Annotated in this window: 55 protein-coding genes and 1 pseudogene; 17 read left to right on the forward strand and 39 right to left on the reverse strand. The window is 33.0% G+C overall.

What is annotated here, in order from left to right; all coding sequences use genetic code 11:
- On the forward strand, positions 1 to 1332 hold a 1332-nt coding region (locus AMD00_RS01780; protein ID WP_053415387.1), incomplete at its 5' end, for an aminotransferase-like domain-containing protein.
- A gap of 4 nt (positions 1333 to 1336) precedes the next feature.
- Positions 1337 to 2236, forward strand: a complete 900-nt coding sequence (locus AMD00_RS01785; protein WP_053415388.1) for a D-alanine--D-alanine ligase — start codon at positions 1337 to 1339, stop codon at positions 2234 to 2236.
- 146 nt (positions 2237 to 2382) lie between these two features.
- On the opposite strand, the gene AMD00_RS01790 is transcribed toward AMD00_RS01785, so the two are convergent.
- The 8 genes from AMD00_RS01790 to AMD00_RS01825 form a co-directional block, all read right to left on the reverse strand.
- Entirely contained in the window at positions 2383 to 2613 is a 231-nt protein-coding gene (locus tag AMD00_RS01790) for a hypothetical protein (protein WP_053416748.1), read from the reverse strand.
- A 187-nt stretch (positions 2614 to 2800) separates the two neighbouring features.
- The gene (locus AMD00_RS01795) at positions 2801 to 3445 is read right to left on the reverse strand and encodes an alpha/beta hydrolase (RefSeq protein WP_053415389.1); all 645 of its coding nucleotides are present in this window, start codon (positions 3443 to 3445) and stop codon (positions 2801 to 2803) included.
- Between the two features lie 416 nt (positions 3446 to 3861).
- Positions 3862 to 4335 carry a hypothetical protein gene (locus AMD00_RS01800; RefSeq protein WP_169786296.1) on the reverse strand — a complete coding sequence of 158 codons (474 nt, stop codon included), beginning with the start codon at positions 4333 to 4335 and terminating at the stop codon, positions 3862 to 3864.
- A 316-nt stretch (positions 4336 to 4651) separates the two neighbouring features.
- Positions 4652 to 5638, reverse strand: coding sequence for a ketoacyl-ACP synthase III (locus AMD00_RS01805; RefSeq protein ID WP_053415391.1), 987 nt, complete (start codon positions 5636 to 5638; stop codon positions 4652 to 4654).
- A 280-nt stretch (positions 5639 to 5918) separates the two neighbouring features.
- Positions 5919 to 6302, reverse strand: coding sequence for a hypothetical protein (locus AMD00_RS01810; protein WP_053415392.1), 384 nt, complete (start codon positions 6300 to 6302; stop codon positions 5919 to 5921).
- 461 nt (positions 6303 to 6763) lie between these two features.
- Complete coding sequence (locus AMD00_RS01815; protein ID WP_053415393.1) at positions 6764 to 6976, reverse strand: hypothetical protein; 213 nt, start codon at positions 6974 to 6976, stop codon at positions 6764 to 6766.
- Between the two features lie 193 nt (positions 6977 to 7169).
- Positions 7170 to 7604 (reverse strand): hypothetical protein, encoded by a 435-nt coding sequence (locus tag AMD00_RS01820; protein WP_053415394.1) that lies wholly within the window; start codon positions 7602 to 7604, stop codon positions 7170 to 7172.
- Positions 7605 to 8145: 541 nt separating this feature from the next.
- The gene (locus AMD00_RS01825) at positions 8146 to 8745 is read right to left on the reverse strand and encodes a TetR/AcrR family transcriptional regulator (RefSeq protein WP_053415395.1); all 600 of its coding nucleotides are present in this window, start codon (positions 8743 to 8745) and stop codon (positions 8146 to 8148) included.
- 123 nt (positions 8746 to 8868) lie between these two features.
- On the opposite strand from AMD00_RS01825, the gene AMD00_RS01830 reads away from it, so the two are divergent.
- Complete coding sequence (locus AMD00_RS01830; RefSeq protein WP_053415396.1) at positions 8869 to 9858, forward strand: NADPH:quinone oxidoreductase family protein; 990 nt, start codon at positions 8869 to 8871, stop codon at positions 9856 to 9858.
- Between the two features lie 118 nt (positions 9859 to 9976).
- Here the strand turns inward: AMD00_RS01830 and AMD00_RS01835 are convergent, their stop codons facing one another.
- The 3 genes from AMD00_RS01835 to AMD00_RS01845 all read right to left on the reverse strand — a co-directional run bounded on the left by AMD00_RS01835 (position 9977) and on the right by AMD00_RS01845 (position 11937).
- On the reverse strand, positions 9977 to 10171 hold the full coding sequence (locus tag AMD00_RS01835; RefSeq protein WP_053415397.1) for a hypothetical protein: 195 nt from the start codon (positions 10169 to 10171) through the stop codon (positions 9977 to 9979).
- A 386-nt stretch (positions 10172 to 10557) separates the two neighbouring features.
- Complete coding sequence (locus tag AMD00_RS01840; protein ID WP_053415398.1) at positions 10558 to 10935, reverse strand: hotdog domain-containing protein; 378 nt, start codon at positions 10933 to 10935, stop codon at positions 10558 to 10560.
- A gap of 18 nt (positions 10936 to 10953) precedes the next feature.
- Positions 10954 to 11937 (reverse strand): MBL fold metallo-hydrolase, encoded by a 984-nt coding sequence (locus tag AMD00_RS01845; protein ID WP_053415399.1) that lies wholly within the window; start codon positions 11935 to 11937, stop codon positions 10954 to 10956.
- A 373-nt stretch (positions 11938 to 12310) separates the two neighbouring features.
- Between AMD00_RS01845 and AMD00_RS23400 the strand changes: the two genes are divergently transcribed.
- Positions 12311 to 12472 carry a hypothetical protein gene (locus tag AMD00_RS23400; RefSeq protein WP_169786279.1) on the forward strand — a complete coding sequence of 54 codons (162 nt, stop codon included), beginning with the start codon at positions 12311 to 12313 and terminating at the stop codon, positions 12470 to 12472.
- Between the two features lie 194 nt (positions 12473 to 12666).
- On the opposite strand, the gene AMD00_RS01850 is transcribed toward AMD00_RS23400, so the two are convergent.
- The 3 genes and pseudogenes from AMD00_RS01850 to AMD00_RS23800 form a co-directional block, all read right to left on the reverse strand.
- Positions 12667 to 15837: an ATP-binding cassette domain-containing protein gene (locus AMD00_RS01850; protein WP_053415400.1), complete on the reverse strand. Its 3171-nt coding sequence runs from the start codon at positions 15835 to 15837 to the stop codon at positions 12667 to 12669.
- Positions 15838 to 16302: 465 nt separating this feature from the next.
- Positions 16303 to 16719: an SRPBCC family protein gene (locus AMD00_RS23795; protein WP_053416749.1), complete on the reverse strand. Its 417-nt coding sequence runs from the start codon at positions 16717 to 16719 to the stop codon at positions 16303 to 16305.
- A gap of 138 nt (positions 16720 to 16857) precedes the next feature.
- Positions 16858 to 16971: pseudogene (locus tag AMD00_RS23800) on the reverse strand (ArsR family transcriptional regulator); the annotation flags it as partial.
- 329 nt (positions 16972 to 17300) lie between these two features.
- Here AMD00_RS23800 and AMD00_RS01865 point away from each other — a divergent pair.
- Positions 17301 to 17855, forward strand: a complete 555-nt coding sequence (locus AMD00_RS01865; protein ID WP_053415401.1) for a hypothetical protein — start codon at positions 17301 to 17303, stop codon at positions 17853 to 17855.
- 113 nt (positions 17856 to 17968) lie between these two features.
- Here the strand turns inward: AMD00_RS01865 and AMD00_RS01870 are convergent, their stop codons facing one another.
- Positions 17969 to 18292, reverse strand: coding sequence for a hypothetical protein (locus AMD00_RS01870; RefSeq protein ID WP_053415402.1), 324 nt, complete (start codon positions 18290 to 18292; stop codon positions 17969 to 17971).
- Between the two features lie 87 nt (positions 18293 to 18379).
- A complete protein-coding gene (lepB, locus tag AMD00_RS01875; RefSeq protein ID WP_053415403.1) occupies positions 18380 to 18940 on the reverse strand; it encodes a signal peptidase I in 561 nt (186 codons plus the stop codon).
- Between the two features lie 331 nt (positions 18941 to 19271).
- Between lepB and AMD00_RS01880 the strand changes: the two genes are divergently transcribed.
- Positions 19272 to 20192 carry a C39 family peptidase gene (locus tag AMD00_RS01880; protein ID WP_053415404.1) on the forward strand — a complete coding sequence of 307 codons (921 nt, stop codon included), beginning with the start codon at positions 19272 to 19274 and terminating at the stop codon, positions 20190 to 20192.
- A gap of 222 nt (positions 20193 to 20414) precedes the next feature.
- Here AMD00_RS01880 and AMD00_RS01885 read toward each other — a convergent pair whose 3' ends face one another.
- Positions 20415 to 20930: a DinB family protein gene (locus tag AMD00_RS01885; protein ID WP_053415405.1), complete on the reverse strand. Its 516-nt coding sequence runs from the start codon at positions 20928 to 20930 to the stop codon at positions 20415 to 20417.
- 426 nt (positions 20931 to 21356) lie between these two features.
- On the opposite strand from AMD00_RS01885, the gene AMD00_RS01890 reads away from it, so the two are divergent.
- On the forward strand, positions 21357 to 22073 hold the full coding sequence (locus AMD00_RS01890; protein WP_053415406.1) for a ZIP family metal transporter: 717 nt from the start codon (positions 21357 to 21359) through the stop codon (positions 22071 to 22073).
- Positions 22074 to 22162: 89 nt separating this feature from the next.
- Here the strand turns inward: AMD00_RS01890 and AMD00_RS01895 are convergent, their stop codons facing one another.
- Positions 22163 to 23134: a hypothetical protein gene (locus tag AMD00_RS01895; RefSeq protein ID WP_053415407.1), complete on the reverse strand. Its 972-nt coding sequence runs from the start codon at positions 23132 to 23134 to the stop codon at positions 22163 to 22165.
- A complete protein-coding gene (locus tag AMD00_RS01900; protein WP_053415408.1) occupies positions 23118 to 23636 on the reverse strand; it encodes an RNA polymerase sigma factor in 519 nt (172 codons plus the stop codon). The genes AMD00_RS01895 and AMD00_RS01900 overlap by 17 nt, the downstream gene beginning before the upstream one ends.
- Positions 23637 to 23797: 161 nt before the next feature.
- Here AMD00_RS01900 and AMD00_RS01905 point away from each other — a divergent pair, with 161 nt between their 5' ends.
- The 4 genes from AMD00_RS01905 to AMD00_RS01925 all read left to right on the forward strand — a co-directional run bounded on the left by AMD00_RS01905 (position 23798) and on the right by AMD00_RS01925 (position 27564).
- Entirely contained in the window at positions 23798 to 24187 is a 390-nt protein-coding gene (locus AMD00_RS01905; RefSeq protein WP_053415409.1) for a DUF1259 domain-containing protein, read from the forward strand.
- 306 nt (positions 24188 to 24493) lie between these two features.
- The gene (locus AMD00_RS01910) at positions 24494 to 25042 is read left to right on the forward strand and encodes a GNAT family N-acetyltransferase (RefSeq protein ID WP_053415410.1); all 549 of its coding nucleotides are present in this window, start codon (positions 24494 to 24496) and stop codon (positions 25040 to 25042) included.
- 330 nt (positions 25043 to 25372) lie between these two features.
- The gene (locus AMD00_RS01915) at positions 25373 to 25942 is read left to right on the forward strand and encodes a hypothetical protein (protein WP_245639416.1); all 570 of its coding nucleotides are present in this window, start codon (positions 25373 to 25375) and stop codon (positions 25940 to 25942) included.
- Between the two features lie 1058 nt (positions 25943 to 27000).
- A complete protein-coding gene (locus AMD00_RS01925) occupies positions 27001 to 27564 on the forward strand; it encodes a hypothetical protein (RefSeq protein WP_053415412.1) in 564 nt (187 codons plus the stop codon).
- A 97-nt stretch (positions 27565 to 27661) separates the two neighbouring features.
- Here the strand turns inward: AMD00_RS01925 and AMD00_RS01930 are convergent, their stop codons facing one another.
- The 9 genes from AMD00_RS01930 to AMD00_RS01970 all read right to left on the reverse strand — a co-directional run bounded on the left by AMD00_RS01930 (position 27662) and on the right by AMD00_RS01970 (position 35971).
- The gene (locus AMD00_RS01930; protein ID WP_053415413.1) at positions 27662 to 28846 is read right to left on the reverse strand and encodes a multidrug effflux MFS transporter; all 1185 of its coding nucleotides are present in this window, start codon (positions 28844 to 28846) and stop codon (positions 27662 to 27664) included.
- Positions 28847 to 29258: 412 nt separating this feature from the next.
- Entirely contained in the window at positions 29259 to 29564 is a 306-nt protein-coding gene (locus tag AMD00_RS01935; RefSeq protein ID WP_053415414.1) for a hypothetical protein, read from the reverse strand.
- Between the two features lie 134 nt (positions 29565 to 29698).
- Entirely contained in the window at positions 29699 to 30700 is a 1002-nt protein-coding gene (locus AMD00_RS01940) for a hypothetical protein (RefSeq protein ID WP_053415415.1), read from the reverse strand.
- Complete coding sequence (locus AMD00_RS01945; RefSeq protein WP_053415416.1) at positions 30684 to 31205, reverse strand: RNA polymerase sigma factor; 522 nt, start codon at positions 31203 to 31205, stop codon at positions 30684 to 30686. Before AMD00_RS01945 ends, AMD00_RS01940 begins: the two co-directional genes overlap by 17 nt.
- A 421-nt stretch (positions 31206 to 31626) precedes the next feature.
- On the reverse strand, positions 31627 to 31845 hold the full coding sequence (locus tag AMD00_RS24235; RefSeq protein ID WP_407701108.1) for a histone acetyltransferase HPA2: 219 nt from the start codon (positions 31843 to 31845) through the stop codon (positions 31627 to 31629).
- 176 nt (positions 31846 to 32021) lie between these two features.
- Positions 32022 to 32570: a hypothetical protein gene (locus AMD00_RS01955; RefSeq protein WP_245639417.1), complete on the reverse strand. Its 549-nt coding sequence runs from the start codon at positions 32568 to 32570 to the stop codon at positions 32022 to 32024.
- A 485-nt stretch (positions 32571 to 33055) separates the two neighbouring features.
- Entirely contained in the window at positions 33056 to 34450 is a 1395-nt protein-coding gene (gene lpdA, locus AMD00_RS01960) for a dihydrolipoyl dehydrogenase (protein WP_053415418.1), read from the reverse strand.
- The gene (locus tag AMD00_RS01965) at positions 34437 to 35309 is read right to left on the reverse strand and encodes an alpha/beta hydrolase (protein WP_053415419.1); all 873 of its coding nucleotides are present in this window, start codon (positions 35307 to 35309) and stop codon (positions 34437 to 34439) included. The genes lpdA and AMD00_RS01965 overlap by 14 nt, the downstream gene beginning before the upstream one ends.
- Positions 35310 to 35368: 59 nt before the next feature.
- Positions 35369 to 35971, reverse strand: a complete 603-nt coding sequence (locus AMD00_RS01970; protein ID WP_053415420.1) for a TetR/AcrR family transcriptional regulator — start codon at positions 35969 to 35971, stop codon at positions 35369 to 35371.
- A gap of 395 nt (positions 35972 to 36366) precedes the next feature.
- Here AMD00_RS01970 and AMD00_RS01975 point away from each other — a divergent pair, with 395 nt between their 5' ends.
- Together AMD00_RS01975 and AMD00_RS01980 are read left to right on the forward strand one after the other, a co-directional pair.
- Positions 36367 to 36909 (forward strand): 2'-5' RNA ligase family protein, encoded by a 543-nt coding sequence (locus AMD00_RS01975; RefSeq protein ID WP_053415421.1) that lies wholly within the window; start codon positions 36367 to 36369, stop codon positions 36907 to 36909.
- A gap of 144 nt (positions 36910 to 37053) precedes the next feature.
- A complete protein-coding gene (locus AMD00_RS01980) occupies positions 37054 to 38616 on the forward strand; it encodes an alkaline phosphatase family protein (protein ID WP_053415422.1) in 1563 nt (520 codons plus the stop codon).
- A gap of 275 nt (positions 38617 to 38891) precedes the next feature.
- On the opposite strand, the gene AMD00_RS01985 is transcribed toward AMD00_RS01980, so the two are convergent.
- Positions 38892 to 39146, reverse strand: a complete 255-nt coding sequence (locus tag AMD00_RS01985; protein ID WP_053415423.1) for a GlsB/YeaQ/YmgE family stress response membrane protein — start codon at positions 39144 to 39146, stop codon at positions 38892 to 38894.
- Between the two features lie 93 nt (positions 39147 to 39239).
- Positions 39240 to 39698, reverse strand: a complete 459-nt coding sequence (locus AMD00_RS01990; protein ID WP_053415424.1) for a GNAT family N-acetyltransferase — start codon at positions 39696 to 39698, stop codon at positions 39240 to 39242.
- Positions 39699 to 39926: 228 nt separating this feature from the next.
- On the opposite strand from AMD00_RS01990, the gene AMD00_RS01995 reads away from it, so the two are divergent.
- Positions 39927 to 40553 (forward strand): DUF1643 domain-containing protein, encoded by a 627-nt coding sequence (locus tag AMD00_RS01995; RefSeq protein WP_053415425.1) that lies wholly within the window; start codon positions 39927 to 39929, stop codon positions 40551 to 40553.
- Between the two features lie 165 nt (positions 40554 to 40718).
- Here AMD00_RS01995 and AMD00_RS02000 read toward each other — a convergent pair whose 3' ends face one another.
- The 3 genes from AMD00_RS02000 to AMD00_RS02010 form a co-directional block, all read right to left on the reverse strand.
- A complete protein-coding gene (locus tag AMD00_RS02000) occupies positions 40719 to 41015 on the reverse strand; it encodes a putative quinol monooxygenase (RefSeq protein WP_053415426.1) in 297 nt (98 codons plus the stop codon).
- Between the two features lie 88 nt (positions 41016 to 41103).
- On the reverse strand, positions 41104 to 41532 hold the full coding sequence (locus AMD00_RS02005) for a MarR family winged helix-turn-helix transcriptional regulator (RefSeq protein WP_053415427.1): 429 nt from the start codon (positions 41530 to 41532) through the stop codon (positions 41104 to 41106).
- A gap of 176 nt (positions 41533 to 41708) precedes the next feature.
- Positions 41709 to 42347: a nitroreductase family protein gene (locus AMD00_RS02010; RefSeq protein ID WP_053415428.1), complete on the reverse strand. Its 639-nt coding sequence runs from the start codon at positions 42345 to 42347 to the stop codon at positions 41709 to 41711.
- Between the two features lie 451 nt (positions 42348 to 42798).
- Here AMD00_RS02010 and AMD00_RS02015 point away from each other — a divergent pair, with 451 nt between their 5' ends.
- Entirely contained in the window at positions 42799 to 43983 is a 1185-nt protein-coding gene (locus tag AMD00_RS02015) for an oxalate decarboxylase family bicupin (RefSeq protein ID WP_053415429.1), read from the forward strand.
- A 243-nt stretch (positions 43984 to 44226) separates the two neighbouring features.
- Here AMD00_RS02015 and AMD00_RS02020 read toward each other — a convergent pair whose 3' ends face one another.
- Entirely contained in the window at positions 44227 to 45879 is a 1653-nt protein-coding gene (locus tag AMD00_RS02020; RefSeq protein WP_053415430.1) for an ABC transporter substrate-binding protein, read from the reverse strand.
- Between the two features lie 97 nt (positions 45880 to 45976).
- Here AMD00_RS02020 and AMD00_RS02025 point away from each other — a divergent pair, with 97 nt between their 5' ends.
- Complete coding sequence (locus AMD00_RS02025) at positions 45977 to 47215, forward strand: MDR family MFS transporter (RefSeq protein ID WP_053415431.1); 1239 nt, start codon at positions 45977 to 45979, stop codon at positions 47213 to 47215.
- A gap of 197 nt (positions 47216 to 47412) precedes the next feature.
- Here the strand turns inward: AMD00_RS02025 and AMD00_RS02030 are convergent, their stop codons facing one another.
- The 5 genes from AMD00_RS02030 to dhaK form a co-directional block, all read right to left on the reverse strand.
- Positions 47413 to 48882: an ATP-binding cassette domain-containing protein gene (locus AMD00_RS02030; protein ID WP_053415432.1), complete on the reverse strand. Its 1470-nt coding sequence runs from the start codon at positions 48880 to 48882 to the stop codon at positions 47413 to 47415.
- 429 nt (positions 48883 to 49311) lie between these two features.
- A complete protein-coding gene (locus AMD00_RS02035) occupies positions 49312 to 50001 on the reverse strand; it encodes a hypothetical protein (RefSeq protein WP_053415433.1) in 690 nt (229 codons plus the stop codon).
- 220 nt (positions 50002 to 50221) lie between these two features.
- The gene (gene dhaM / locus AMD00_RS02040) at positions 50222 to 50599 is read right to left on the reverse strand and encodes a dihydroxyacetone kinase phosphoryl donor subunit DhaM (RefSeq protein WP_211258598.1); all 378 of its coding nucleotides are present in this window, start codon (positions 50597 to 50599) and stop codon (positions 50222 to 50224) included.
- Positions 50589 to 51197 (reverse strand): dihydroxyacetone kinase subunit DhaL, encoded by a 609-nt coding sequence (gene dhaL, locus AMD00_RS02045; RefSeq protein WP_053415434.1) that lies wholly within the window; start codon positions 51195 to 51197, stop codon positions 50589 to 50591. Before dhaL ends, dhaM begins: the two co-directional genes overlap by 11 nt.
- Positions 51198 to 51210: 13 nt before the next feature.
- Entirely contained in the window at positions 51211 to 52197 is a 987-nt protein-coding gene (dhaK, locus tag AMD00_RS02050; protein WP_053415435.1) for a dihydroxyacetone kinase subunit DhaK, read from the reverse strand.
- A 288-nt stretch (positions 52198 to 52485) separates the two neighbouring features.
- Here dhaK and AMD00_RS02055 point away from each other — a divergent pair, with 288 nt between their 5' ends.
- Entirely contained in the window at positions 52486 to 52854 is a 369-nt protein-coding gene (locus tag AMD00_RS02055; RefSeq protein ID WP_053415436.1) for a hypothetical protein, read from the forward strand.
- The last annotated feature ends 97 nt before the right edge of the window (positions 52855 to 52951 follow it).

A 52951-nucleotide genomic window follows, 5' to 3' on the forward strand; every position in this document is an offset into this window, starting at 1 on the left:
CGTGAACTCAGCTCTTTATTATCCATCAGCCGAAACACCGTTCTAACGGCTTATGCGGATTTGGAGCAAGAAGGCCTTATCTATGCGGTAAAAGGAAAAGGAAACTTTGTAAATCAAGTAGAGACCTTCAAATCCCTATCTATCGAGTTGAATTGGACTGAAAAAATCAATGAGCAAACCTTTTTGGCAGAAAAATTGGACCTCATGAAGCATGGAGTGCGCTGGAATAAGGAAATGATCTCATTTACTAGTATCGCACCCGATGAAAAGCTATTTGATGTAGAAAATTTTAAAAAGGCCTTTTTAAATCGGATGTCCATTGAAGGAGACATTGTTCTTAACTATGGCTATGCAAAGGGCTATAAACCACTTATCGACTACCTGCTTCACTACATGGAGAATAAGGGGGTAGACATTAGAAACAAAGATATTTTAATTACCAATGGCTTCACGGAAGGTCTGGATCTTCTCTTATCCACTTTAAATAAAAAGACTGGCCGTCTTATTTGTGAAAATCCAACCCATCACTCTGCCCTTAAGCTCTTTCGATTACATGGCTTTGAAATCGATGGAATTGATATGGAGGATGACGGTGTCAATGTTAGGAAGCTAGAAAAATGCTTATTAAAGAAGGAATATGATTTTGCCTATTTCATTCCGTCTTATCATAATCCAACTGGAATCGTAACATCCTCTGAAAAAAGGAAGAAAATCATGGATCTATTTTCGACCTATCAGCTTCCTATCGTTGAAGATGGATTTAATGAAGAATTACGTTACTCGGGATCACATCAGGCTCCATTGGCTGCCTTTGCTGGATTCGGCAATAATGTCATTTATATCAGCAGCTTTTCTAAGATTCTTTTTCCTGGCTTGCGGGTTGGATGGATTTTAGCAGACAAAGAGTTGATTTATTACTTGGAAAGTATGAAAAGAGCTCGAACGGTTCATACGTCAACTTTAGACCAAGCGGTGTTATATCAATATTTAAATGATGGCTATTTTGAGAAGTATATAAAAAAAGCGAAAGCAGTCTATAAGAAAAAATATGAACTAGCTATCCATTATTGTAAGCAATATATTCCTTGTAAACGGATAACAGGTGACGGTGGACTTCACCTTTTTATAGAACTAGATAACAACATTGATTCACAAAAGCTTTTAGAAACATGTTACCAAAAGGGAGTTGTTTTTTCGCCAGGCAATGTTTTTTACACGGACAGTAGTGGAAAGCATACGTTACGATTAGGATTTTCTAGGCTAAACGAAAGAGAGATTATTCAGGGAATTAAAATCATAGGGGACACTTTAAAAAATAATTTTGGAGGTTAAAAAAATGAGAGTTGGCGTCATTATGGGAGGGGTTTCTTCCGAGAAGCAAGTTTCGCTTATGACAGGTGAAGAAATGATGGTTCATTTAGATAAAAATAAATATAAAATTATACCAATCCAAATAGAGAAAAAAGAAGATTTAGTGGAAAATGCGAGGAATCTTGACGTTGCGCTACTGGCGCTACATGGCAAGTTCGGTGAGGACGGCACCATTCAAGGTACCCTTGAAACCATGGGAGTTCCCTATACAGGGAGCAGTGTCCTATCCAGCAGCTTATGCATGGATAAGAATATCTTGAAAAAAATCATCAGGTATGAAGGGGTGCAAACACCGGATTGGATTCACCTTATGAACATGGAAGAACTTAATATGGATGAACTAGACAAGATGGGATACCCAGTAGTTGTGAAACCTAATTCAGGTGGTTCGAGTGTAGGAGTAAAAATTGTTTATGACAAAGAAACAGTACAATCTGCGATTACTGAAGTATTCAAATGGGATTCCGAAGTTATAATCGAAAAGCTTATTACGGGCGAGGAAATCACTTGTTCAATATTGGATGGAAAGCTTTTACCGGTGATTTCCATTCGTCATCAGAGTGAGTTTTTTGATTATACCTCGAAATATAATGATGTGGCTACCATTGAAGAGGTGGTCCAGCTCCCGCCCGAAACACATAATCGTGTCGCTTTTGCAGCGATTTCTTGCTATAAATCATTGAAATGTAGCGTCTATGCCCGAATAGACATGATGATTAAAAACGGGGTCCCTTATGTGTTGGAAGTTAATACATTACCTGGGATGACGAAAAACAGTCTGTTGCCAAAAAGTGCTCAATCAGCAGGTATCCCTTATCATCAGCTACTTGACTTGATCATTGAAAATTCACTTAAAGTAAAGTAAGGAAAAATGATGATGAATAATAACATAGACATTTAATTAAACCTAAAAAATCAGAGCCCTTCTACATTTTAATAGTAGAAAGGCTCTTAAAAGTGGATTGAAAACCGATTAACTTCATTCATAATGTTTCATCAACTTCTTATTACTTACAAAATATTAATCAAAATTAATACGAAGAACATAACTGTCATAAATATCATAGTTACCAAAGATGCTATTTTTGTGTAGCGAATCACTCCGCTCGATAGTTCGGGTTCTTCTTTATACATCCACCTTTTCCCCCATAAAATGCTTTCCTCAGGTTCAAAATAACTCCATATTAATAAACCGTATAAAGGAAGCATTAGAATAAATGTAATAATAATTTCAGCCACCATTAACAATCCCCATCCCCCCCTAGCCATTTTCTTCTTCACTATACAAGGTACGTAGTGTAGTTTAAATGGGTTCAAAATTTTGGATAAAACGCTATTTTATTTATTCGAAGGAGGCGTAATTCGCACCTCTTTTGAATTCATTTTCGCAATTACAACAACACCTAAATGGGTTATCATTTCGATGATTTCAGATCATCTTTATTGCTTTCTGAAGTTTTTCCATTACATTTGATAAATCTAATATTGAATTAGTTGTATCAAATTCCCCGATGTCCAAGGAGTGATCTGCATTTTGGACAATCTCTATCTCTAAATTTGCATAACTTAATTTTTCAATTTGTTCTAAATTGAAACGTGGATCTTTGTCTCCGATGATTAATAACCCTTGATGTTCGCTACTTACAATTGAATTAAAAATCAATTCTAAATTTAATAGTGGAGTAAGTACAATCATCTTTGACTTTAAAAATTCTTCTCTTTTCATTAGGTCAAGAGCCATTGGAATTGTTCCAAGCGACTTTCCTAAAAAAATCGTTTCATTGTATTGACCATTTTTTAAAACATCTAACATAACAGGGGTTATATCATCCATCATTGCTTTAGATACTTCCTCAAGAGTCTTTTTCAATATATGTTCACTATAGGAGTAATGGATATGTATAATGTCTATTTTATTTTGAAACATCATCATTGTTGCATAATAAAATAGTGGCTTGTCGTAATTGTATCCTGAGCCTGAGAACATAAAGCAAACTGTTTTGGACCCAGTTTCAACATGTGTATAACTTATTGTGTTGTCGATCGTTTGTACATTCTTTTTATTTACTTTCATCAATTTCCCCTCCAATGTATTTGTTGTATGTTCCGTCTCAAGTGCCATAATATCCTTTGGTTCGAACAGGTTCGAGGAAGTTCTAAGATGTTCTACTATAGACTGAACGAAATCTGCTATTTAGAGTAGCTGAAGGATATTTGATTAACATTCGTTATGGATATCTACTTTAAAAAAGTATGAATTTCATATATTTCTTTTAGATACAAATATGCGAGTTCACTTTCCATTATATACTTAAATTGGAAATAAAACATTTTAATTGGCAAAAATAAAAGGTTCAAATCCTAAGCGATTTGAACCTAAAATTAACAGTTTAATTGGGTTTGTACACTTTAACTGAACCCTCTACAAAGAAGAAGCAGTTCGCTTGTATTTCTAATTTGTAAAGCATGAACGTAAATGCTATTTTCCCATCATTTATTATTCTTCAATGTCACTTCTATAGGTAAATTAAGTTCTGCTTTATTTTTCGAGAAAAAGACGTTAACTCCATTTTCTAATTGTATATAATCTTGAACTTTTACTTTATTATTTATTTCGATAGTATCGTCTGTAAGTGATATACCCCAAATGATACTCTCACCATCCTCTAGCTCGTGATATATCCATTCTATTGGATCACCTTCATGATCCTTCCTCTTCCACACCTCAGAGTTCATTTTACCGTTATAACTAAGTATTCCATCTTCAAAGTAAAAGATTTCAATCGATTTACGATTCGGATCCGAATAGAAAAAGGTTTTCCCATTTTTGATTGTAAGAGATTCGATTAGCTCATCGCTTTCTATATATGTATCAAGTGCATCTGATATCTTTTGAGCATAGTAATTATTATCAAAATTAATAGTAGGTTTGATTGAAAAAGTTAGTAATATTAAGATCATCATTATAAAAAAAAGTAGAATAATCGTCTTCTTAATCATGATTATTAATCACCTCTCTTCACCTTCTCAGATTGCATAACTTTAAGTAATTAATAAAATGAATGCTATTTTATATTTATCGATATTAGTAGTAACTTATGCATTATCATTAATAAATTTTCTCTACTAAAACGTATGAGTTCAAAAAAAGATGAGTGACAGTAGTCACTCATCTATCTAGTCCCATATAAAATATTTTTAATCCTATATATATAAATAATGTATAATTTCTTAACAAATATTGGTCTATCACACGTTTTTATAAGATGTATAAACTTCTCTATTCAACTGTCCAATTGATAAATAATCCTGCGTGTGCTAAACCCCCACCGAATCCGTATAATAAGATCTTATCTCCGTTCTTAACTTTGCCTTCACGAACCCCTTGATCTAATGACAGTGGTATTGTTGCTGCTGAAGTATTACCAAAATTCACTAAGCTATATAATGTTTGCTCAAGAGGAAAATCGCTCTTCTCACATATTGACTCAATCATTCTTAAATTTGCGCTGTGTGGGACAAACCAATCTACATCTTTTAATTCCATTGAAGCATTCTGCAATACCGTTTTCATTCCTTTTGGTACTGTTGTGACAGCCCACTTATAAACTGCTCTACCATTTTGAACAAATTTTCCATTGTCTACTATTTCTTCACCATTCATCATGTTTGATAAATTCGAACAATATAAGCTCTTGCCACCTTCACCTTCAGAACCAATATGTGAAGAAATGAAACTCGGTTGTTGCTCATCATATTCTAAGAGCACTGCTCCAGCTCCGTCTCCGAATAGAATACATGTAGCTCTATCTGTATAATCTGTAATTCTAGATAAAGTTTCAGACCCAACCACTAATACTTTTTTATTTAATCCTGATGTGATCATCCCATTAGCTACATATAACCCGTACGTAAAACCAGAACAAGCTGTATTTAAATCAAAAGCACCAGTATTCTTTATGCCTAACTTTGCTTGAAGTGTAGAAGCAACACTTGGCGTTTTGAAATCAGGAGTCATAGTACAAACGATAATCAAATCCACATCATCGACAGATTTATCGTATCGCTCCATTAGATTTCGTACAGCCTGATAAGCTAAATCACTTGTAAACTCATCTTCTCTTGCCATTCTTCGTTCTTTTATTCCTGTACGTTGCACTATCCATTCATCATCTGTCTCAACAAGTTTTTCTAAATCTGTATTAGTTAATGTTCGTTCAGGTACATACGAACCGATAGCTGTTATTCTCGCTTTTGATTGAAACATAAAAAAACCTCCAAGTTATTTATCTTAATCATATTAACACTTATTTATAGCACCTGGTACTAAATATTATCAAATAAATATACTTTTTATGTTTTAATGTAATAGTTACCCTGTTTTTATTAACTAATACTAAGTGATATTAGAAGAATAACTAGTCAATAGTATGTTTGAAGATACTCCTGAGTTTTTCAAAACTGCAAAAAAGAATTCGTTTGGTATTAACGAATTCCTTTTAATTAGGCTATTTTAGAGGTATAGGGGTTACTTTTAAACAATCATTTCAATGATCATCTATCGGTAATGTATTTTTAATGACATCACTATACTTCGTACTTATTTCTTTTAAATCTTCTTTTCCAATTTCTAGTACATATCTAATTTTAATCTTGTCGTACTCTGCTTTGGTTTTTGTTTTCTTTAATCTCGTCTTACCAATATCCCCTTTTTGAAAGGTGAAAACTGTAGCATTCTCTCTATACATCATATCTGCGGTTTCTACAATTACTTGATTACTCTCCATTGCCTTACCTTTATAAAAATCAACATTTTCAACATCAAATGATTCATCTGAAATGATTTCTTCTTTTGTTGTTTCATCATTTACACAACCAGTAATGACAAATGAGGATAAAACCAAAATAAATGCAGATATTCTCTTCACCATTAATGTCTCCTTCCCTGCAATATGATTATTTAGAAGTCATATATACAAATTTGATGTAAGTATTTCTAAATGAAATGTATTCTATAATTAAAACCATTGAAATTGAAAAACGATTGTTGCTGTTATATACATATTGCCCAAATTATACTTGCACTAAAAAGGGAATATATAGAAAATTTACATTGAAAAAGTTTGATCCTTTGTTTGATTCTTTAGCTGGTATAACTTTGACTTTTAAAATTTACTCGTGTTGCTTTAACATTTAAAATTTTGCTTTATAAACAAAATCTAATTGATATTTGACTTCAATAATCCATATCTTTATTTTACTTTCGTTCTTAATAATCCCTTTTTGCATTCGGCATCCTACGCATCTAAGCATAAAAAAAGAAACACAGTAGGAGTGATCTCCGTTCTGTGTTTCTTCCATTTCAAAATTTAAATATCTTAAGTTGAAATTGTTATAAGTTTTCATCAATATAGTTGCAACATTCTTGTTTGGTATGAAAGCACTCATGTACCTCATTATTTTGAATTTCGTAAAATTTATTCGTACGCTCCACCATGTAATTTTGAATCATAATATGTTCTCCAACCTGTAATTGCTCAATTTTTGTTAATAATGGATCTTCAGATAAGCCGTTTAAAGTAAAAATACTAATTTGTTCAACCATTTATACACCCCTAACAATGAAGAATTTACATTACTCAACTTTTCTTTGGATAGTATCAATCCAGTGTACATTTTTGATATTGCTTATTTAAAACACTCTCTTCATTATATATCCTTTCATGTAAAAAATTCAAAATATTGGGATAACTAAATGGATTTAGATTTCTACTTGAATAACTACGACCATGTTAAATCTATGGTCCTTTTATTAATTTATAAAATAATTCTTCATCTCCCGTGTCTAATGCAAAATCAATGAGCCACTCAAAATTTTTCTTTTCAATTTCAGCAATGAGCTTCTCCGTTTCTGGTGTTATTTGAGGTTCATTTAACTTTTGTAATTTCGTAACGAAACGACTTGTATATGTTTTAATAACCGCGATAAGGTTACTTTTTTCAGCGAGGTCTCGGAGGGTAAGTACTGTATTATTAGTGAACCTATAAATGGATTTATCATTTACAATGCAATTTTTATTTATATCAAATTCTATGCAATTTCCATTGGTTGACTCTAAAAAGTACAATTCACCTTCGATTTCAATCACAATATCACCTGCTAAAAAGTCCATAATTAGTGTTTTTCTGGAATTTATACGTATTTTACTTGGTTCATAACACAATACTTCCATAAGATCCTCTGCCTCCCAATCAGACTTTATATTTATTAATTCACGATGAAGTTCTATCTAATGATTTGAATTTTCAGACTTTGTATAATGTATTCCAAAAGAGTGACAACATCTAGTTGGTTTTCTTATACGACTTCGGTAAATTTAACAATTTCTAATCGAATCGAAAGCATAATCATATGTATTTTGTTTTAGACAATTACATGTTGTTCTAATACCAATAGAACTTCATTTATTCCATGCAACAATTTAATTTAAAAACCCCAAAATTATCCTTATAAATTTAGCGATCTAATGTTCAAGCAAAGTCAACTAGCTAATTGCCTTAGAAATTTGATGAACTAGATACCCTTTAGCATGCACATTGTTATCTGTATTTAGTAATTCACCAAAGCTTCCTCCCCTTTACAAGCTAATTTTAGGGAAAATTAAAAGGCCGAACTCTGTACAACAACGAGTTCAGACCTTATAAACGGGAAAATATTTACTTGAACAACTTCTTTGAATAATTTCCATCAACTGTTTCTTATGCATTTTCAACCTATTCCTTCGAATATTGTAGTAAATTTAAGATGCTATTTATACAGGACTCTTTATAGAATTGATGAAGCTCTTTCTCATTGGATGTTAACCATTGAATTAATGATCCATCAATAAGAGCTCTCATCATTTTTGCATTGGTCAACGTGTCAATCTCCTTGCTAAATACACCTTCTTTTTTGCCCAACTCAATTATCTCATTCCCAATTCCCCAGCAATTCTCATAAAAATTCATGTTTATTCTTTTATAATCTGCATTCCCATTTGCTTGAGCTAAAAAATCTAAATAGACACTGTAAAACTTTCTATTTTTTTGCGGTGAAACAAAAACTGCTTCTAAGTATGCTTTAAGTTTAGTTATAGCTGTTTGCTGTTGAGCTATCGCTTCTAATTCATATTTATAAATTTGATTTGTAATTGAATCTAGTAATTCCAAAAGTATATTTTGTTTGCTATTAAAATAATAGTGAACGACTCCTTTAGATACGCCAGCATTATCCGCAATATTTTGTAACGTGACGTTGTCATAACCCAATTCCGAAACTACATTATAGGCTGCTTTCATTATTTGTGTTTTACGTTCTTCTTCTTTCTTTTTCATCGTTACCTCCGTAATACTTAATATGACAATTATACATTAATTTAAACATCTAAAAAAATTATTTTGACCGGTCAGAATAATTTTGTTATTCTATAGTCGAAGTATAATAAAGGGGTGGTTCTAATGATAGATAGATTTAAAGCATTGGTAGTAAATAAAGATGATGATTTTACGGTTAAAGTTAATGAGCTAACTCTAAAAGATCTACCCGATGGTGATGTGTTAATTAAAGTATCTTATTCATCGATCAATTATAAAGATAGTTTGGCTACTATTCCAAACGGTAATATCGTTAACACTTATCCCTTTGTTCCTGGAATTGATTTAGCAGGTATCGTAGTTTCATCTAATGATCCACGCTTTCAAGAAGGTGACGAGGTTATTGCGACTAGCTATGAGATTGGTGTCTCCCATTTTGGTGGCTATAGTGAATATGCTCGCATTCCAGCTAATTGGATTGTCCCACTTCCAAAAGGTCTTACGTTAAAAGAAGCAATGGTTATTGGAACAGCTGGTTTTACTGCGGCATTGTCTGTACTGAGATTAGAAGAAAATAGTGTATCTCCAGAAAAGGGTAAGATACTAGTAACAGGTGCAACTGGTGGTGTTGGTAGCTTTGCTATCTCTATTCTTTCTACACTCGGTTATCAAGTTGAAGCAAGTACAGGTAAAGAATCTGAACAAGAGTTTTTGAGAAGCCTTGGAGCCACTTCAATTGTTTCACGTGAAGAAGTATTTGATGGGAAAATAAGAGCATTAGGCAAACAGAAATGGGCCGCTGCAGTAGATCCAGTTGGTGGTGAACCACTGGCATCTTTATTAAGCCAAATTCAATATGGCGGATCAGTTGCAGTAAGTGGATTAACGGCAGGGACAAAACTTCCGACAACTGTCTTCCCATTTATTTTAAGAGGAATCAATTTACTTGGAATTGATTCTGTATATTGTCCTATGGAAACCCGTTTGAAAGTATGGGACCGATTAGCGTCAGATTTCAAACCAGAAAAACTAGAAAAATTCATACAACAAGAAGTGACACTACAACAACTTCCTGAAGTTCTCCCTAATCTTCTTAAGGGGCAAGCAAAAGGTAGAACACTTGTGAAATTATAATAAAAAAGTGACGAGATATATTGATTCTCGTCACTTTTTTATGATTATTCTATTTAAACCTATAAAATTTTATGAATATTCCAAAATAAAACTTCAAAGTTTAAAGCCTGACAACATATTATAGTTTATCAAAATAACTACCATTTAATAATGCCACTATATCACCAATTGCACCTAAACATGCGAATATAAAATAGTAGCTGGCTGTTGTAATTTCCTTGTTAAAAAGTTCTTTAAATGCTTGAATAAAAATCTGCTCAAACTTAAACCAACTAAGTATCCAAGCAATTATTAAAAAACTAACAATAATCATTCTATTTAATCCTCCAACTTATTCTCTAGCCTTCTAAACTATAACAAAGAACAGTCAAGTACAATTATTCTTTAACATACACATGAAATTCGATGAACTAATCCTAAATTTATCCGTAGCAACTTGAGTGTATCATAATTCTACTCTAGCTTTTTAATTTTTCAGCAGTTCTTGGAGTAAATGTAACAATAAAACAGTATATTATAACAGAAGCAAAATTCATACGAAAACTCCTTTTAAGGTATTATCATATAATTATTACACCTGAAAACTAATAACATATAGTATATTATTGCAGGACTAAATACAGCTTTTCTTCGAATTAAGAAAAAAACACATTGGATAAATTATTATTGATCTTAAAGTCTTTATTTGTTGAAGATAGTTTATAGAATAACACCTGAGAAATCCCCTTTTAATACTTCTTTTTCATTTTGGTTTTTACATAAAAAGGATGCGATAATAGCTGTTCTATTATTTGCTTGGACTTCGTATTTTTCAATTTTCACTTCACAAATAATTGTATCACCCGTAAACACAGGTCTTAAAAATTCGAAATTCATATTTCGAGCCAATACATTATGATCTCCACCTACTTTTGTTGGTAGAGTTGCCGTTAATAACCCTTGAATTACAAGTCTCCCCTGTTCATCAGGTGTTCTATGATGAACTCCTTCATCTCCTGAAATTTCCGTAAATAATTCAACATCCCTTATTGTGAAAGTTCGTTCAAACGAAATGATATCTCCTACTTTTAATGGCATTTAAATCTCCCCTTTTAATTAATTGAGAAAGTCTTGATGTTTCCAGTCTATCGGTTTAATGTTCTTGTCCATCCAATTCTTTTGTGGTGCTTGGTATGGAGTGGTAGCGATTAAATAATTATTATGCCAACTGGCAGCACCTGAACGAATCATTTCATCGAGCAGGATTTGGATAAATTCTTCTGGCTGACGCTGGAAAGAATAGCGGGCAAAATCTTGGAACCAACCACACTTGAGTAGGTAGTTTCTGATTTCTTCTTTTGCCAAACCGTTTTTTATGATTAATGTGAATGAAAAAATCCTTTTGCAGGCATGCCATGAAATTTTTTCTGGTGTCTTTAGCCACTTTTTAAACCGTTCTCTTGCAGCATCGATAGAAGTCATAGGATTCTCTATCTCAGATCCATGTCCTGAATATGCATGATGAATACTGATTGTCGACAACTGATTCAAACTTTCAAGTGATAATTGGATTGATGAGACACCCTCTCGAAAAATATTTAACCAACCAATATCATTTTTATGAAAAAGATCCCCACATATTAATATCTCTTCTTCAGGTTCATATAAAGAAATATGTCCTAACGTATGTCCCGGTGTGTGTAAGACTCTCAAAATTCTACTTCCTGTATGTATTTCATCATTTTCCGAGAGCTTAGTATCAACTCGATATGGTTCAACAGGTTGATCTAACCATTCAGCACTACAAGATTCAGGGTCACAAGAATTAATTAAATCGGCGTCCCATTTATGAGCAGCTATCTTAACACCATAATTTTTTTGGAAATGATAATTTCCTCCTACATGATCACTATGATAGTGCGTATTCACAATTAGGTGTAAATCTTCTGGTGAAACGCCTACTTCTTTAATTAATTCCTCGGTCTCCTTCACATCACTCCCAAAACCAGTATCAATTAGGATAGGAAACTGATCTTTAATAAGAATCATATTGGCACTTGGAAATTTTCGTTCAAAGAAAATAATACTAGATTGCCCCATTAGTTATTCCTCCTTTAACATATGAACTAAACGTTGCTGATTTCGCGTTCGATAAATTGAACTTGCTGTATTTCCCGTAAGTTGACTGCACCCACAAGAATAAAAGGTGTTAAAAATAATAATAAAAATCTACATTTTTGAATTATCATTTTCAAACAATAGTTATTTACTACTTCGATATACTTTTTAAAATACCTCCTAAATACAGATACAACTATCACCTAATTTTCTTGGATTAATGCACTCTTTGTTAGTTAAACGAGATAATTTATTAAAGATTGGGCAATGAACTAAAACATACACCTAACATAATATAGAAATGGGTATGAAATATTAAAAAAAGGATGATGTATAAAATGACATTGTTGATATTATGAGTATTTCAATAATGGGAACTGGAACCCGTTCAGGTAGCAGAGGAATACCTGAAGACTGGGAAGATGATTTCTTGGACATTGATCGCTGGGAGAATGATGGCGGTAGTAGTATTCGGACAAGAAATGACTGCGGTCATGATAGGAAAAGTAATATCTGATTAGCATACTACAACTAATAATTTTTGATTGAGGAAGGCAATTAAGAAGCTCCTTTTATTTAATATTCCACAGCTATAGTGTAATAATCTTTTTTCTTTTAAACCAACAAGCTTCTCTTCAAAAAACAAAAGAAAACTCATTTACAATTTATCATTGCAAATGAGTTTTCTTTACTTAAAGCTAGCTCTTAAATTTATTTGTTTTGCTCAAGGAATTGGTATACCGCCATCATCTCTTGTTTATTCAACTCACGAATACGACTGAAAATTGGAATATATGCAACTGCCTCAAGATTTAAGCTTTTATCAACAACATCACTTACATTGCCAGTTAACCACGTTTGTACGTCAATGCCTTCGATGGTTTCCATACGACCTTCATCATTGATGCCACTTTCATAACAACTAACACATGGTACCGATAATTTATATACGCCATCATGGAGTCCATCTTCTGAAATTACTTTCTTCCCTTTACAGAAAGGACATTGATGGCTTTTTTTAATCTTATTAATTTGAGTGACAATTTTCTTGTAACCAAACGCTTCATAGACATAGGTAAGCTTTTTGTATTTTCCATTGGTGAAATACTTATCAATGATCGTTTCTCTCGTTTCGGTAATATTGTCAAAATCACAGATAGTAATTCGATTATTTTTGCTGATGGATTCGATATTGTCGCTAATACTGCCCCAGAATGGAAGGACATTTTGTAAAACCATTTCATAATGGGCAAAGCTTCCCTGCTCCAGTTCAAACATTTTTAGAGCAACTTGTGTATCTCTAGGTAATAGTGAAACATCTTCTGTCAAAGTCATGTCACTACCGACGATAGCCTTTAGTTTTTCAAGTATCGGTAACTTACCAACTGTTTTCATCACTTGATCAATAGGCTGCTGAATAATCTCACGAATATCCGTGTCGTTAAATTTTAACTGTTTATGGTGGTTTAGCACGGTTCCTTTACAGATTGGACAGGTAATCATTTCTTTGCTTGCTTTCATTTGCTCTTTAATGATCGATTTCGATACAACTATATAACGTCCGATAATGAGATTAAAGCCTTCCCAAGTCCTTCTTGCCTTGCCTGCTTTATCATAGAATGACTTTTCCCAATATCCATATAAAAAGGTGTGTTTTTCTTCTTCTGTCATGTCATTATAACTTTTACTTAGATCATGACCAAGCTCATTCTTAATCTCATCAAAGAGGAATTGCAATTTTGGATATTGATAGAATTTTAAAACCTTCATCACATCTGGATGGAATAGACCATCCCAGAATGGCACGGTTTTATCTTGAATAACAATATCAATATCAAATCTTTCTATCATTTGTCGGCCCGAGCAGGAAGGACAATGGTTTTCTTGATTATAGAAATCGAAGCTATTCGTATTTTTATTGGTCGGATGGACAGCCACAATATGGTTGATCAAGCCGCCCATTTCATATAGAAAACTATATTGGCTATACAAATGCCGTTCGAAATCAATGGCGATGACAGGTGCAATTGTTTCAGATTCGTATTCACCATAAATCAAACGTGCCATTGATGATAAGCTTTTTAAGATACCACCTTTATAGACGTTTTCAGCATTTTTAAAATAGGCAATATGATTTTCTGTTAAGTAGGTTACGCCATTTTGTTGATTGAGTGTTGAAGAAATTTGTATTGGAGCAATTCCTTCTTCACTGTTTTTTCGACGATTATATTCTTCATGACTGACAACATCTAAATGTCGCACAGGTGCAAGCTGTCTTTCACCAAAATCAACGATAAAATCAGAGTTTTCAAGCATATATGCATTATGTTCAATCATTATTATTGAGACAGATTCATCTTGCAAAATGCTTCTAAGACTATCGATGAATTGATTTAAAATATTTTGTGATAAACCTTTTGAAGGCTCGTCAAAAATAAAAAGTGTATGTGGGTTTCTAGAGTTGGCAAACAGCTCAGAAACTAAATGAACACATTGAAATTCACCAGTCGATAAAGACTGTGTTTTTCTCTCCAAAGTCAAATAACCAAGACCAAGTTTGATCAATAAACTCAAGCGCTTATGAGCAATATCACCTTCTGGGAGATCATCAATAATGTCTTCAATTGAGCGCTGAAAAATATCATCAATATCTTCACTATATTTTACGAGCTTCCGTTTAATATCAAGAAACGTCGCAACTGTTGAACGACTTGTAATCGATTGGTTTCGTTCCTGACCAACCATGACAATTTTATCTTTTGGATATCGCTTCAAAAAGTCATTGGCTATACATTCATTCACTAGAGTCGATTTCCCACATCCTGATTCACCCGTAAAAGTTACAAGTCTGTTTTTGGGAATCTGAATTTCTTCCATTTGAATATTACGACAGTACAGCTCTTTGAATTGATAGTATTCTGTTGGCGATGCCTCATTTCGTTCCCAAATGATTGGTTTTGGACGTGGTGATTCTTCGACAATTTTCCCGCCGTATTTCCCACTACCTGGACCAAAGAACAATTGCTCATCCGTTGTGTCAAGCACCGTGTCAGAATGATCAATGAGCCAAATTTGATTCTTATAGCCCAATTGTTTAATCTGTTCTAAAATTTTCAATAATGTTTGATGATCAAGTCCTACGGAGATTTCATCAATAATAATAACGGTATTTTCACTGGCTGCCATGAATTCTGCTAAGTACAGTCGTGTTAACTCTCCACCTGACAGTGTACCCATAATACGATTTAATGTTAAGTAACCAATGTTCATATTGATTATATTATTGAGAATATGTTGTTTACCTTCACTAATATTTAAAACTTCTGCAAGTGAAATAATAGATTCAATGCTTAAGTCGTTAATATCGGCAATATTATGTGGTTTATCAAATAAATCAATCGTATATTGCTCAACTTCTTGGTTATAACGCTTCCCTTTACACTTAGGACATTCGACATTTTTAGTAGTTCCGCGGCCTTTACAACTTGGACACCAGCCTAACTCATTATTAAATGAAAAAACTTCTGGAGACAGATTGAATTTTTCAGCAAGAGTTACACGAATGTCTTTAAATACGCCTGTATGAGTGCCAATTGTAGAACGTGGATTAGAAGAGATTGATGATTTACCAAGGAAAAGGACTAAAGGCATTTCTTCCATTTTGATGGCACTAAAATTTGTATCCATAATTGTAGGAAATAGATACTGATATTCAGCTTTTGGCAATAGAGAGACGAGACGCTTCTTGGATTCTTCGCCAATTGTTTGACAAAAAGTCGTTTTACCAGATCCAGACAAGCCAGCAATTCCTAACGATTTATCTACTGGTAGTACTGCATCTAATTTGTTAATATTATTCGCAATTAATTGATTGATTTTCATATTGATGCCCTCTCGATTCTATAATTTGATATTGCCATAATTGTAAAATTTCAATTGAATTTGTTGCGCTTTTTTGAATCGACATCCTCATATTTATTGTAGAAGGAGATTTCTAAAACCGTTTTGAAGAAACAATTTAGTGGTTCAAATCCAGCAACTTGTGCTCCTTTTTTAAACGTAACCCATACCGTGAAAAATGAGGCATAATGTGTATCTGAAAACGCCTGATTGTAGAAAATAGTTTAAAGAATATTGGAAGCACTTATATTGCGCATTTAAATTATATTTTGTTTTTCCATAAGGCGAGAAATAAAAAGGGCTTCTTTCTTGCTTCAAAAAGGCCTATTATCATAAAGAAAAAGCACAATTCTAGCTACAGAATTGTGCCCGATTGTTAAAGAATAGTTAATTAGTATAAATGAATAATAATTATCATTTCTATTTGATTGATATATTTAAGTACTATTACAGTTCTGCTAATACTTTTCCGAGCTGATCACCCATATTTGTCCAAGCATACTTAGCTCCCTCGATAGCTCCTTGGCGTGCTTTTGTTTCTTCACTAAATCCAGATTGATCTAGATGAAGATGGATAATTCCATCTGAACCTTTTTTCAAAGTCCATGTAATAGTAGTACTTTCCCCGGCACTTAACCAAGTGTAAGATAATGTATGAGGCTCGTCCACTTTAAGCACCTCGCAATCTACAATTCCATCCCACCACTCATTTGGCTCAGCTCGGAATTGGAATTTATGTCCTACGATTGGTTTGAAATCATTTTTCCATATCCATTTCGCTAGTGTATCCGAATCTGTTAGAGCATTCCACACCTGCTCGATTGAATTTGTAAATTGAAAATCTAATGATACATCTGGTTTCATTTTTTGTTCCTCCAATATAAGATTTAATTTGATAATTCTTTGTTTCCAGAATCCTTCGTAAAAAGATACCCAATCTTTTATTTCTTTCAAAGGAGTGGCATTCAACCGATATCTCGTCTCTCTACCAACCCTTCGAGCAATTACAAGATCCGCATCTTTAAGGATAGCCAAATGCTTAGAAACTGCTGTACGGCCCATTTGAAAATGAACCGTTATCTCGTGTAGGGGTAATTCTTCAACATCTGATAACATTCGAAGTAATTTTCGTCTTGTTGGATCAGCAACAGCGTCATAAACATCCCTTACTTGACTTTTATCGTTCAAAATCACCCCCACCTTTTCAATATTATTTCCTGTAATGTCGTCAATTAAACTTCATATTAACCTAATAGGACACCTTTTAGTGTCCAATTGATTATAGGACACCAAAAGGTGACATGTCAAGTTCACCTACTTTCATTATCTGGCCATTTAATAGAACAATAACTGATTTTCATGGAGACTTATTGCACTATAATCCCGCATTTCCTTAACGGTACTGGGAATAATACAGTCATAAAGAAATTACGAGGTGGTGAAATATGAAAAAGATTATTCTTTTGTTTTTAATTTCATCTTTTTCCCTGTTCTTTTTAACAGTATTTGCAATAGCAAATGATAAACCTAGTCCATATGAAAAAATGTATCCTGAGATTGGATACAAAACCGTAGTAGCAGCTTCTAATGATTTTGAGCAACATTATAAAGAAAAACTGGAGTTACCACTTAGAGTACCACCTATAAGTTTTACTCATAATTTTGGACGCTTTAATGATTTAGAAGGTGACAACAATGATTCATTTGAATTGCTTTATATTAATGATTACGCTTCTGAAAATCATTATAAAATCGATATTCGACCTATCAAAGCGCAGATTCCTAAAAGAAAGAAATATGTATTGAATACTTATGAACTTAAAAATGGAAATGAAGCAACATTTATGAGGATTTCTGGTTTTAATGTACTTGTTTTCGAGAGGGGGAAGTGGCAGTATATGCTAAGCATAGATAAAAGGGTTTCTGATATTGTGACACCTGAAATCTTAGTGGAAATAGCTAACTCTATTGACTATCCAAATAAAAAAGATGGATCGTAATTCTTGTAACTAGAGTAAAATAAAAAACTAAGTTAGATTTAGTCAGTCTAACTTAGTTTTATGTTAATTTGTCTTGTTGGCAATCAAAACTGCATTCAATATTAACAATCATATTAGTCTCTATTTTGACTTGTGAAATAACTAATAACATTAATAAAAGTAACGCCAACAATCGCTATAAATACATAGAAAGTAAACTTATCTCCACCTAAATTCAGTTCGTCCACAATGATTCCATTCATAAATAATAATTGAGTAGACAATATCACGTTGACGATAGATATACTTACAACAGTAAATGTATTAATATAGCGTTTTCTAACTTTTGGTAAGATGATTGCTATAAAAAGAAGTATTGATAAAAAAAGCATTGTTATAAAAAGTGGCCTAAATAGCGTAAATACCCCATCAATTTCAAACATTTCATATGTATACATTAATAACTCTCCTTTTATTTTCCCCCTGGAACTACTTAGATAAAACGATGGCGTATCCTGTATTATTCATACAGAATACACCAATCTTTACTTATATTTTTCAATAAACCCAATGTCATCAATTGGCCAAATCGTTATATCGGCATTTCCTACTATTTTATTCATTGGAACTAAACCAATGATTCGGCTATCTGTGCTATTTCTACGGTTATCCCCCATAACAAAGACATAGCCTTCTGGTATTACAGACATTTGCGTATATTCTTCTAGTGTAAAGTCTTCAGTTAGTGGACCTCCATCCAACAGACTGCTTTTATATTTGTTTAAATAAGGCTCATCATGAGGTTGTCCATTAATATATAATTGGTCGCTCCTATACTCAATATGATCCCCTGGTAAGCCTATTACTCGCTTTATATAGTCCTTGTCCTCAGTTGCATGAAACACAATAATATCAAAACGATCAGGATGACCAATTTTACTGACTATCATTCGTTCCCCACTTTCGAGAGTAGGCATCATTGATTCGCCTTCTACAATAATAGGAGTGAATAGAAAGAAGCGAAATATAAACGCTAGTCCAACTGCTATGAATAAGGCTTTTGTCCATTCCCAAAGAGAATTCTTTTCTGCTTTCACATTTGTCATTTATTTCTCTCCTTCTAGTATCACATATAAGTATGTCTTTTATGGAGGGTTTCATTAGTTTCACTCTTTGCCATTTGTTTAATATATGAATACAAAAACACTTCATTCATTCAATCCTTATTAATAACGGCTTTATTTAGTAAAATGTTCCAAAAATTTTCTGATAATATTTCATTCCATAACTTCTTCCTTTTACAAAACAAGTGATATACATGATAAGATAATAATGGTATATTATCCGTTTTCGATGTGATTAAACTACTTATTAAAAGGTAGAACAGATTTTGTGGAGAGTTACCTTAACAAATAACAACTTAGAGAGGTTTTTAAAATGAAAAAAACGAACATTCTAATGGCAAGTACGATGAGTCTTTCATTGTTATTAAGTGGCTTGTCGGCAACTAGCTCATCAATAACACCAGAAACAACGTCTATTACGGCTGGTACTGAAATGCATAGACATATTACTAAGGTTAGTGCACCTGTGAAAAAGATTCAGACATTGTACATATCAAACGTTCGTGCGAATGCAGGAACTAAATATAAAGTGATTGCTTCAGCGAAAAAAGGCAAAGTTTTCACTTCATATGCTACAAAAAAAGTGGGTTCTACAACCTGGCATAAGGTAAAGGTAAATAACAAAACAGGTTGGATTTCAAGTACTGTAGTCAAAAGCTATTCGAGTAAAACATTGAAAGTACCTTTTGTAAGTCAATTATCACCAGTGAATGCTCCATTTGGCTGTGAAGGTGCAAGTTTATTGATGGCTTTAAAATACAAAGGGTATTCAAAAGTCGGCTTACGTACATTTTTAGATGATATGCCAAAAGACAAAGGTGGAAATCCGTATAAAGGTTTTGCTGGTGGCAATCCTTATGCTAACCAAAATGGAGTATTCCAATCCATCTTCCCGAAACCATTAACGACTTATGGTAAAGAATATAGCAGTAAAGTAGCAAATGTATCTGGCTACTCTACTACTCAAATCAAAAAAGAAATAGACAAAGGCAATCCAGTCGTTGCCTACGTAACTTTAGATTTTAAAAAGCCAGTTTGGGCCAAGTGGAAAATGGGCAGTGCAGGTACAAAGAATATCGTTGATAATATGCATGTTGTTACAGTCATCGGATACAACAGCAACGGATCATACTATGTAGCAGATCCAAATAGTAAGAAGGAAAAATATTGGGTCAGTAAGACGAACTTTGAACGCGCATACAATGCTCTTCAATGGGGCGTTGTTGTACGATAAAAATAGTTAAAACAAGCACACTACTAAATTATTGGTAGTGTGCTTGTTAATTTTAGTTTTCATTTAGGGGTCTATATTTTAAATAACAAGGATGTTATTGCAACATATCATGATTAATACCTAAAATTAATACCGAAGTACTAAAAAATTCTCCTACTGCATCAAAAAAATCATACTGTGCAAAAATCCCCTAAGTTTTAATCATTTCATGCCCTTGTATTCCTAATTGTCGAATAGTCCTCTTCCCCTCAGGTTTGCGGAAACAGGTTCCTTTCCTATTTCACGTGCCCATATAGATAACTGACCAATGTGGTGAATTTCGTGGACAATAACATGACGTATAATCTCTCCGTGTGTACATTCAATGACTCGGTGCCTAATTGGCGCGTCTCTAGAACTAATCGGTTCTTCATTGAAATCAATTTCTGAAAGTTTCCGTGATTCCTTTTCATTTGTCCAAGATGTCACAAATGGTTTCACTTTCTTATGGTATTGAGCTGAAAGATTCTTCAATTTTTGTAAACTAGCATAATCCTCAAACAATGGCTCCTCAGGTACTGGTTCACCTCGTAAACCTAAGATCCACATATATTCCACATCTACAATGTGAAACAGGGTATGTAGGATGCTTTCGAATCCACCGACCCGCTTCTTTAATAGTTCTTCATCCGATATGTCTTCGCACCATGTAAACCACTCATCACGAACTTGCCAGTTATATTGAAATAGTTTCAACATCACAACAACCTCCATCCTTTAAAATTGCATTATTATTACATGCAGCAATCGTTTATACTATGCAACATCAAAGTGAGTCAAAACAAATTCATTAAGATAAAACAACTAGCAACATGGTTCTCATTTCTAGTAATGATCAGTGAAATCCATTAGTGTATACAAAATTTCAAAAGGATAGCTAAAGCGATTAAAAAATGTTTTTATACCCTTTTATATTGCTAATCGATTATATATATATTTCACTAGATTCCCTATTCTTTCATCTCTAAGACCGTCTCCAAAGCCCAGGACTACCAATGTAGAACTTAAATAATGTATTAAAGAAATTCTAAATCTAGTCATTATTATCTCCCCTTCATAAATTCCTGACTGAATTCATATTAACTTATAGACAGACAATCAGTTAGTCTGAGTGAGGATGATATAGTGAGTTTAATTTATGTTATTGGGTATGTTTACACTGTAGCTGGCTTTAGCGTAGGTGGCGTAATTGCGTGGATATTAAAAGGTGTTCAGAAGAAAATTGATATCATTTATGGTATTTGCGCAGGTTTAACTCTCGGTTTGTTAAGCTTTGAGATTGCTCCTGAGGCACTCATTCTTGGAAATTGGATAACTTTAATCCTTGGTTTCTTTGCAGGCGTGATATTGTTTCAAATTGCTCATAAAGTTTTGCATGTTTTATTTGGCGCAACTAAAAATCATGTGAAAAAAGGTGCGTTACAAACTGGGATATTGTTAATGCTTAGCATTACATTTCACAATTTACCTATAGGAATTGTACTAGGAGCAAACCAAAACTCTGCAGTCAAGGAATCGCTGTTACATACCATTTTACTGCATAATCTACCTGAAGGGATTATTGTATTTACCCCATTATTTATAGCTGGTCTTGGAGTCTGGACTTTGTTCTTTTTAACTTTGATCATATCACTACCAGTAGGCATCGGTGCTTACATAGGTAATTCAATTGGTATTGGCAATCCAATGTTTTGGTCGTTTGCTATTAGTTTAGCCGCGGGCACAATATATATGGTCACAATCAAAGAAGTATTACTTGAGTCTATTAAAGATTCTTCTGGTATTTTACTAATAGCTGTTATTAGTTTTTTTGCTATTGGTGGATTTCTTTTTCTTATTTAACTTTTAAAAGAATAAAAATTCTTGTGTGAGTTGAAGTTAATAGAACTTAGAAAAAAAGCTGGTCAATATACCAGACCAGCTTGCTAAGATTATTTAACTAGCACCATAATAATTAAAAATACAGGTATAAGAAGTAGTTGCAAAATATTTCTTATCAACACTCCATTCTCTTTATATAAACGCCAGCCAAATAATAAATCCATACTAGAAAATAATGCCATGAAAGCACCAAAATAAAAATAGCTGATCGCTACTCTATCCAATTGATGGATATTTATTAAACTTAGAGTAACTACAGGGATCACTATTGAAACAATTATTCTAAAAGGAGTCTGTTTCACTCTTACTTTAGGAAAGGTAATATTAAAAACTCGATTTAAAAGCATTTTGATTAAATATTGAAAAACTAAAACTAGTCCTAATCCTAGAAAAATATTTCGCCATTCATTATTTTGTTCTTCGATTTCCATTAAATCTTCAAGTATTAAAAGATCATTTAGTTGAAACATTTCACGTGTGTCCCAATTTTGCACAAATAACTCTTGAGATGTATTTTCAAATATTTTTAGTTTTATTTCTTGACCTTTAACAACTATTATTAAATCTGCAATAGCCGATAATTGTTCATTCTCTATTTGTGCTTTTTCATTATTTTGTATATGAGTGATAATCGAATGTATATATGAGGGATCTGTTACTTTTTGTACATTAAAATAAGCTTTTGATCTTTTGCCATAAAACTTTGTATTTTTTGTTTGGTTATTTTCAAGACCTAGCGTATAAATTGCTTCAATCTGTTGACTCGATACTCCTTCTAACGCCATAGATGCACTCTGATATGGTTTTTCACTATTATTTGGACTTAAAGTAAGTACTGTGATCAAAAGCACAAAACAAGTCGCGATGAGGATAAGAGGATATTGGAGTCGTGTCCAAAAATTCGACTTTGTATCCACCTCTTCAATTTTTTGTAGTAATTCATCATAAGTTTCTTGCTGTTTACGTAAATTACGAGGAGGATTCTTTAACTTATCGAATTCTGAATCAAAGTTCTGTGACATATGTATATCCCCTTTCCTCATATATCTTCTGCAATGCCTTTAAAGCTCTAGCAGTATTGTTTGTTACTTGCTTTTCAGAGCATCCAAGAAAATCAGCCGATTCTTTGATACTCAGCCCATCAATCTTTCGTAAAACAAGAGTTTCTCTATATGGCAGTTTCAATTCTTTAAGTGCCTCATATAAATTAGCAACTGCTTCTCCCCGTTCTAGAATATCGCTGGGCGTATCTTTTTCAACACGATCATCCGTATTTACAAATGGTATAAACTTTACAATTTGCTTGCGTCTAAAATGATCATAAACAAGGTTCCTAGCAATACGCTTTATCCATGTTTTCACATCCGCTTCTTCACGAAATGTATCAAACTGTTTATACGCCCTATAAAATGTTTCTTGGGTCAAATCCTCTGCCAATTCTCTGTGTTGTATGAGATAAAATATGTATTGATAAATCGCATCATTATGTGTTTGATATACTTGTTGAAATGACATTTCGTCCATAAAATCCCTCCCTCTTAACTATAGACGAGTGAGCTAGAATTACTACTCAGTTTTATGTAGTTTTTAATTAGCTACGCTCACTTCTCATTTCATATGCCTCCGTTCTATAATTTCAACTAAGCCGATAAACTAAAGAAAAAATATTGAGGTGTTTTAATAAAATGAATTTGCAATCTCTTTGCCAACAAAGTGCGCAAATATTAAATGGCACAGCAAATATGCAAAATGGTGTGTGCTCAATATCAGTTAAAAGGAATCTGAATGTCACAATTCAAGGGCGTCCATCTCATGGAGCAGTACATGCTGGGGTAACTTTTGAATCACTTGATTATTCAGGTAATGCGCTCAATCTTGGGGAAGTTGTCGTACTTGATAGTGAGTTAACCCCATTTGTAAATATATTAGTTAAAAATGGGTTGATTGTGAGCGCAATTCATAATCACTGGATATTTACCAAGCCCAATATTTTATATGTTCATTTCCAATCAGTAGAGCCCCCTTTGTCTTTTGCTAGAAAAACTGCAGAAGCTTTCACTGTTTTAAGCCACTAACACATAGTTTTTTATACGTCATTTAATATACATTCAAAATAACGTCCATAATTGTTGCTTAGAAAGTTTATAAAACCACCTCTTTGGTTAAGCAAAGGGGTGGTTTTATACCGAAAAGAAGAGAAGTCAAGAAGGTGAAGATTATTAACCATGATTAATAAAGGTTATTGCCTTTTCTGTCGAAGTAAAGAACTAGGATAGTGACATTAGTTTATTTGGGAGCTCGTTTTTACCATCGTTTAATTGGAGAATTACTATTTTAGCAATGGTAATAGTACTATCTCATATAATGTAAGGGGATTTCTTATGATATTTGATAATCAAAATAAAACAATAACCACTAAAAGGCTAGTACTAAGACTCTTTCAAAAATCTGATGCAGTAGCTGTTACTAAACTTTGTAATAACTATAATATTTATAAAAATACATTGTACCTACCCTATCCATACTCTCTAGAGGATGCTATATCATGGATTGAACATCATCTTGATAATTTTAATGCAAATAAATCATTTGAATTTGCTATAACAGATAAGCGTACTGGAGAATTATTTGGAGCTATCGCGCTATCTAACAATCAACAGTTTAATAATGGTGAAATCGCATATTGGATTGGTGAAGAATCTTGGGGAAATGGATATGCTACAGAGGCAGCTCAAGCTATATTACAATTCGCATTTGAAGAAAAACAATACCATAAGGTTTTCGCTCGTTACTTCAATTCAAATCTAGCCTCAGGAAGAGTTATACAAAAATTAGGCATGAAACAAGAAGGTATATTAATTGACCATGTGAAGAAAGAAAATCGATATGAAGATCTAGTATATTATGGAATTATTAACTCAAGAGGATAATAAACGTATATTACAAAAGGCTATTCTATGAATTTTAAGGAAGGAAAAAACAACTCTAATTTTTTTCTTTAAAAGTCAAGTTATAAGCTTAAACTATAAAGATGACCCTATTTACTACAAATTAAATCAATCTAATGTTGCAGTAATTTAAAAGGAGCTTATTTCAATTATTTATTGTACATTAAAGCCTATTTCTTAAACTACTAGGTAATAAAAGATATAGGTTGTTTTCTAAAAGATTGTTGCTATTCAACTAACGGGACAGGTTAGTTGAATAAGGAATGATTGTAACTGAACAGGATAAACTAAACCTAAATATAATTTAGGGTGATGAGATTGGATAAAAACAGCCCTCTTCTATCGGTTTTATTTAGTATACTTATTTGTGGGTTGTATTATGGAACAGTAAATGCAAAAACGAACGATACTCCTCCTTCTTTTGAGGAAAAATTTACTGAAGTCGTACAACTCAATCCTTTAGAAATCCAGTTAATGTCTTTTACAGCTGATTTGCACGTAGCCGAACCAAAACAAGCCGCTGAATTGTGGATATTAGGAGTAAATAATCGAAGTGGTGCCGTTCAATATGCGATGTTGTCCCCTTCGCTTCAAAAACAATCAAGGAGAAAATTTGAGCAAACTCACTGGGTGACAGGTCAGTCAAGCCCTTGGGTTAGTAACTTTCGTTTTACCAAAGTAGAAAAGCTTAGCGAATCCAGAATGCGGTATACCGTTAAATACGATTTAGTGACATCTATGCAGATTTTGGTAAGTGGGCAGAAGATTATAATCGTGGAAAAGAATCTAGAACCATTTAGAGAATATTGGTTTATTTCATTAATAACAACTAAATATAATCAATGGGAAGCATTTACCCCAGCCGAGACATTTTTAAAATAGAGCATTTCAGTTAAGAATCTAACAAAAAAACGCTGTTGATAATTTTACAATAGCGTTTTTTTTGTGATATTCACAGTGAAATTAGAGCAGAAATTATATATGAATTTATATGATTTTTCTTATGTTTGCACCTTAAAACGGAACCCGTTAATATACATCTGAAACGACATTTTGTAATCCTGTTTTCGTCTCTTGAATTCTAAAATAGAAGAAGATCCCCAAAATGTAAAAAATATTGGAGATCCTACGACTTAAATCAAATTATATTTTCAGAATTTTCAGTCCTGTTGGTACTTATTCTTCTATCTTATTCATCACAAATGCTTTGAGCATACTTATGTTGACTCTTAGTTCCTAAAAATCCTATCTATATACTATAAAATTTATATATAGAGTAGTTATACATATAGTTATTAAACTAAACATAGTTATAAATATTATTTTTTGAATTCTTCTTGGTAATAGTTTAATTACGGCCAATAAGCTACTACTTGCAGCATAAATTGTTTCACTCTCTTTTTCCCATTTAATAAACCATAGTGTGCATCCAAGTGACAAAACTATCAGTATAATAAACATTAAATGTATCCACATTTTTTTAAACTCTCCTTGCTACTTTAATAGCCACCTCGTTTATACGCTTGTTAAACGAGCTTAGTGCTCTAACTTCTCCTTGTATCGTTCCTTTTCCACTATTTGCAACGCCAACTTTTGCTCTTCCAATGTATCTTCCTAATGATCAATCATTTTTATAAAACTACACTAACAAACCAAAAAAGTACACCACTATATGAGTGATTCTTTAAAGCCCCGTCAACATAATAAGGCTATTTTTCCACCTTCTTAAACAGTCTATTATAGTAATTCTCAATTCTATATTCACTTTCGAATAGTTCTCTCTAATCTTTCACAGAATAGTTTAAATGTTGATTTTGATTTAAATTAAGATGGGTATATTGCAAAAGTGTTAATTATCGCTGAAATCATTTCAGTAATAAAGGAAATATTCCACCTTACGTCGAAACTGCATTAATAAGAAAAGTTTGAGGAGGTAATATATGCGAAAGAAGATTTGGGTATTATTTGTTTTTGGTTTTATGTTGCTTACAGCTTGTTCAAATTCGAATGGTTTTGTAGAACTTCAACATGCAAAAGCTAATACTGATACACCTAAGGAAAATGAAAGCAAAGCTGAAAATTCAACTCAAACAATAAAAAAGCTAAAAAAAGAAATTGCTGTTTATAAAATGGAAAAAGAAAACTTCGCAATTATAAGTAACTTATCTAGAGACTTTGTTCAAGCGCAAAAAACAGGTAATCAAAAGCAATTACAAGCATTAATGGCAAAGGAATTAACGTTAAAAAATAAAGATAATGGGTTATATGTCATCATAGATAATGTTGATTGGCTTTTATATACTCTTGACGGTAAAAACTATTTAGATGATTGGGTCATTCAAGGTTACGATTATAATAAAGATAATCAAACATTTAACATCTTTATTAGAGAATTTTATAAAAGTAATAATGTTGAGCTTGTTAGTCCTCCAACATTCCTACATTTAGTATTTAAAAAGGTGCATGATGAATGGAAAATCGTTAATTTAGAATTCGACGTATAGATCTGAACCGAGATAATGACATAGGGCTACCCTAAAAGTTGTTTTCACCGACTTTTAGAATAGCCCTTTTTATATCTATAAATTTATATTAAAATTTTCACTTAGCTCTATAGATAAACATTCTGCTCGTTATTCCCATGATGACAACGAGCACAAGGAAATACAATGGCATTATTATTAGAGAACCTGTATGCAATTGACTCATTCCGCAAATAATCAATGTAACCAATAAATAATAGCCTAAGCTAAATAAAGCTCCTGCTGTTCCAACAACATCTTGAAAATTTACAAGTGCCAAGCTGAGGCAATTAGGTAGGGCGATTCCTATCCCTAGTAAGAGCAAGAAAATTGCTACCAGAATTACTACTGCGTAGAATACAGTAGGATTCGTTCCTGTTAGTACAATAACTGACAAGAGCGTTGCACCTGCTATCATTACTAGACATCCTATATAGATTATCTTTTCTGGTATATAAACAGCTAATAAACGTTTTGATAAGTTAGCTCCTATTATTGAAGACAAGGCTACGACTATCCCTAAAAAACCATATAAACCTGGCGACATTTTAAAATACTCAATAAAGATAAATGGCGCTTCAGCATAATAGCTAAACAATATACCATTTGTACCTCCTATGAGCAATCCAAATGCAATAACCTTTGAATCAGTGATGATCCTCTTTAATACAAGAAAAATACTTATTTTATTTGTAGTAGAAGACGCTCTTGTTTCAGGTAATGCTGTAAATGCATACAAAAAGATCCCAATACTCATTACAACTAATGTGAAAAACACTGCCTTAAATCCAAAAGCTTGATCAACCCAACCGCCAACTAACGGTCCTACTGCGGGTGTAAATGCAATGACTGCAGAAATTTGTGCGAACATCACATGACGTTTATGGCCATCAACGCTTTCACGAAGAATTGTTTGCGTGACAACTGAACCTGTACTTGCTCCAAATGCTTGAAGAAATCGGCTAATTAATAATAGTTCAATTGAGTTCGCCATATAACATAAAAGACTACCTACGCCATATGTTACAATTCCCCACAGCATAGCAGGACGACGACCTATTATATCAGACAACCATCCCCAACAAAACACACCTAAAGCAAAACCTGCAAAGTATATACTGAGTGTCAGCTGAGTAGCATTGCTGCTAACATTTAAAGCCTTAGAAATATCAGGTAACGATGGTGTATAAATTGTTTCACTAATTTGTGGAAATGCCACAAGAATAATCATTAACATTAACGATGGTACTGAGACTTTTTTCATTTCTAATAACCCTCCTATAACTTAGAAAATCTCAGGTATTACTAATTATCGTAGCTATGGAATTGGAGGGACCATCATTTTAACTCGTTCAAAAAATAACATGAGCTTACACCTACTTTAATTATTTTGATTACGTATACCTATAGGAGGGTATTAACACTTATAGAAATTAGGTTTTCAAACATATAATCTATTATATGTGCCCATTTTTAGAATTACAATATTAATAGGTAATTTGTATGGTAGTGAACTTAAACGAATTTAAGATTCTACTCTACCGACACGTTTCCAATTTTCTCTATTATCAAAGAATTGTTGAGAATACATAAGTAATGTTATTTGTTTCAAATCTATACCTTTTACAAAACAAAAATACCCCAGCATTAAATGCTGAGGTATTTTTATTTACTCATTATTTACGATAAGAATTGATTAGACTTTGCTGCCATGATTGGAATTTATCTTTATAATGGCTAGACTTTTCTTTAAATCCTTGCCATCTACTTGCCGTTTTTTGCTTCATATGAGCAAATCTTAATTTAAAATTGGGTTTGAATTGAGGTTTCTTAAAGAGTTTTATCTGACCTGTTTCAAGTTCATCTTCAAGTATTTCAATCGCACGATCTATATTCGCCTCTTTCATTCCTATTCGTGAATCCAAAAGAAGCAAAGGGATCAAACATAGAATCACGAGTACAAGTAAAAACAAAATTAACATTTCTTAATCCCCTTCCGTCATAAATTTCTTGATTAACATGTATTTCCCTTTTTTGTATACCTAGAAACATCATTGGGAAGTTCATCATTATTTATTCGTCGAAATTTAGATTATTAGGGCGATTTAGAGTATGGTTAGTGAATGATGACGATTAACATAGAAATCAGTAATAAGTAAATAATGATTTGTATGCTTAAATACAACTTATAATTTTGTTGTACTTTTAAATCATGATGTTCACGAATGAATATCCAATCAAAATAAAATTTGCTCAAAATAGCCATTGTTAGGATGGATAATAACACCAAGATATTAATAGGCTGATAATAAAAAGCAAGACTTACAATTGCTAGTAGACAAACAACCACTATAATCAATTGGATAATCCAATCTCGATTTTTTCGTTGTAGTTTTGGAATACTAGGAATATAAGATAACTTTAACACTAAATATTCGATTAACCTCATTAATGCAGGAATAATATTCAACATTATTAATATATAAAAGGGTTTCATATTTAATTTAAACAGAAATAAATCGATGAAATCCTCATCAAAATTGCCGGACTTTGTATTGATTTCAAAATAATGATTTGTTTCCATGTCTCTTAAAATTGATTGCTCACCAGGATTTTTATATATTTTTATATGCCATTCCCGTCCATCTCTTGCTTGCAAAATTAGATCATTAAAAGGTTCAAGTTCATTCTTATTTATATGCTGAACTTCTTTTAAATGACTAAAATAATTGCTGAATGTTGAAAGTTGTTGTTGGTCTTCAATAGTATTCATATCCAAGTAAAGTTTTGAAGCTCTTGCTAAAAAGCTGTCGGAATTTACATCTTTTGACCAATCAACATAATATATGCGTTCTAGCTCCACTGTAGAAGTAAAATTGGTTAATGACTCAGTAGCTGTTGTTAATGCTGTCTTTTGTAAAGGCCCATTAAGAGTTGTCAGAAGTAAGATGATACAGACAACAACAGTGGATGCAAGTACTACAGGAACTTGCCAATTTACTTTCTTTGTGGGTATACTGTCAATCCGATTCGAAAGTTTTTCTAGTGTGTGTAACTTCTCCTGTTGTGAACGCTTTATTGTATTTAATTTCTGTAATTTGTCATCTAAACGATCCATCATCATGACCCCCTTCTTGTAAAATCTTTTGTAGTGCTGCGATTGCACGAACTGTGTTATTTTTAACCTTTGCCTCCGTGCATTCAAGGAACTGGGCTGTTTCTTTCACTGATAATCCTTCGATTTTACGTAACACAATCGTTTCTCTATGACTTATTTTCAACTTTCTTAAAGCCCCATAAAGAATCACCATTTCCTCACCTGTTTCAACTACTTCCATCGGCGTTTGTGTATCGTCTTGATAATCCATCTTATGAGTAAGAGGTAAGAACTGAATTAATCGCTTCTTGCGATAATGATCATAGACAAGGTTTCTCGCTATTCGCTTTAGCCAAGTAGTGACTGCGGCTTCGTTCCGGAACGTTTGAAATTGCTTAATTGCTTTAAAAAACGTTTCCTGCGTCAAATCTTCGGCAAGTTCCTTATTATTAACCATGAAAAATATGTATTTATAAATGCCATCACTATGTGAAATATAGAGCTTCTTAAACGGTTCTTGCATCATCAAATCCCCCCTTTCATTAATAGACGAACGACTTTGCATTCGGAATCAATTAATCTTAAATTTTGAATTAGATTTTTTATTTCATAGCAAATAAAAAGAAACTATTTTGAACAAAAACCGTTCAAAATGTTTCTTCTAAATGAACTGTTAAATTAGCTTTTATAAAAAGTTATTATTTGATAATAAAACAACATTGCACTATGTATACCTTTATTAAATCGATTTAGACATTGTTATATTCGTAATTTCATAGCCTAACTTTTCAAATAATCCACGCGCAATTTTGTTATGACCAAATACATGTATTCAGGGATATGGTAAGCAAGCTATGAAAGAAGCCGCCCTTGTTGTGGCTCATAAATGATAAAGTCGTAAATAAAGCCTTCATTTGGATTTGTAGTTGATGTTTGAGCAATCCAAATCAAACTACTAATTGTTGGTTGTGAAAGATAGAGAATAAATGATTATGATCTGATTTCTCATCTTTTGGTAACAAACGAGAAAATTCTTTTTTAGAGAGATCAATTGCTACATCTTCACTCCAATTGCCTGATGTTACTTTGTCTTTTGCAAAGTCTTCAATACCAAAAGACAAATACTGGTTAAAATCTTCTTGATTCATCAGTTTTAATGTAATCACTTATTACCCCCCCTAATATTTTGATAATTCTACCTTTTTATCATATCAAATTAAAATACTATAAAAAGTAAATCGTATAACATTGCTAGAAGGCAGTATAAATGAGGTCGGAGTTTAGCTATACATTGAAATGCTTTACATAAAAAAAGAGTTGACTAATGTCAGCTCTCTTTTAATTAGATTTTACTTTTAATAGGTTCATATTCTAACAGCATTCCTTCATATACCACTTCAAATCCTGGTAAATTTCTAAAATCATTTGGTGTAACTAATGATGTTCGTTTATCCCAAAAGATAATACCCGCTCTATTTAAAACTTCCCCTACAAACTGAGAACAAAAAAATGAATTCCGGGGTTCAATAGGTTCATTAAATGCCACACCAACTATTCCTAGTAAATTATAATAATACAGGTTTTTATTTTTCTCGAATTTATCAATTATGCTCTTCAATTTTTCTAATTTTTCTTCATCCACTTCTAATTTATATAGAACACATTTTGTTTGTGGATATGCTCTATATATACCTTCAAATACATCTTCTTTCACAAACCCACTATTTATAGGGTTTCTTGGATTCCTTCTTCCGAAACTGTACATTTCATTTAAATTCAAATCAAAAGCGATGGATGCGTGATTGTAAGGAGCTTTTGTATATTGTTTTATGGTTTTCGAAAAAAGAGTACCCGTATCTGTTAATAGAATATAAATATATTTCTTTTTCAAATTGAGTTTCCTCCATTTTACCATCTAATTGATATGAGAAAAAATCCTCCTGTTTAAGATACACATAAAACTAAACAAAAAATTTAGGTTATTTCTCATTTTCGTAATTTTTATGTTCTTTTCTCTCATATGAAATAACTAACTTAATTCCACTAATCATCAATTGCAAATAGAAATTAAACTTTTGTATAAGTGCGATACCAAAACGAGCATTCAATAATATTAACTCAAATCCTATTTACATTCTTTAGTGTGTTAGTATCTTTATTATAAATATGAAATCTTAAAAATACCTTAAGTCAATTTAAAGAATCCTTAAGTCAAATAAAAGAATTCTTAAATTGAACTTGTTAGATTTAGTTTGATTTTTATTCGATTTAAACTTATCCATATAGCTATACATGAAAAGAACCTACTTTGAACAAAGATTGCTCAAAGTAGGCTCTGATTTGTGGCTATTTATATTTTCAAAATATAGTTATACTTTATACTTTCACAATATGAATTGGTCTCCCTATAATTACCTCAGCTGCTTCCATAGTAATCTCCCCTAAAGTTGGGTGAGCATGGATTGTTAATGCGATATCTTCTGCAGTCATACCGGCTTCAATCGCAAGTGCCATTTCTGCGATCATATCAGATGCACCAGTACCTACGATTTGAGCACCAATTAATAAGTTATCTTCTTTACGTGCTACAAGTTTCACAAAACCTTCAGTTGCGTTTAAAGCTAATGCACGGCCGTTTGCAGCGAAAGGGAATTTCGCTGTATTCACTTCGATACCTTCTGCTTTTGCTTGCTCCTCATTGAAACCAACAGTTGCAAGTTCTGGATCTGTAAAGCATACGGCTGGGATTGCTAAATAATCTACAATTGAATTTTCGCCAGCGATTGCTTCTGCAGCCACTTTACCTTCATAAGAAGCTTTATGTGCAAGTTGTGGACCAGATATGATATCGCCAATTGCATAAATGTTAGGTACTGTAGTACGACATTGTTTATCTACTTTTAATAAACCTCGTTCAGCGAATTCGATACCTGCTGCTTCAAGACCTAATTTATCCGTATTTGGACGGCGACCTACAGTTACTAATACATAGTTAGCCTCAACTGTTTTTTCTTCTCCGTCAGCTTCATACGTTACAACTACGCCGTTTTCATTTTCTTCTACGCCTTTAGCTAATGCGCCAACCACAACTTCTACGCCTTTTTTCTTTAAACCTTTTTTCACAATTTGTGTCATTTGTTTTTCGAAACCAGCTAAGATGTCATTACCGCCTTCAATGATTGTTACTTGAGAACCTAAATTCGCGTAAGCAGAACCTAGCTCTGTACCGATGTAACCCCCACCAATGACAACTAATTTTTTTGGTACTTCTGGTAAAGTAAGGGCATCAGTTGAGTTGATTACGCGTTCAGTAAATTTGAATGTAGGAATTTCAACCGGTCGAGAACCTGTTGCAATGATTGCGTTTTTGAATCTATAAGTTTGTTCGTTGTCACCATCAATTACACGTACAGTGTTTGCATTTACAAAATATGCTTCACCGTTCACGATGTCGATTTTATTACCTTTTAATAGACCTTTAACGCCGCCTACTAATTTAGAAACTACTCCGTTTTTAAATTCTTGCACTTTTGCCCAGTTAAGTTTTACTTCTTGTGCAACAACACCCATATCACCTGAATGCTTTGCTTGCTCAAAACGGTGCCCTACTGAAATCAGCACTTTTGATGGGATACAACCGACATTCGAGCAAACTCCTCCTAAATACTCTCTCTCTATAATCGTTACGTTTTGCCCCTTCTGACTAGCGCGAATAGCTGCCACATATCCTCCTGGTCCTGCACCAATTACAAGCGTATCAATATACTTCATCTACTGTATCCCCCTCATGATTTGCTATAAAATGAAAAACGTTATCCCAAAAATTTTTATCTTTTACACAATTGTGGTGACCTTTTGTTGCAACTTTTATTACTTGTTTAAAGTTGCTATTATTTAATAGGACATCCACATTTGTAATCGGTACTTTTTTATCTTGAATAGAGTGTATGGCAAGAGATGGAGACTGTTGGTTTTTTAATATTCTTTCTAAACACCATTCTTTTCTAGCTTTTAAAAAGACACCTCCCCGAAATAGAAACCAACTGACAAATAGCCATCCAAAAGGAATATAAGGAAGTTTTACTTTTTCGGCCATTGATTTACTAATACTTTTTAATGATGTAGGCATTGAATCAGTAATTAGTGCTTGAATTCTCAAATCTGTAGAATTCACAATACTTGCTGCTACACCACCCATTGAATGGCCTAAAACATAGATTTTCTTACTATTAATATCTGACCTCTCCCAAACATAATCAATCGTTGCTGTTATACTTTGGACAAACGATTCAATACTCACTTGTTTTTCTAATGACTCACTTTGCCCATGACCAAGAACATCCACAATTATTACGTCGTAACCGCTAGCTAATAAGGGATCGACATATCGTAACATGTCTGATTTATTAGAACTCCATCCATGTATTAATAGAAAGCAACCTCTTGCCCTCTCACTTTTAATAAGCCATCCTCGGATTGTTCCAATACTCAGCTCAATCTCAATGGCTTCATAAGTTGAATTCGGGTATTTTTTAAACGCTTTTACTTTCGGTGTAAAAATATGCAGTATGATATATCTCCTCAAAAATAAAATAATTACTACGAAAGCAATGAATACTATATATTTCATAATAATCCCCCTTAAAAAAGATACCTTTCAGTCTCTTTTTAGTTATAAAAAAGACGGCTTTATTGCCGCTCAGTCGCAATCATTGAAATATATTGCTTCAAATTATTGCTTATGATCTTCGTTAATTGTCCATCATTCTTTAATCGGTCTAATACGAGCCCACCTTCTAGTGTTGAAACAATATATATCGCAGTATCGTATGGCTTTACAGACTGCTTCAACTCCTGATTACTAATACCATCCTCTATAATTTTCACTAACCAATTAATCATTATATCCATTGCTTCATTGATAGATGGCAGTAACGTATTCCCTTCTAAGTCATCCATTTCTATGGCTGCGTTAAAAATAGGACACCCACCTACAATCGGTTCTCCTATACTTAATTCTAAAAAGGCCTCTACAAATGCGATTAATCTGTCCGTGGCATTCTCGTGTTGTAAAACACTCGCCTGTAAATGATTTTGCATTATTTCAGTAGAAAATTGAAAAGACTCAACCATAAGCTGCTCTTTATCTTTAAAGTGGCGATATATCCCTCCTTTTTGAATATTCGTTTCTTGAATAATGTTATTCATCGATGTTGTCATGTAACCTTTTTTGTTGAAAATTGTAGCAGATTTTAGAATAATATTACGCCTTGTTAATTCACCTTTTCTCATTATAACCTCCAAAAAGATACTATTCAGTCTCTTTTAATATATAGGAAGTAAGATACAAATTCAAGCACTTTTTTACAGAAATCAAATATTAAGCTGTATTTGCAGCTAAGATTCTTCACTACACGTTTTTCAAACTTGGACTACCATGAAAAGCGGCTCTTATGATAATTAGCTTTATTAAAACATTCTACAGCCCTCTCTGTCGTTCCTATTGTTAATAAGATTTCGATTGATCATTTCTAATAAAGATTAAATTGAAATTATTTTGCATCTATAGATTTCGCTTATATTAAATCGATTATCAAAATGGATATTTATGTTAATATTACTATAAAGATTGCGACAAAATATATTTAAACTAACGAAGCAGTTTCGTAGAAAAAGGTGGAATTATTATGTACGGATTAATAGCTATTTTTGACGAACAAACTGATCAGATTATTAAAGATATTTGGAAAGAGTTAAAAGAAAAGTCAATTTCCTTTTATGCATATGAAGTGGAAGATAGGATACCGCATATTACATTAGCAGGCTATAATGACTTAAGCCTATCTTATTTTATAAAAAAATTGGATGTTTATTATGAAGATAAGCAGGCGATTGATATTACTTTTAATACAATTGGTTCATTTTTAAATTCGGGAGCATTGTTCTTATCACCAACCGTTACAGCAGATTTGATTGAATTACATACTAACCATAATAAAAATTTTGACCAGTTTAATGATGACCCAAATTCAATGTACCTACCGAATCGTTGGATACCACATTGCACTATAGCGAATAGATTATCTCCTGAAAAGTTATCTAAAGCATTTGATTACTGTTCAAAAAGAAATGCTACTATATCTGGTCAAATAAAAGAAATCGCTCTTATTGATGTATCTATTAAAAATAAAGCACCAATTATTTACTCAAAGAAATTTATTGAAAAGTAATATTCTCTTATCAAAATAGACTGGATTTTAAATAATGAGTTCTTTTTACCTGTCACTGTCTTTATAAGGCTAAATTTTAATTTAACGTATCTTTCTTCCAATATAAACCACACTAATTGTCTACTACAATAAAAGGGTGAAAATATGGAATATAAAATAGTCGTAGCCGTTATAGTATTCATTTTCTTGATAGTTTGTCTTGCATTTGCCTTTTCAATGTCGCCTACCAAAGATATTAGCAACACTGTTATCAATATAAAGCAAAAACCTGTCATACTCATCACTGTAGACTCTCTTATGAGTCAGTCCATCCAAAAAGCTATTCAAGAAAGAAAAGCACCTGCCTTTTCATTTTTAATAAAAAACGGACAATTCTACCCAGAAGTAATTAGCTCTTATCCTACAATGTCCGTTACGATTGACAGCACTTTGTTGACTGGTACTTATGCTGATCAACATAAGATCCCAGGTCTTATTTGGTTTAAGAAAGATGAAAATCGAGTTATTAGTTATGGAAGTGGGATAAGTGAAATTTGGAGCCTTGGAGTTAAAAATGTTGTCTTCGATGGTATTGTAAATTTAAACAAAGAGCATTTGAGCAAAAATGTTCAGACCATTCATGAAGAACTCTCAATGGGTAACATTCAATCTGCCTCTATTAACGGACTATTATATCGTGGAAGTTTTCACCATCAATTAAATGTCCCAAAACTAATTTCAGCAATGGGCCTTCTACCAAATGAAATAGATATCAACGGACCATCATTACTTTCTTTGGGAACATTGTCTCAATATGATCCCAATAATGATCGTCAAAAGTTTGCATGGAAAAGTATGGGCGTAAATAATCAATTTACTGTTAACGAGTTAAAATTTTTAATTAAAAATAATAAAATGCCCGCTTTTACTCTGGCCTATCTACCAGATGCAGACAAGGATTTACACAAAAACGGGCCAGAATATATAGAGCCAATTGAAAAAGCAGATCAATATCTTCAAGAGATACTCAATTCTTATCCGACTTGGGAAGAAGCGATTAATCAGGTAATTTGGATCGTGCATGGAGATAGTGCCCAATCTAAGATTATTAAAGATAAGAACACTTCACTAATCGATTTAAATGATGTTTTAAAAAACTATACTTTTTGGGAACGTAAGAAGAAGAATGGCGAAATTGCAATCGCGATTAACGAAAGAATGGCGTACATTAACTTAATTAAAGAAAACATTGAAATTTCAAATATAATAAAGACATTAAAGAAAGATAACCGAATTGGTATTATTGCATGGAAAGAGGGAGAAACAAACTATGTTATTTCTCCACAATCAGATAAGAATTTCACATTTTCTCCAAATGGACCCTATAAGGATCTGTATAACCAATCATGGAACTTAGATGGTGATTATTCCATTTTAAATTTGGAAATTGATAATCAAGGTCTTATCAAATATGGCGATTATCCGGATGCTCTCGCAAGACTTAATGGTGCTCTACATTCACATGAAGGTCAATTTATTATTGTAGATGCTAAGCCACACTTTGAATTCATAGAAAAACATAGTCACAACCATGCTGGTGGAGGAGCACATGGTTCTTTACACAAAATCGATTCTCTTGTTCCGCTAATAATCGCTGGTACACATGAAAAACCTGAATACAATAGACTTGTTGACATTAAAAAATGGATTATTAATTTAACAATGTGACTCCGATCAATTTATCAAATAGGTATAAGCCGTTTTTGACAGAAATGGACTTTGTTGTTTTTGATTTTAATTGAAATAAATATTCTGTATAGCCTGATATAAGTCCTGCTCTTTCCCCAACTACAATTTCAAACCGATCTGATAGGTTTTATTGATAAAAATTTTCAAGTTCAGTTACTTATATCTTCCAAAGGAATGGATTTTGCGCACCAATCCTAACTCCTGTTATTTAGAATCTACGGTTAGTAAAAAAAACCTGAGCAAATGCTCAGGTTTTAATCTTTATGCATTAACTTCAAAATAAAGCTTACGATGAGTATCAATATTATTGAACCAAGTAAAGCCGGGAAAATATAGAAATCACTTAAGGTTGGTCCCCACCTGCCTAATAATTTCCCACCTATCCAAGCTCCAATAATACCGGCAATAATATTACCTATAATTCCACCTGGTATATCCTTACCTATAATCATGCTTGCTACCCATCCTAGAACACCACCGATAATTAAGAACCAAAGAAAACTAAACATGATTTAACCTCCTTTCTAAACTACACTATTCTGTATAGCTTAAGTAATAAAAGAGGAAATATACCAAAATAACTTATGAAATATTTACCTTTACTAATAGTGTAAATCTTGAGAAAGTCGGACCATATCTGTACATTGAATACCATTTTCAAAAATTGGCTCTGCATAATGTCGTATAAAGAAGTCTCTATCTATATGTGTGATACGGAATCCACATTTTTGGTAAAGAGCAATTTGTGAAATGCTTGAATTGCCTGTTCCAACTTCTATTGTTTTATATTTTTTTGACTTGGCAGTAGCAATGGAATGCTGAATTAGCATTTTACCTAAGCCTTTCCCTTGTTGCTCTTCTTGAATAGAAACATTCACTAACTCCGCAGTTTCTGGACGTGTAGGTATTAAAACATATACACCAATAATACTATCTTCATCCTCCATTACAAAGCATTCACCTCTTTGTAGATACTCTAATACAATCTCTTCGGAAGGATCGGCTTGTAACAATAAATCCATTGGTATATTGTCTGTTGCGATTAATCTTCTTATTTTCATTTAACTCACCTTCCTTTTAAGTTTGTCCTGCATTAAACTTTTTTAATAATTGTAACTTATTTCATGGCATAAAAGTCATTAATATCTATATACTTCTCAAAAATTGAGAAGTATTGTAGAAAACAAGATATCCATTAACTAAAACTAAACAAAAATATCAATTTATATATATATTAAGTTTTGGTATATTTTATAAACATGCAAAAGATGAAGAAGGGATTGTTAAACATGAATAAAAATCAAAAATATTCATACCCAGAAAAAATCATAGTCTCTAATATTTATCCAGAAGCAGATAATACTATACGTTATTTTTTGCAACTTAAAACTCCACTTCAGTCAAAATCAAGCGCTACAGTAATAATGATGAATCCTCAGAACGCAAGTAGAGAAAATTCTGATCCAACGATAAATAAAGTTTGCTCTTTTTTCAGAGATAATAGTCAATTTCAATATGGAGTCATCAATATATTAAACTTATTCCCTTTCTACGAACCAAACTCACACTTATTGGTTCACGAAATAGAAAACAATACTAAATCATTCGAAAAAACAATGAAAGACAATTTCAAAAAAATAAACGAAATAATTAAATTAAGCGATATTATAGTTCTTGCTTGGGGAAATGTACCGAAGAATAAGTTTTCAAAAGAGCTGCATGATAAAGCTGTCTTATCCGTATCAAATATTCTAAAGAAACATAAAAAAGAAAATTGTCTGTATATGTTTAAATATAGAAATATAAGCTCCCTTACAACCAAAGGAAATCCTGGCCACCCTTCACGTAAATCAATTGAAGACCTTCTTAAAGTACGTGATATTAAAATTACAACCAAATCAAGATTTATCATATGAATTTACCAGTAAATAAAAGAAAAGAAATGACTATTTTTATTGTAATAGAGCCTTTACATTATAAATAGTTTCAATATTAAGTATTTTTAGATGCATTTAAATTTATTGATATAAACAAACACCCCAAGAATAACCTCCTTGGGGTGTTTAATATTTAATACTAAATTATGATTTTACAGGTTCTCCGCTGAATACTTTAAGATCCATTGGTGCAGCCATAAATGCTTGAGCTTTTTGAATGAAAGCAGTGAAATGTTCACTTGTATTATGGATTGCAGTAGCTTCTGCATCTTTCCATAGTTCAACCATTGTATAATGGTACTCTTGTTCAGTAGATTTCATCAAATCATAGCTTATGTTACCTTCTTCAGCTCTTGAAGCTTTAAGAAGTGTTTTAGTTTCTTCCAAGAATGCTTGTTCTTGGTCCGGTTTTACTTGAAGTTTTGCGTGAATAATAATCATTGTTAGACATCCTTTTAATTAAATTGATTGAACTAAAATCTTACATTTGATAAGATCCAGTTCATTTGATTTAGTGAATCAAAAAATTTCAGTATTCACTGATATTATTTTGCATACGATTTAGCATGTCAGATAGGGATTCTAAATCTTCTTGGTTAAAATCAATAAGCATTTGGTTCACAAAATTAATCTTTTCTTTTTTGTAACCGACAATTCGCTTACGCCCTTCCTCTGTAAGTCGAACAAAAATCACTCGATTATCTGTAGGGTTTCTTCGTCTTGTCACCATACCGTTTGCCTCAAGTTGTTTTAGATGACGGGTAATAGCAGCACTGTCAATATTTACAGCTTTTTGTAGGTTAGACTGATTAATTTCTTCTGTTTCATAAAGCTGGTGTAGCAATTCAAAGCGTGTTGAGCTAATGCCCGTACACCGCTCAAATTTAGGGCTAATTTGATTATTAAGTCCTTTAAGCAGATGTAAGATTTGTTCCTGATTTGAAAGTGAACATTGCATCAACTGACCTCCTAAGTACTTTATGAAGTCAACATATAAGAGTGTCTATTATTTTATTGAGCGCTCAATCATTGACTCCTCAATAAAGATAATACAAATTCATCTAACATGCAAACCGTATGCTAATTTACCAATACTTGATTGTTATCTATCTAAATGAAACATACCAATTTATCTTATTTCCATTTTGTGATTGTATCTACTGGCAAGCGATATGATTGGAAACCATCATTAATGGCTTTGCCAATGGAAATTAACATAACTGGAATATAGCGATCTTTGTCCAGACCATAGGCTTCAGCAATCAGGTCTTTCTCATAACCACCGATAGCATTCGTGTCATAACCGTAGGCACGGGCAACAAGCATGAGTTGCATTGAAACAAGACCAGCATCGAGCATAACGGTATCTTTCATTTTTTCATATGACATCTTTTCATAGAGCGGTTTAAAAGCATTCAATTGAAGTTCTTTAACTTCCTGAGGCATATATCCAAGTTCAACGGCTTTGCTGTAAATTTCTTCGGCATAATCAATATTATTTAGGTCAGCGAAGACAGCGATTACTGCAGATGAGCTCAAGACTTTATCCTTGTTGAATTTGGAAAGAGGAGCTAGTATTGCTTTCCCTTCTTCACTGTCAATGACGACAAAGCGCCAAGGCTGCATATTAATTGAAGAGGGTGCTTTCGTAGCTTGAGTTAAAATTTCACTCATTTCTTCACGGCTAATTTTTACCGTTGGGTCATATTCCTTAATGGAACGACGACCGTATACAATTTCATTGAAATCATTCGTTTTTTGATATTTGGACATGATATAGAGCTCCTTTTTCTAAATTCACATTAATTGATGCATCAATGTTTGATATATCAATAATTGACGCATCAAGTAATATAATATAAATTCGAGAAATATGCAACACTTAAGATTCACTTACCGAAATTTAACAATAAACAAAAGTGTTTCAACTCAAAAAAAGAACATTAGTTGAAGATTCCACTCCTGAAATTTTGCGTTGGAAATTGAATAGTTTCTACACTTTAAAGCCATTGGTTTTTTTAATAAAAAAACATCACTTGAAATTCAAGGGATGCTCTGTTCGACTTATTTATTCACTCTTTCACTTCTTTTATTCAGTTTGTAGTTCTACACCTTATGGAGAAAATGCTTTTGCTTCAGGTTGTTAGTCATTTAGACAGAATGCTCATCATATATCATTATGTATGTTTATATTTCGCGAGTCATCATGAAAGGAGTTAATGAAATGGATAATCCTAACGAAAATATAGAAGAAAATATACCCCAGCCTATCCGAAGTAACGGCGAAGGAGGATATGATACTGGACCCCGAGATATTATGAGGGATATTGAAAACCCTGATATGTTAGTTCCACCCAAGACAGATGCTGGTTTGCTCTCTAATATGCGTTTTTCATTCTCAGACACCTCTATGACGTTAAATCATGGTGGGTGGTCAAGAGAGATTACTGTTAGAGAATTGCCGATAGCTACTACTCTTGCTGGTGTAAATATGAGCTTGACGGCTGGTGGTGTTCGAGAGTTACATTGGCATCAACAAGCAGAATGGTCTTTTATGATATCAGGTCATGCTCGAATTACATCCATTGATTCTGAAGGTCGTAACTTCATTGCAGATGTAGGACCAGGCGATCTTTGGTACTTCCCACCTGGGCTACCACATTCAATCCAAGGGTTAGAACATTGTGAATTCCTACTCGTTTTCGATGACGGTGCTTTTTCTGACTTGAATACTTTATCCATCTCAGATTGGTTTGCTCACACGCCAAAAGATGTATTGTCTGCTAATTTTGGCGTACCTATAAGTGCGTTTGACAACATACCTACAGAGCAGGTGTATATTTTTCAAGATAAGGTTCCAGGTCCTCTGCAAAGTGAAAATGTACAATCCCCATATGGAACGATTCCTGAAACGTTCAAGCACAAGTTATTAGCGCAAAAACCAATGCAAATACCTGGAGGCACTGTACGCATAGTAGACTCCTCAAACTTCCCTATCTCCAAAAAAATCGCTGCGGCACTTGTGAAGATTGAACCGGGTGCAATGAGAGAACTGCATTGGCATCCAAATAACGACGAGTGGCAGTATTACCTGTCTGGACAGGGACGCATGACGGTATTTAGTGGAAACGGTATAGCTCGAACATTTGATTATCGTGCTGGAGATGTCGGTTATGTGCCACTTGCTAATGGACACTATATTCAAAATACTGGCACTGAAAGTCTGTGGTTTTTGGAAATGTTCAAGAGTGATCGGTTTGCTGATGTGTCTTTAAACCAATGGATGGCGCTTACACCTTCTGACCTAGTAGCAGATAATTTGCATATTGGACCAGAAGTATTGAATGCCCTAAGAAAAGTAAAGTATCCTGTTGTTAAGTTCCCTGGATTTTCTTACTATCCAAGGTAAGAGATTTTTAACTCTTACTTAGTTTAGAAAATCAAAGAACCAATTTTTATAGTCGCCTTTTGTCGTTTTTTAATATTTAATAACTTATAAAAGGATGCCCCACGTTAAAACGTGAGACATCCTTTTTTAGTTTAAGAAAGCCCCTTACATAAAAAATAACTATTTATGTAAAATAGTTTTAAGGTAAATTAAAGAGTACTTGCTTAAATGCTTGTATGGAACAAAGTTTATGGAATCAGATTACTAATCCGTATTTAATGGTTTCATCCACAATTTAGAGAAATCAACATAGCCAAAATGCTTAATTGTTACATTTTGAATATCAGTTGAGAAAGGAATAATACGTTTTTCATAATATAAAGGAATTAAAATAGACTCATCGATACATTTTCTTTCTATTTGTAAATTTAGATTGGTCCATTCTTCAAATGGTGTTTCAACATATTTTTGAATTAGATCAGTAATTAATGGATGGGCGTTTACTACATCAGAAGCGGCAGAATTATCACTTGTCATAAATTGAAAGAATGAGAGCTGTTGATTTAACTCAAATATCTCTCCATGTATGATAATATCGGCTTTATTTGTTAAACAACGATTATTTAGTTGATCTTGAAATGTCACATAACGCAGTTCTACCGGAATACCTTCATGTTCTAATAGGTTTTTCAACCACATCGTTAGATCCTTTGTATAATTTACATACTCTATAACTAACGGTTTTTCTACTTTTGGACACTCGACTTCTGCGATTGTATATGGCTTACTGTGACCAATTAGGAAACCATTATGATTTGGAGAATAATTATGATGATATTGATTTAAATCTACAATTTCTTTTCGATGTCTTGCTATTATATGATGAATAAACTGACGTAACGCTTTATTTTGTATAGCTGATTCGTGACAAATATTTAATATGACAATTCCAAAACCAGAATCACTTTGCACATCTATAGTATCTGTGGATGTAGTTTGAGATGAACGGTAAATTTTATCAAAATCCTTTGGTACAGTAACAAATTCAACAGTATCTAACAATGGCCTCTCTTGAAAATATTCTGAAAAGGCTTTTAAGATAGTTATCGAAGGGGAACTTTTTTCTAAAAAGAATGCACCTGTACCATATAATTGATCGTTGGTTTCTTTGAAAATACTTGCACTAATTAATCCTAAAAGCTGTAAACAATAACTACATGTCGTATGCAGTTCCACCACAAGAGGTGCTGGAGAAACAATTGCTTCTACTGGTGCCCATATTTTTTGATAGGTTGGATGATTTCGTAGCTTATTGAGGCAATTCACTACGTCTTCTGAAGTTAGAATTGACCCGTCATGAAAATGGATATCTTTTCTTAAATAAAGTCGTAGTCTACCGTTATCCTGCTCCCAACTATGAGCAATTTCCGACGTTACATCACCGTTAGCATCAACATGGACTAGGCGGTTATATAAGTTTGATACGAGATTTGCACTATAAGCATCGGCTGCTTCTATTGGATTAATTGTAATAAAGGGATGCCTTTTAGGAATGATTAATTTGTCTGTTCCGTCTTGTTCGTAACCGAATCTTGATTGAAAAATCTTTGTAAGTCTTTGTTTTGCTCCTGCAGACCAATCAAAGTTTAAATACTTCGCTGCTTCTTCCACTGATTCATTTTTTAATTTAGCTTGCATTTCACCTTCATAATATTCCTCTATATTACGTAACCAACTCAAAGAAGATTGAACTCCTCGCCCCTTTCCAGGTGTATAGTTAAGCCACCCTTCTTTCTCCCATCTATGTAATAATCTCGATGTTTGCTTTGCACTTAGTTCAAGTATTTCTGCTAACTCCTTTTGTTTTACTGTACCTGATTGAAATGATCGATAGATTTTCAGTAAAGCTGCTTCCATAGTAGTCACCTCTAAAAGTGGACATAATATATAAAATTGTCTCTTTTTTAACTTATTAGTCCAGTTTAATATAAAGTAAATCTAGGAGGTAGGCAATATGAAATTGAAAGATTTACCACAAAATATTAAATTGAGATTAATAACATCTTTTTTTAATCGAATGGCTTTTAATGCAGTTATGCCATTTATCGCTTTGTTTTTTGCTCATGAAGTGAATAAAGTATTTGCTGGCTCCCTGCTACTTCTATCAGTTGGAATTAATTTTGCTACTAATTTAGTTGGAGGTTATATAGCGGACCGTTTTCGTCGAAAAAAGGTGCTGTTACTAACTTCTTTTACGACATTTGCACTATTATTGTTGATGACGCTTTGTTTGATTCCAAATAAACGTCTAATTTGGTTGTTTACTACGTTGTATCTTATTTATGTTATATCTAGTAATCTTGGACGACCAGCCATGCAGGCGATTATATTAGATTCTACAACAGCTGAAAACCGGAAAGCTGTCTTCGCGATTGATTACTGGCTATTGAATTTATCAATTAGCTTTGGTGCAATTTTAGGTGGTCTTCTTTATATGGATCATCAAATTATGTTATTTAGCTTTTTGACACTAACTACTATTTTTATCGCAATTGCATATCTTATTTGGCTGCAGGACGATTCTGTACCATCAATAGAAAAACAACATGATAATATATTGTTAGATTTAATTAGTAACTATAAAACAGCTTTAATGGATCATCGTTTTGTGAAATTGACATTAGGTATGATGTTTATCTTTTCTGCGGAGTTTTCATTAAGTAGCTATATTAGTGTTCGGCTTGCGGAAACCTTTAAATCGGTGAAGATTTTTGGCTTTGAAATTGAAGGAGTTCGAATGTTTAGCTTGCTGAGCTTTGAAAACACTTTACTTGTAGTATGCTTCACTTTTTTAGTTTCAAGATGGACAAATACAATGAATAATAAGAAATCAATCCTATTAGGGCTTGCAGTGTATGGATTGGGTTATACCTTCTTAACCTCTTCGAATCATTTCTATCTCCTATTACTTTTTGGAGCATTGGCAACTTTAGGTGAGCTCATGTACTCTCCTGTATTTCAAACGGAGCAGGCTAATTGTATACCGCCAGATAAAAGGGGGTCATATCTTGCTTTCTCTGGGCTAGGCTTCAATGGGGCGAGTATGATTAGTAGTGGTGCGCTTATTTTGGGAGCGTTTTTAGCCCCTTGGGAGATGTCTATCTTCATAGGTATTATCGTTATGTCAGGAATTGCTTTAATATATAGCGCATTATTTTATACAGGAAAGATTAGATTGGTCTTAAATAGATAAAATGTCTGTACAAATATATATTAATAGGTTTAAACGATGGGGCCTTATTATTGTAAATTGTACTTTCGTTAACTTGTTTTTAATACTGCACAGAAATTGTTATTTCAATGCAAGGATAAGTGAGCAAAATAAATTTGCTCTCTATCCTTTTCTTGTACTTCAATTGATTTCATTTACTACTACACTAAAATCATTTATCAAAAAGATTTTAATTCTATCTTTTTTGTAGCTATAGCATTAGTGAAATATTCATTATGGTCTACTCCAATCATAGTTGGTTGATATTTCTTTATCGCATCTATCATTTGATTTATCACGAACATATCTAAATAGTTGGTTACCTCGTCCCAAATAAACAACTCATTTTCTCCTAATAATGCATTTGCTAAAAAGACTTTTTTCTGTTCACCAGCGCTCCAATTATCACTAGATTTATCGGAAAAACTAGAACGTTCAATTCCTAATTGATATAATAGATGCCAATATTCTTCTTTTGCTTCTTTTGTAGATAATTGATTGAGCAGTGAAAAATAATCTAAATCCACTTGGTTTTTTTGACTCAGTATTGATAGATGTTGAGGTAGACTTATTCGATATTCACCTATAGTTTCTAGGTGCTCTACTCCAAGTATAAAATTTAATAGAGTAGACTTACCGACACCATTTTCCCCCTCAATAAAAAATCGTTCAGTTGGATGTACATCTATATTAATCGGTTTAAAAAGAGGTATCCCATCTCTTAAAATCGAAAAATCCCGAAAGAATAAAACCTGTTTTCTTGGCTGTTTAACTATCATTTTGAGTTCAGAAACATTTTCGATATTATGAAGAAGACTTTCCTTTTCTACAATCATCACTTCTGTTCGTTTTTTAACTGCTTTCGCTCTTTTCATTTGTTTTGCAGCTAGTCGTCTTGCTGAGGCATCTTTTGTACTATTCTCTCTTTTTTGCCCCCAAGTACTCATTTGTTTGGAAACATCATTTAGTCGGTTAATTTCCGTTTTTAGTTTGGCATTCTTTTCCTCAGAAAGCATATCTGCATTTGCTTTTTCATATTTCCACGTATCCACATTACCTCTAATCATGTCAATCGATTCTTTATTGATGGCTAAAACATGATCAACGAATTGATTTAAAAAAGACTCATCATGGCTAATTACAATAAACCCCTTTTTTTTCATTAAATATTGACTAACGATTTTTCTACCATGTAAATCTAAATTATTTGTCGGTTCATCAATAAGAGGAAATGAATTTTCATTCAAAAATAGCTCAATTAACAAGAGTTTTGTTTGTTCCCCACCACTTAATACATTAAAACTTTTATCTAAAATGTCATGCGATAAATCCATATAGGTTAACTCACGCTCAATTTGCCAAATATCAATCTGTGGGTTTTGTTTTAGTAACACTTCTAAAGCGGTTAAATTATTATGAATATTTGGATAAGACGGGAAGTATTTAAAATCTAATGTTGACTGTATTGAACCTTTATACTCAAGTTGGTTTAAAAGTATTTTTAAAAAGGTTGTTTTTCCTCGCCCATTTCTGCCAATAAGTCCTAATTTCCAATTCTCGTTGATGTTTAAATTTACATTTTTAAAAATCGGTTTTAACATCGCTAAGTATTTAAATGTCATATTTTTTATAAGAATATTCTCTGTCATTCAAATCACCTCTAGGATGAGAGGAAACAAAAAATCCTCCCATTAATTTGGAAGGATTAGTCGATTCATATATTTATTCATAACAAATAAACCTATTTTTAACGTATTAGGTTCTTCGAAATATGATAAATGAGCAGACTAATCCAATTTTACAAGTACATATATATACTTTTTTGTAAAAAATAGAATTAGTTTAACATTGTCCACTCATCTTCCCTTCAAAGTTATTACACGAAATATAGCATAAAGTAAATTTGAATGTCAATCAAAGTTTAACTATATATGAAAATATTGGATATTATAGAACGGATTTTGATTTCATAATAACGGTAAAACGAACTTAGTATGTAAATATTGATTTTAGAAAAAGGTCAATAGTAGATTTAGAATTAATTTTAACTACTTCACTTTCGCTTGGATTTACATATATTAATCCGCAAATGCTAATATCCTTTTAAATCTTTCAAAAAATTTAGCAGGTTTTTTTGTTTGGTCTTTGTCATTTTCAATTACCTCTGGATTATGATAAGGTAAATTAATTTGTTCCCAATCAAACCCTTCATTTGTACATTTGATAAACAAATCATAGGCTTCCCCATCAGAAGGAAACATTGTTACTCTCGACTCTTCATTTTCTAAAGCAACTTCAATCGCCTCTTTTATTCCTAGTAATGCAGCACGATTCGCAACCATATAAGCATTACCATGCCACATTTGTTGACCAAATAAATGACAATAATACGATTCCTCTTCCGTATCTTTTTCTTTTTGGAACAATTGATTTAACTTCTGCTCTGTTTCCTTGTGATTATGAACATCTAAATATACGTCAATGCTTAGCTCATTTGCATTTTTTTCCTTTAGATGAGAAACAAATTGTTCATATATTTCATTGTTTTCAATAAAAAGATACGAATCAATGTCGTTTTCGTCCTCTAATAGAAATGCAAAGCTATAAATTTGTATTCCATTGCGTTCATAAAGATACTGCATTACATTATTAGATATTACCGTAGATTGAACGAGGGTAAAACGATTTGAATTCTCTCTCATTTTTAAATGGCTTTTTAATCCTTTGTTACCTGAAAGACTAAATGCGGTAAATAGCGTATTTCCCATATGAATCACTCCCATTTTTCGTGTTAATTAAATACTACAAGAATAATTAACATTTTTAATACACGCCTTGATCAACCAAACAGACCTTTTTGTTTAAGTACATTTCTTCACTATCTCCACATCAACTTTAACATAAAAATACAATAAAAAATCACCTCTAATAATAACAAAAGAGGTGGTTTTTATAAAACTTTAAAAGACTTTTAGAGTTAATTTAGCCTTATCTTTTTATCATTAATTTCTCTAACTCATTTATAACTGCAGGTAAATCTGCATTCATTTCAAATAATGCAGCAGTACAATAGACACCTTCAATAAACGAGACGTCCATAATTTCAATTTCTTTCTCTGAGAGTTCCGCAGCCATTTCAAGATTCATCTTGGCACTACCTAAATCATAAAAAGCGAACAGTTGATCACATGTATTTTCTTCAATTGCCTGTTGAACTGTTTCAAAGCTGGTGCCAATATCACCATCCACTGTTCCACCAACATATGTGATAGACACATTAGGCGCAACTTGGAGTATTAAGTCATATAAACCTTTTGCGATATCTTTACTATGTGACACCATGACAATACCGATATTAGTCACCATTTAAATCACCTGCTTCTAATAGTGCTTCAAAAAACAGTTTTGAGGAAGCTGCACCTGGATCTACTTCGTTAATAGACCTCTCCCCTAAGAAGGATGCCCTGCCTTTTGTTGCCTTTAAAGCAGTAACCTTTGTTAGGGTTGTTTCTAATATCTCTGTTGTTAGCTGTTTTTCTTCTAAGGATTCAATAGCTGGTGCCCATACATCTAGCATTGTTTTCTGGCCGACCTCTGATTTCCCTCGTTTTCTTATCCCATCAAATCCAGCTTTGATGACATTTACTAATTCCTCATGCTGTAACTCTTCTTTCGTGCCAATGGCTTTTGCCATTTCAAAAAACGCTGTACCATATAGTGGCCCTGATGCTCCGCCTACCCCACTAATCCATTTCATCGCAGCTTGCTTGAATACATCTGCTAAATGAACAGGTGGCGTTTCTTGCCATGAAGAGAGTAATTGTTGGGCTCCTCTTGCCATGTTCATGCCATGGTCTCCATCACCAATAATACGATCGTACTCACTTAATTGTTCTTTATCTTGAATCACTTTTTCTGCAAATACGGTAAACCATTTTTGTGCTAACTCTTTTGTGATGATCATTAGAAACTCCCCCTTACCAAGCAGGCGCTAGTGTACTTTCAGTTAAATATTCAAGCCATTTCGCATCTTCTAATTGTAATAATGTTAAAGACACACCTGCCATATCAATAGCAGTCATGTAATTTCCGACTTTTTTAAATTGTACTTTGTAGCCTTTTTCTTGCAATATATTTAAACAATCATGTGCGAAAATATATTGTTCCATAAGTGGCGTAGCACCCATACCATTGATAAGTACAGCAAGAGTTTGATCAGTAGTCCATTTGGTTTCCACTTCAATTTTATGAATTAACTCTTCTGCAATCTCACGAGAAGTTTTGATTTTTTCACGGCTATAACCGGGTTCTCCGTGAATTCCAATACCAAATTCCATTTCATCCTCATCTAAGTCAAAACCTGGCTTACCAACCTCAGGAACAATGGCAGGTTTTATAGCAACGCCAACAGTGGCAAGATGTGCTACGACACTTTCTGCTAGCGTCTTAATGTCTTCAAGTGAAGCCCCTTTTTCTGCGGCTGCACCGATAATTTTATGCACTAGTATTGTGCCGGCAACTCCTCGACGCCCCTCTGTATAGCTACTATCGAATACAGCCACATCATCATTGACTATAACGTAGTCTACTGCAATATCTTCTAACTCTGCTAGATCCTTTGCCATTTCAAAATTCATGCAATCCCCACTATAATTCTTAATGACAAGGAAAACACCAGAGCCTTGATCTGCAGCTTTTATAGCACTAAATACTTGATCGGGTGTAGGAGAGGTAAAAACATGTCCACATACAGCCGCATCTAGCATCCCTAGACCAACAAAACCCGCATGTGCAGGCTCATGCCCACTTCCACCACCACTTATGATTCCGACTTTATTTGATGTAAATTGAGCGCGTGTAATGACATGAGTATCTTCTAAATACGTCACGTCATCGTGCACTAGCTTGTATCCAGCTAACATATCAACTAGTACTTGTTCAGGTTGATTAATAATCTTCTTCATCCTTCATACCCCCTATTAAAACTGCATAATCTTAAATTGTTGCACAAATAATATCTTTCATTCTACTATTTGTCTGCTAACACCAATCTATGCAGTTAACCGGGAAAATAGGCGAACTCTAATACAATTCGCTGTAATAAATTTATGAATGCAACTATTTGGCTTCTTTATCTAGAGATAAACAATTCAAAATTTAAATTATAAAAAATGAGATTATTATTATAATAATAATTTATACTATAGAAAACGTTTTAATAATCGATAGACTATAGAAACATTAGAGAGAAGATGAATACAATCGAAACTTTCCCAGAAATGTATGAACTGATTGATATATTTGAATCAATACCAGATATATTAGACAAAGACTTGGATTGGTATTATAACGAAAGCACGTTTGTATTGAGACGAGATAACGAAATACTTGAAGTAATTATTGAACCTGCGATAAATCGACTAAGATTAATTTGGAGAGACAAAAAAAGGATACGAATGGAATTGGACTTACAAGAAGTAGCAGGTTTAGTCATTACTAAAAATAATGGCGAGGAATCTATTAAAGTATCATTCAATGATTCTTTAATGAAAGATTTGATTGTTAAAACAAAGCCATATATTTCTGTAGTATGGGGAACACTCCAAGATATTAAAGTTTGATAAAAGAGCTTGTTGATTTTACGGGACTGACCCCAAATGTATAGACAAATAAAAAAAGCATCTTCGATTGAATTCGGGTTTAGATACCTAAAATTCA

Source organism: Viridibacillus arvi, assembly GCF_001274945.1.
GTDB lineage: Bacteria > Bacillota > Bacilli > Bacillales_A > Planococcaceae > Viridibacillus > Viridibacillus arvi.

Excerpts from the sequence above, each read along its gene's own strand:
- AMD00_RS01785 (WP_053415388.1), top strand. The coding sequence starts at position 1,337 with ATGAGAGTTGGCGTCATTATGGGAGGGGTTTCTTCCGAGAAGCAAGTT.
- AMD00_RS01790 (WP_053416748.1), bottom strand. The coding sequence starts at position 2,613 with ATGGTGGCTGAAATTATTATTACATTTATTCTAATGCTTCCTTTATAC.
- AMD00_RS01795 (WP_053415389.1), bottom strand. The coding sequence starts at position 3,445 with ATGAAAGTAAATAAAAAGAATGTACAAACGATCGACAACACAATAAGT.
- AMD00_RS01800 (WP_169786296.1), bottom strand. The coding sequence starts at position 4,335 with ATGATGATCTTAATATTACTAACTTTTTCAATCAAACCTACTATTAAT.
- AMD00_RS01805 (WP_053415391.1), bottom strand. The coding sequence starts at position 5,638 with ATGTTTCAATCAAAAGCGAGAATAACAGCTATCGGTTCGTATGTACCT.
- AMD00_RS01810 (WP_053415392.1), bottom strand. The coding sequence starts at position 6,302 with ATGGTGAAGAGAATATCTGCATTTATTTTGGTTTTATCCTCATTTGTC.
- AMD00_RS01815 (WP_053415393.1), bottom strand. The coding sequence starts at position 6,976 with ATGGTTGAACAAATTAGTATTTTTACTTTAAACGGCTTATCTGAAGAT.
- AMD00_RS01820 (WP_053415394.1), bottom strand. The coding sequence starts at position 7,604 with ATGGAAGTATTGTGTTATGAACCAAGTAAAATACGTATAAATTCCAGA.
- AMD00_RS01825 (WP_053415395.1), bottom strand. The coding sequence starts at position 8,745 with ATGAAAAAGAAAGAAGAAGAACGTAAAACACAAATAATGAAAGCAGCC.
- AMD00_RS01830 (WP_053415396.1), top strand. The coding sequence starts at position 8,869 with ATGATAGATAGATTTAAAGCATTGGTAGTAAATAAAGATGATGATTTT.
- AMD00_RS01835 (WP_053415397.1), bottom strand. The coding sequence starts at position 10,171 with ATGATTATTGTTAGTTTTTTAATAATTGCTTGGATACTTAGTTGGTTT.
- AMD00_RS01840 (WP_053415398.1), bottom strand. The coding sequence starts at position 10,935 with ATGCCATTAAAAGTAGGAGATATCATTTCGTTTGAACGAACTTTCACA.
- AMD00_RS01845 (WP_053415399.1), bottom strand. The coding sequence starts at position 11,937 with ATGGGGCAATCTAGTATTATTTTCTTTGAACGAAAATTTCCAAGTGCC.
- AMD00_RS23400 (WP_169786279.1), top strand. The coding sequence starts at position 12,311 with ATGAGTATTTCAATAATGGGAACTGGAACCCGTTCAGGTAGCAGAGGA.
- AMD00_RS01850 (WP_053415400.1), bottom strand. The coding sequence starts at position 15,837 with ATGAAAATCAATCAATTAATTGCGAATAATATTAACAAATTAGATGCA.
- AMD00_RS23795 (WP_053416749.1), bottom strand. The coding sequence starts at position 16,719 with ATGAAACCAGATGTATCATTAGATTTTCAATTTACAAATTCAATCGAG.
- AMD00_RS01865 (WP_053415401.1), top strand. The coding sequence starts at position 17,301 with ATGAAAAAGATTATTCTTTTGTTTTTAATTTCATCTTTTTCCCTGTTC.
- AMD00_RS01870 (WP_053415402.1), bottom strand. The coding sequence starts at position 18,292 with ATGTATACATATGAAATGTTTGAAATTGATGGGGTATTTACGCTATTT.
- lepB (WP_053415403.1), bottom strand. The coding sequence starts at position 18,940 with ATGACAAATGTGAAAGCAGAAAAGAATTCTCTTTGGGAATGGACAAAA.
- AMD00_RS01880 (WP_053415404.1), top strand. The coding sequence starts at position 19,272 with ATGAAAAAAACGAACATTCTAATGGCAAGTACGATGAGTCTTTCATTG.
- AMD00_RS01885 (WP_053415405.1), bottom strand. The coding sequence starts at position 20,930 with ATGTTGAAACTATTTCAATATAACTGGCAAGTTCGTGATGAGTGGTTT.
- AMD00_RS01895 (WP_053415407.1), bottom strand. The coding sequence starts at position 23,134 with ATGTCACAGAACTTTGATTCAGAATTCGATAAGTTAAAGAATCCTCCT.
- AMD00_RS01900 (WP_053415408.1), bottom strand. The coding sequence starts at position 23,636 with ATGGACGAAATGTCATTTCAACAAGTATATCAAACACATAATGATGCG.
- AMD00_RS01905 (WP_053415409.1), top strand. The coding sequence starts at position 23,798 with ATGAATTTGCAATCTCTTTGCCAACAAAGTGCGCAAATATTAAATGGC.
- AMD00_RS01910 (WP_053415410.1), top strand. The coding sequence starts at position 24,494 with ATGATATTTGATAATCAAAATAAAACAATAACCACTAAAAGGCTAGTA.
- AMD00_RS01915 (WP_245639416.1), top strand. The coding sequence starts at position 25,373 with ATGAGATTGGATAAAAACAGCCCTCTTCTATCGGTTTTATTTAGTATA.
- AMD00_RS01925 (WP_053415412.1), top strand. The coding sequence starts at position 27,001 with ATGCGAAAGAAGATTTGGGTATTATTTGTTTTTGGTTTTATGTTGCTT.
- AMD00_RS01930 (WP_053415413.1), bottom strand. The coding sequence starts at position 28,846 with ATGAAAAAAGTCTCAGTACCATCGTTAATGTTAATGATTATTCTTGTG.
- AMD00_RS01935 (WP_053415414.1), bottom strand. The coding sequence starts at position 29,564 with ATGTTAATTTTGTTTTTACTTGTACTCGTGATTCTATGTTTGATCCCT.
- AMD00_RS01940 (WP_053415415.1), bottom strand. The coding sequence starts at position 30,700 with ATGGATCGTTTAGATGACAAATTACAGAAATTAAATACAATAAAGCGT.
- AMD00_RS01945 (WP_053415416.1), bottom strand. The coding sequence starts at position 31,205 with ATGATGCAAGAACCGTTTAAGAAGCTCTATATTTCACATAGTGATGGC.
- lpdA (WP_053415418.1), bottom strand. The coding sequence starts at position 34,450 with ATGAAGTATATTGATACGCTTGTAATTGGTGCAGGACCAGGAGGATAT.
- AMD00_RS01965 (WP_053415419.1), bottom strand. The coding sequence starts at position 35,309 with ATGAAATATATAGTATTCATTGCTTTCGTAGTAATTATTTTATTTTTG.
- AMD00_RS01970 (WP_053415420.1), bottom strand. The coding sequence starts at position 35,971 with ATGAGAAAAGGTGAATTAACAAGGCGTAATATTATTCTAAAATCTGCT.
- AMD00_RS01975 (WP_053415421.1), top strand. The coding sequence starts at position 36,367 with ATGTACGGATTAATAGCTATTTTTGACGAACAAACTGATCAGATTATT.
- AMD00_RS01980 (WP_053415422.1), top strand. The coding sequence starts at position 37,054 with ATGGAATATAAAATAGTCGTAGCCGTTATAGTATTCATTTTCTTGATA.
- AMD00_RS01985 (WP_053415423.1), bottom strand. The coding sequence starts at position 39,146 with ATGTTTAGTTTTCTTTGGTTCTTAATTATCGGTGGTGTTCTAGGATGG.
- AMD00_RS01990 (WP_053415424.1), bottom strand. The coding sequence starts at position 39,698 with ATGAAAATAAGAAGATTAATCGCAACAGACAATATACCAATGGATTTA.
- AMD00_RS01995 (WP_053415425.1), top strand. The coding sequence starts at position 39,927 with ATGAATAAAAATCAAAAATATTCATACCCAGAAAAAATCATAGTCTCT.
- AMD00_RS02000 (WP_053415426.1), bottom strand. The coding sequence starts at position 41,015 with ATGATTATTATTCACGCAAAACTTCAAGTAAAACCGGACCAAGAACAA.
- AMD00_RS02005 (WP_053415427.1), bottom strand. The coding sequence starts at position 41,532 with ATGCAATGTTCACTTTCAAATCAGGAACAAATCTTACATCTGCTTAAA.
- AMD00_RS02010 (WP_053415428.1), bottom strand. The coding sequence starts at position 42,347 with ATGTCCAAATATCAAAAAACGAATGATTTCAATGAAATTGTATACGGT.
- AMD00_RS02015 (WP_053415429.1), top strand. The coding sequence starts at position 42,799 with ATGGATAATCCTAACGAAAATATAGAAGAAAATATACCCCAGCCTATC.
- AMD00_RS02020 (WP_053415430.1), bottom strand. The coding sequence starts at position 45,879 with ATGGAAGCAGCTTTACTGAAAATCTATCGATCATTTCAATCAGGTACA.
- AMD00_RS02025 (WP_053415431.1), top strand. The coding sequence starts at position 45,977 with ATGAAATTGAAAGATTTACCACAAAATATTAAATTGAGATTAATAACA.
- AMD00_RS02030 (WP_053415432.1), bottom strand. The coding sequence starts at position 48,882 with ATGACAGAGAATATTCTTATAAAAAATATGACATTTAAATACTTAGCG.
- AMD00_RS02035 (WP_053415433.1), bottom strand. The coding sequence starts at position 50,001 with ATGGGAAATACGCTATTTACCGCATTTAGTCTTTCAGGTAACAAAGGA.
- dhaM (WP_211258598.1), bottom strand. The coding sequence starts at position 50,599 with ATGGTGACTAATATCGGTATTGTCATGGTGTCACATAGTAAAGATATC.
- dhaL (WP_053415434.1), bottom strand. The coding sequence starts at position 51,197 with ATGATCATCACAAAAGAGTTAGCACAAAAATGGTTTACCGTATTTGCA.
- dhaK (WP_053415435.1), bottom strand. The coding sequence starts at position 52,197 with ATGAAGAAGATTATTAATCAACCTGAACAAGTACTAGTTGATATGTTA.
- AMD00_RS02055 (WP_053415436.1), top strand. The coding sequence starts at position 52,486 with ATGAATACAATCGAAACTTTCCCAGAAATGTATGAACTGATTGATATA.